The 56,011-nt window shown below is 62.0% G+C and carries 53 protein-coding genes and 1 pseudogene (1 of these 54 cut by a window edge); 28 read left to right on the top strand and 26 right to left on the bottom strand.

Features of this window, described 5'->3' with window-relative positions; genetic code table 11:
* Positions 1-187: pseudogene (locus ACK4OE_RS01480) on the top strand (hypothetical protein); the annotation flags it as partial.
* A gap of 128 nt (positions 188-315) precedes the next feature.
* On the opposite strand, the gene ACK4OE_RS01485 reads toward ACK4OE_RS01480, so the two are convergent.
* Positions 316-555, bottom strand: coding sequence for a glycine zipper 2TM domain-containing protein (locus ACK4OE_RS01485; RefSeq protein ID WP_409882541.1), 240 nt, complete (start codon positions 553-555; stop codon positions 316-318).
* Positions 556-850: 295 nt separating this feature from the next.
* On the opposite strand from ACK4OE_RS01485, the gene ACK4OE_RS01490 reads away from it, so the two are divergent.
* Positions 851-2,425 (top strand): methyl-accepting chemotaxis protein, encoded by a 1,575-nt coding sequence (locus tag ACK4OE_RS01490; protein ID WP_409882542.1) that lies wholly within the window; start codon positions 851-853, stop codon positions 2,423-2,425.
* 27 nt (positions 2,426-2,452) lie between these two features.
* Here ACK4OE_RS01490 and ACK4OE_RS01495 read toward each other — a convergent pair whose 3' ends face one another.
* The 3 genes from ACK4OE_RS01495 to tsaE form a co-directional block, all read right to left on the bottom strand.
* Complete coding sequence (locus ACK4OE_RS01495) at positions 2,453-2,794, bottom strand: cupin domain-containing protein (RefSeq protein ID WP_409882544.1); 342 nt, start codon at positions 2,792-2,794, stop codon at positions 2,453-2,455.
* Positions 2,795-2,916: 122 nt separating this feature from the next.
* Complete coding sequence (locus ACK4OE_RS01500; RefSeq protein WP_409882545.1) at positions 2,917-4,362, bottom strand: N-acetylmuramoyl-L-alanine amidase; 1,446 nt, start codon at positions 4,360-4,362, stop codon at positions 2,917-2,919.
* A 6-nt stretch (positions 4,363-4,368) separates the two neighbouring features.
* Positions 4,369-4,887, bottom strand: a complete 519-nt coding sequence (gene tsaE, locus ACK4OE_RS01505) for a tRNA (adenosine(37)-N6)-threonylcarbamoyltransferase complex ATPase subunit type 1 TsaE (protein WP_409882546.1) — start codon at positions 4,885-4,887, stop codon at positions 4,369-4,371.
* A gap of 12 nt (positions 4,888-4,899) precedes the next feature.
* Here tsaE and queG point away from each other — a divergent pair, with 12 nt between their 5' ends.
* Positions 4,900-5,949 carry a tRNA epoxyqueuosine(34) reductase QueG gene (queG, locus tag ACK4OE_RS01510; RefSeq protein WP_409882644.1) on the top strand — a complete coding sequence of 350 codons (1,050 nt, stop codon included), beginning with the start codon at positions 4,900-4,902 and terminating at the stop codon, positions 5,947-5,949.
* An 88-nt stretch (positions 5,950-6,037) separates the two neighbouring features.
* Here the strand turns inward: queG and ACK4OE_RS01515 are convergent, their stop codons facing one another.
* Both ACK4OE_RS01515 and ACK4OE_RS01520 read right to left on the bottom strand, forming a co-directional pair.
* A complete protein-coding gene (locus ACK4OE_RS01515; RefSeq protein WP_409882547.1) occupies positions 6,038-6,715 on the bottom strand; it encodes a GDSL-type esterase/lipase family protein in 678 nt (225 codons plus the stop codon).
* Entirely contained in the window at positions 6,712-7,617 is a 906-nt protein-coding gene (locus tag ACK4OE_RS01520; RefSeq protein WP_409882548.1) for an AEC family transporter, read from the bottom strand. The genes ACK4OE_RS01515 and ACK4OE_RS01520 overlap by 4 nt, the downstream gene beginning before the upstream one ends.
* Before the next feature lie 126 nt (positions 7,618-7,743).
* Here ACK4OE_RS01520 and ACK4OE_RS01525 point away from each other — a divergent pair, with 126 nt between their 5' ends.
* A complete protein-coding gene (locus tag ACK4OE_RS01525) occupies positions 7,744-8,709 on the top strand; it encodes a tripartite tricarboxylate transporter substrate binding protein BugE (protein ID WP_409882549.1) in 966 nt (321 codons plus the stop codon).
* A gap of 70 nt (positions 8,710-8,779) precedes the next feature.
* Positions 8,780-9,679, top strand: a complete 900-nt coding sequence (gene xerD, locus ACK4OE_RS01530; RefSeq protein ID WP_409882551.1) for a site-specific tyrosine recombinase XerD — start codon at positions 8,780-8,782, stop codon at positions 9,677-9,679.
* 134 nt (positions 9,680-9,813) lie between these two features.
* Here the strand turns inward: xerD and ACK4OE_RS01535 are convergent, their stop codons facing one another.
* The 3 genes from ACK4OE_RS01535 to ACK4OE_RS01545 form a co-directional block, all read right to left on the bottom strand.
* The gene (locus tag ACK4OE_RS01535; protein WP_409882552.1) at positions 9,814-11,094 is read right to left on the bottom strand and encodes an EAL and HDOD domain-containing protein; all 1,281 of its coding nucleotides are present in this window, start codon (positions 11,092-11,094) and stop codon (positions 9,814-9,816) included.
* Positions 11,095-11,185: 91 nt separating this feature from the next.
* On the bottom strand, positions 11,186-12,451 hold the full coding sequence (locus tag ACK4OE_RS01540) for an EAL and HDOD domain-containing protein (protein WP_409882553.1): 1,266 nt from the start codon (positions 12,449-12,451) through the stop codon (positions 11,186-11,188).
* A gap of 137 nt (positions 12,452-12,588) precedes the next feature.
* Positions 12,589-13,392, bottom strand: a complete 804-nt coding sequence (locus ACK4OE_RS01545; RefSeq protein ID WP_409882554.1) for a ferritin-like domain-containing protein — start codon at positions 13,390-13,392, stop codon at positions 12,589-12,591.
* Positions 13,393-13,505: 113 nt separating this feature from the next.
* Between ACK4OE_RS01545 and ACK4OE_RS01550 the strand changes: the two genes are divergently transcribed.
* The 3 genes from ACK4OE_RS01550 (at position 13,506) to ACK4OE_RS01560 (ending at position 15,806) form a co-directional block, all read left to right on the top strand.
* On the top strand, positions 13,506-14,030 hold the full coding sequence (locus ACK4OE_RS01550) for a gamma carbonic anhydrase family protein (RefSeq protein WP_409882556.1): 525 nt from the start codon (positions 13,506-13,508) through the stop codon (positions 14,028-14,030).
* Positions 14,031-14,097: 67 nt separating this feature from the next.
* Positions 14,098-15,090: an Hsp33 family molecular chaperone HslO gene (locus ACK4OE_RS01555; RefSeq protein WP_409882557.1), complete on the top strand. Its 993-nt coding sequence runs from the start codon at positions 14,098-14,100 to the stop codon at positions 15,088-15,090.
* Between the two features lie 239 nt (positions 15,091-15,329).
* A complete protein-coding gene (locus tag ACK4OE_RS01560; protein ID WP_409882558.1) occupies positions 15,330-15,806 on the top strand; it encodes a CZB domain-containing protein in 477 nt (158 codons plus the stop codon).
* A 382-nt stretch (positions 15,807-16,188) separates the two neighbouring features.
* On the opposite strand, the gene ACK4OE_RS01565 is transcribed toward ACK4OE_RS01560, so the two are convergent.
* The 6 genes from ACK4OE_RS01565 to ACK4OE_RS01590 form a co-directional block, all read right to left on the bottom strand.
* A complete protein-coding gene (locus ACK4OE_RS01565; RefSeq protein ID WP_409882560.1) occupies positions 16,189-16,668 on the bottom strand; it encodes a hypothetical protein in 480 nt (159 codons plus the stop codon).
* A gap of 31 nt (positions 16,669-16,699) precedes the next feature.
* Complete coding sequence (locus ACK4OE_RS01570) at positions 16,700-16,978, bottom strand: septum formation initiator family protein (protein WP_409785173.1); 279 nt, start codon at positions 16,976-16,978, stop codon at positions 16,700-16,702.
* Between the two features lie 180 nt (positions 16,979-17,158).
* A complete protein-coding gene (gene eno / locus ACK4OE_RS01575) occupies positions 17,159-18,445 on the bottom strand; it encodes a phosphopyruvate hydratase (protein WP_409882561.1) in 1,287 nt (428 codons plus the stop codon).
* Positions 18,446-18,544: 99 nt separating this feature from the next.
* Positions 18,545-18,835, bottom strand: coding sequence for a DUF1330 domain-containing protein (locus tag ACK4OE_RS01580; protein WP_409882562.1), 291 nt, complete (start codon positions 18,833-18,835; stop codon positions 18,545-18,547).
* A 3-nt stretch (positions 18,836-18,838) separates the two neighbouring features.
* Positions 18,839-19,696, bottom strand: a complete 858-nt coding sequence (gene kdsA / locus ACK4OE_RS01585) for a 3-deoxy-8-phosphooctulonate synthase (RefSeq protein WP_409882563.1) — start codon at positions 19,694-19,696, stop codon at positions 18,839-18,841.
* A gap of 15 nt (positions 19,697-19,711) precedes the next feature.
* A complete protein-coding gene (locus tag ACK4OE_RS01590; protein ID WP_409882564.1) occupies positions 19,712-21,367 on the bottom strand; it encodes a CTP synthase in 1,656 nt (551 codons plus the stop codon).
* Between the two features lie 92 nt (positions 21,368-21,459).
* On the opposite strand from ACK4OE_RS01590, the gene coaBC reads away from it, so the two are divergent.
* The 4 genes from coaBC to ACK4OE_RS01610 all read left to right on the top strand — a co-directional run bounded on the left by coaBC (position 21,460) and on the right by ACK4OE_RS01610 (position 24,323).
* The gene (gene coaBC / locus ACK4OE_RS01595) at positions 21,460-22,683 is read left to right on the top strand and encodes a bifunctional phosphopantothenoylcysteine decarboxylase/phosphopantothenate--cysteine ligase CoaBC (RefSeq protein WP_409882565.1); all 1,224 of its coding nucleotides are present in this window, start codon (positions 21,460-21,462) and stop codon (positions 22,681-22,683) included.
* 23 nt (positions 22,684-22,706) lie between these two features.
* A complete protein-coding gene (locus tag ACK4OE_RS01600; RefSeq protein WP_409882566.1) occupies positions 22,707-23,183 on the top strand; it encodes a hypothetical protein in 477 nt (158 codons plus the stop codon).
* Positions 23,180-23,626, top strand: coding sequence for a dUTP diphosphatase (gene dut / locus ACK4OE_RS01605; RefSeq protein ID WP_409882567.1), 447 nt, complete (start codon positions 23,180-23,182; stop codon positions 23,624-23,626). Before ACK4OE_RS01600 ends, dut begins: the two co-directional genes overlap by 4 nt.
* Before the next feature lie 190 nt (positions 23,627-23,816).
* The gene (locus ACK4OE_RS01610) at positions 23,817-24,323 is read left to right on the top strand and encodes a glycine zipper 2TM domain-containing protein (protein WP_409882568.1); all 507 of its coding nucleotides are present in this window, start codon (positions 23,817-23,819) and stop codon (positions 24,321-24,323) included.
* 63 nt (positions 24,324-24,386) lie between these two features.
* Here ACK4OE_RS01610 and ACK4OE_RS01615 read toward each other — a convergent pair whose 3' ends face one another.
* Entirely contained in the window at positions 24,387-24,911 is a 525-nt protein-coding gene (locus tag ACK4OE_RS01615) for a peptidylprolyl isomerase (protein ID WP_409882569.1), read from the bottom strand.
* Positions 24,912-24,964: 53 nt separating this feature from the next.
* Here ACK4OE_RS01615 and ACK4OE_RS01620 point away from each other — a divergent pair, with 53 nt between their 5' ends.
* From ACK4OE_RS01620 to ACK4OE_RS01630, 3 genes are all read left to right on the top strand, one after another.
* Positions 24,965-26,089 carry a JmjC domain-containing protein gene (locus tag ACK4OE_RS01620; protein ID WP_409882570.1) on the top strand — a complete coding sequence of 375 codons (1,125 nt, stop codon included), beginning with the start codon at positions 24,965-24,967 and terminating at the stop codon, positions 26,087-26,089.
* A 20-nt stretch (positions 26,090-26,109) separates the two neighbouring features.
* Positions 26,110-26,631: a hypothetical protein gene (locus ACK4OE_RS01625; RefSeq protein WP_409882571.1), complete on the top strand. Its 522-nt coding sequence runs from the start codon at positions 26,110-26,112 to the stop codon at positions 26,629-26,631.
* Between the two features lie 218 nt (positions 26,632-26,849).
* Positions 26,850-27,119 (top strand): hypothetical protein, encoded by a 270-nt coding sequence (locus tag ACK4OE_RS01630; protein WP_409882572.1) that lies wholly within the window; start codon positions 26,850-26,852, stop codon positions 27,117-27,119.
* A gap of 143 nt (positions 27,120-27,262) precedes the next feature.
* Here ACK4OE_RS01630 and ACK4OE_RS01635 read toward each other — a convergent pair whose 3' ends face one another.
* The 6 genes from ACK4OE_RS01635 to ACK4OE_RS01660 form a co-directional block, all read right to left on the bottom strand.
* A complete protein-coding gene (locus ACK4OE_RS01635) occupies positions 27,263-28,042 on the bottom strand; it encodes an MBL fold metallo-hydrolase (RefSeq protein WP_409882574.1) in 780 nt (259 codons plus the stop codon).
* A 116-nt stretch (positions 28,043-28,158) separates the two neighbouring features.
* Positions 28,159-29,253, bottom strand: a complete 1,095-nt coding sequence (bamC, locus tag ACK4OE_RS01640; RefSeq protein WP_409882575.1) for an outer membrane protein assembly factor BamC — start codon at positions 29,251-29,253, stop codon at positions 28,159-28,161.
* A 48-nt stretch (positions 29,254-29,301) separates the two neighbouring features.
* Positions 29,302-30,198 (bottom strand): 4-hydroxy-tetrahydrodipicolinate synthase, encoded by an 897-nt coding sequence (gene dapA / locus ACK4OE_RS01645; RefSeq protein ID WP_409882576.1) that lies wholly within the window; start codon positions 30,196-30,198, stop codon positions 29,302-29,304.
* 30 nt (positions 30,199-30,228) lie between these two features.
* Positions 30,229-30,807 carry a class I SAM-dependent methyltransferase gene (locus tag ACK4OE_RS01650; RefSeq protein ID WP_409882645.1) on the bottom strand — a complete coding sequence of 193 codons (579 nt, stop codon included), beginning with the start codon at positions 30,805-30,807 and terminating at the stop codon, positions 30,229-30,231.
* A gap of 51 nt (positions 30,808-30,858) precedes the next feature.
* Positions 30,859-31,020, bottom strand: coding sequence for a hypothetical protein (locus ACK4OE_RS01655; protein WP_409882578.1), 162 nt, complete (start codon positions 31,018-31,020; stop codon positions 30,859-30,861).
* Between the two features lie 31 nt (positions 31,021-31,051).
* Complete coding sequence (locus ACK4OE_RS01660) at positions 31,052-32,269, bottom strand: MFS transporter (RefSeq protein WP_409882579.1); 1,218 nt, start codon at positions 32,267-32,269, stop codon at positions 31,052-31,054.
* Between the two features lie 128 nt (positions 32,270-32,397).
* Between ACK4OE_RS01660 and ACK4OE_RS01665 the strand changes: the two genes are divergently transcribed.
* From ACK4OE_RS01665 to ACK4OE_RS01680, 4 genes are all read left to right on the top strand, one after another.
* Positions 32,398-34,380 carry a DNA topoisomerase IV subunit B gene (locus tag ACK4OE_RS01665; RefSeq protein WP_409882581.1) on the top strand — a complete coding sequence of 661 codons (1,983 nt, stop codon included), beginning with the start codon at positions 32,398-32,400 and terminating at the stop codon, positions 34,378-34,380.
* Positions 34,381-34,410: 30 nt separating this feature from the next.
* Positions 34,411-35,262 (top strand): lytic transglycosylase domain-containing protein, encoded by an 852-nt coding sequence (locus tag ACK4OE_RS01670; protein WP_409882582.1) that lies wholly within the window; start codon positions 34,411-34,413, stop codon positions 35,260-35,262.
* Positions 35,259-37,616: a DNA topoisomerase IV subunit A gene (parC, locus tag ACK4OE_RS01675; protein WP_409882583.1), complete on the top strand. Its 2,358-nt coding sequence runs from the start codon at positions 35,259-35,261 to the stop codon at positions 37,614-37,616. The genes ACK4OE_RS01670 and parC overlap by 4 nt, the downstream gene beginning before the upstream one ends.
* Positions 37,617-37,905: 289 nt before the next feature.
* On the top strand, positions 37,906-39,009 hold the full coding sequence (locus tag ACK4OE_RS01680; protein WP_409882584.1) for a winged helix DNA-binding domain-containing protein: 1,104 nt from the start codon (positions 37,906-37,908) through the stop codon (positions 39,007-39,009).
* Between the two features lie 29 nt (positions 39,010-39,038).
* Here ACK4OE_RS01680 and ACK4OE_RS01685 read toward each other — a convergent pair whose 3' ends face one another.
* Positions 39,039-39,422 (bottom strand): hypothetical protein, encoded by a 384-nt coding sequence (locus tag ACK4OE_RS01685; protein WP_409882585.1) that lies wholly within the window; start codon positions 39,420-39,422, stop codon positions 39,039-39,041.
* A gap of 330 nt (positions 39,423-39,752) precedes the next feature.
* Between ACK4OE_RS01685 and ACK4OE_RS01690 the strand changes: the two genes are divergently transcribed.
* Positions 39,753-41,522 carry a methyl-accepting chemotaxis protein gene (locus ACK4OE_RS01690; RefSeq protein WP_409882586.1) on the top strand — a complete coding sequence of 590 codons (1,770 nt, stop codon included), beginning with the start codon at positions 39,753-39,755 and terminating at the stop codon, positions 41,520-41,522.
* A gap of 259 nt (positions 41,523-41,781) precedes the next feature.
* Here ACK4OE_RS01690 and ACK4OE_RS01695 read toward each other — a convergent pair whose 3' ends face one another.
* On the bottom strand, positions 41,782-42,240 hold the full coding sequence (locus ACK4OE_RS01695) for a RidA family protein (RefSeq protein WP_409882587.1): 459 nt from the start codon (positions 42,238-42,240) through the stop codon (positions 41,782-41,784).
* Positions 42,241-42,413: 173 nt separating this feature from the next.
* On the opposite strand from ACK4OE_RS01695, the gene ACK4OE_RS01700 reads away from it, so the two are divergent.
* The 6 genes from ACK4OE_RS01700 (at position 42,414) to ACK4OE_RS01725 (ending at position 51,935) form a co-directional block, all read left to right on the top strand.
* Positions 42,414-43,394, top strand: a complete 981-nt coding sequence (locus ACK4OE_RS01700) for a ComEC/Rec2 family competence protein (protein WP_409882589.1) — start codon at positions 42,414-42,416, stop codon at positions 43,392-43,394.
* A 325-nt stretch (positions 43,395-43,719) separates the two neighbouring features.
* Complete coding sequence (locus ACK4OE_RS01705) at positions 43,720-45,189, top strand: DUF3375 domain-containing protein (protein ID WP_409882592.1); 1,470 nt, start codon at positions 43,720-43,722, stop codon at positions 45,187-45,189.
* On the top strand, positions 45,173-45,895 hold the full coding sequence (locus tag ACK4OE_RS01710) for a DUF4194 domain-containing protein (RefSeq protein WP_409882593.1): 723 nt from the start codon (positions 45,173-45,175) through the stop codon (positions 45,893-45,895). The genes ACK4OE_RS01705 and ACK4OE_RS01710 overlap by 17 nt, the downstream gene beginning before the upstream one ends.
* A gap of 19 nt (positions 45,896-45,914) precedes the next feature.
* Positions 45,915-49,382: an ATP-binding protein gene (locus ACK4OE_RS01715; RefSeq protein WP_409882594.1), complete on the top strand. Its 3,468-nt coding sequence runs from the start codon at positions 45,915-45,917 to the stop codon at positions 49,380-49,382.
* A complete protein-coding gene (locus tag ACK4OE_RS01720) occupies positions 49,354-50,592 on the top strand; it encodes a Wadjet anti-phage system protein JetD domain-containing protein (RefSeq protein ID WP_409882596.1) in 1,239 nt (412 codons plus the stop codon). Before ACK4OE_RS01715 ends, ACK4OE_RS01720 begins: the two co-directional genes overlap by 29 nt.
* Before the next feature lie 398 nt (positions 50,593-50,990).
* Positions 50,991-51,935 carry a hypothetical protein gene (locus ACK4OE_RS01725; RefSeq protein WP_409882646.1) on the top strand — a complete coding sequence of 315 codons (945 nt, stop codon included), beginning with the start codon at positions 50,991-50,993 and terminating at the stop codon, positions 51,933-51,935.
* A 199-nt stretch (positions 51,936-52,134) separates the two neighbouring features.
* On the opposite strand, the gene ACK4OE_RS01730 is transcribed toward ACK4OE_RS01725, so the two are convergent.
* Positions 52,135-52,479 carry a hypothetical protein gene (locus tag ACK4OE_RS01730; RefSeq protein WP_409882598.1) on the bottom strand — a complete coding sequence of 115 codons (345 nt, stop codon included), beginning with the start codon at positions 52,477-52,479 and terminating at the stop codon, positions 52,135-52,137.
* Between the two features lie 165 nt (positions 52,480-52,644).
* Between ACK4OE_RS01730 and ACK4OE_RS01735 the strand changes: the two genes are divergently transcribed.
* Entirely contained in the window at positions 52,645-54,402 is a 1,758-nt protein-coding gene (locus ACK4OE_RS01735) for an ATP-dependent nuclease (RefSeq protein ID WP_409882599.1), read from the top strand.
* Positions 54,395-55,807, top strand: a complete 1,413-nt coding sequence (locus ACK4OE_RS01740) for a UvrD-helicase domain-containing protein (protein ID WP_409882600.1) — start codon at positions 54,395-54,397, stop codon at positions 55,805-55,807. The genes ACK4OE_RS01735 and ACK4OE_RS01740 overlap by 8 nt, the downstream gene beginning before the upstream one ends.
* A 6-nt stretch (positions 55,808-55,813) precedes the next feature.
* Here the strand turns inward: ACK4OE_RS01740 and ACK4OE_RS01745 are convergent, their stop codons facing one another.
* Positions 55,814-56,011, bottom strand: partial view of an antitoxin gene (locus tag ACK4OE_RS01745; protein WP_409882601.1) — the 3' portion only. The gene runs 60 nt beyond the window's last position; 198 of the gene's 258 nt are visible here — the last part of the coding sequence; the start codon falls outside the window, past its right edge; it ends in the stop codon at positions 55,814-55,816.

A 56,011-nucleotide genomic window follows, 5' to 3' on the forward strand; every position in this document is an offset into this window, starting at 1 on the left:
CACGGCCTACAACGTGGGCGGGGCGCTCATCTGGGTGCTGGGGATCTGCTCGGCAGGCTACTTCTTTGGCAACTTTGCCTGGGTGAAGGAAAACCTGGACAAAATCATCTGGGCGATGATTTTTATACCCGGCCTGATCGCCATCTTTGGCGCGTGGCGGGCGGGGCGCCAAACCAAGGCAGCATGAGATAGTTAACGATTTGCTATTAAAAAAGAGCTGCTAGCGCTTGTTGGATAAGCGCTGGCAGCTCTTTTTATGCCTGAAGCCGCCAGGGTTGGCGGGTCCAGGTATGAGGGGGCGGATTAACGGCCGAATTAACGTCGATAGGGGCGGCGTTGATCGCGGTCTTCACCGACTTCATGGCCGATGAGGGCGCCTGCAGCGGCGCCACCGATGGTGCCGACCGGGCCGCCAAACACGGCGTTACCAGCTACGCCCCCGACGACGGCGCCGACACCCGTGCCGACCTGGGCACCCGAGGGGTTGGAAGCGCAACCGCCCAAGGCAAGGGCTGCGGTGCAGGTGGTCGCAAGAAGGATGTGACGGATTTTCATGGCAAGAGTCCTTTGTGGTGAGGGAGTCAGGCCTTGGAGTTCATCAGCGGCTGCTTTTGAACATCGACCTGTGCCTTCACTATCGTTGGCGCCCTCTGCCTCGCATGTAGGTACGTGAGTTCTGAACCTGTAGGACATGCGACTCCGGATCTGGCAGCGTGGACTGGCGCATTCGTTGCCCAGCAACCCTGTACATCAGGGTTTACGAGCGCGGTGATCACCGTTGCCAAGTCGGTCGCGAAGGCAGATGATTTCTAAACCACATCGCCTTACAAAAATCACCTTAGGACACCTGATGACCCCATCCACACAGGCAGCCGGAGCTTCCGGCACGAGTTTCACCGTGGCCCAGCAGATCGGGCTCATCGTCGCAGTGGCCGTGCTGGCGCTTGTGGTCGTTTTGGCGCTGAGCCTGGTGCGGGTGCAAACCCTGGGCACCACGGTGGACCGCCTGGCCACCGAGCAGGTGGAGCGGTTGCAGCTGGCGCTGCGCTGGCGCAGCAACATTGCCGTCAACTCCACGCGCGTGTTCTCCATCGTGCAGACCGAAGGCGATGACCTGCAGAACTATTTCAAGGACGTGGTGGCGGCCACCACGGCCGACACGAGCAAGGTTCAAAAACGCTATTCAGAGCTGGAGAACAGTGCGGAGGGCCTGCGGATTCAAGAAGAGCTTGCGGCCATTCGCAAGCCTTATCTGGAGGCGCGTGACAAAGCGCTGGCGCTGAAGAAAGCCGGAGACATGGCGCAGGCCAAGAGCTTTGCGTTGGCCGACTTTGCGCCCGTGGTGGACAAGTACAACGCCGTGGCCGACAAGATGGTGAGCTACCAGGTGCAGCGTTCGGCCGAGCAGGCGGCCGAGGCAGCAGGGCTCATCCAGTCGTACCGGCTCACCGTCATGGTGGCCGGTTTTGCCGGCTTGGCGCTGTTGATGGTGTTGTCGTGGGTGGTGGTGCAGCGCATCCGCCGCTCATTGGGCGAGGTGAGTGCGGTGGCCCAGCGCATTGGTGAAGGCGATCTGTCACATCCCATTCATGCGCAGGGGCGCGGTGAGGTGGCCGACATGATGCGCGCCATGGAGACCATGCAGACATCGCTGGTGCGCATCGTGGGTGATGTGCGGCTCAGCAGCGACAGCATTGCCACCGGCTCCAGCGAGATCGCCATGGGCAACGCCGACCTGAGCCAGCGCACCGAAGAGCAGGCCAGTAACCTGGAGCAGACCGCCGCGTCGATGGAGGAGATAACCAGCACCGTCAAGAACAATTCGGAAACCGCCCAGCGCGCCGCTGTGCTGGCGGGTACGGCGTCCGCCGCAGCAGTGAAAGGCGGAGAAGTGGTGGGCCAGGTGGTAAACACCATGCAGGACATTTCGGCGGCGTCGCGCAAGATCACCGACATCATTGCGGTGATCGACGGCATTGCGTTTCAGACCAACATCCTGGCCCTGAATGCCGCAGTTGAAGCCGCACGGGCTGGTGAACAAGGCCGGGGCTTCGCGGTGGTCGCCACCGAGGTGCGCAGCCTGGCCCAGCGCAGCGCCAACGCAGCCAAAGAGATCAAAACCCTGATTGGCGCCAGCGTGGAGAAAGTGGAAAACGGCACCCAGCTCGTCACCAACGCAGGGCAGAGCATGGAAGACATCGTCACCCAGGTCAAACGCGTGAGCGACCTGATCGGCGAGATCTCCAGCGCCACGGGCGAGCAGACGATTGGCATCAGCCAGGTGGGAGAAGCGGTGATGCAGCTGGACCAGGTAACCCAGCAAAACGCTGCGCTGGTAGAAGAAAGCGCCGCAGCGGCCGACAGCCTCAAGCACCAGGCCGCCAAACTGGCCGAAATCGTGAGTGTGTTCCGGCTGGGACGTTGATCAGGCGCCGGTAACTCGTTGCCGAGCCTACGCTGCCACGGCAGGCTTCAGGCAGATAGTGACCAGCAGTGACGCGTCTTGCACCGCCTTGAGTGCATGCAGCGCGCGGGGCGCGAGGTGCACAAAATCGCCGGGGTGCAGTTGTTGCACGCCCTGTTCGCTGACAAATTCCACCACGCCTTCAATGCACTGCACGGTGGCTTCGCCGGGGGTCTGGTGTTCTTTCATGGATTTGCCCACCGGCAGCACCACGCGCATGACTTCGAGCTGGCCTGCTTTGAGGATGGCGGTGGTGACGGATTCAGGCAAGCGGTCGCCGAGGGGGCGCACGCTGACGATTTGGCCGGATTGAGCGTGGGGCAGTGCCATAGAAATTTCTCCTTGCTGGCCTTTGCGCGATGCACAGGGTGCATGCAAAGGCGTAGGCGATGAAAGCTACTTTGCCTGCACTTGGCAGCCCGCGCAAGGCGGGTCAACCACGCTGAACCGGCCTACACCGACCGGCTGCGCGCCAGCGGCGGGTTCTTGGCAAAGTAGCGGGTGATGCCGCGCATCAGTGCATTGGCCAGTTGCTCCTGGTAAGCGGGGCTGCGCAAGCGCTTTTCCTCTTCGGGGTTGCTGATGAAGGCGGTTTCGACCAAAACGCTCGGAATGTCAGGCGCCTTCAGCACAGCAAAGCCCGCCTGCTCCACGCGCGGCTTGTGCAGCTTGGCCATGCCGCCGATTTCGCCCAGCAGCACGGCGCCCAGTTTCAGGCTGTCGTTGATCTGTGCGGTGGTGCTCATGTCCAGCAGCGCGCTTTGCACTTGCCGGTCTTTGGACTGCACGTTGATGCCACCTACCAGGTCTGCACTGTTTTCTTTGTTGGCCAGCCAGCGCGCCGCTGTGCTGGAGGCGCCGCTCTGGCTCAACGCAAACACGCTGGCGCCCCGCGCCGTGGGCACTGTGAAGGCGTCGGCATGGATGCTGACGAACAGGTCTGCCTGCACGCGCCGCGCCTTTTGCACGCGGGTGGCCAGGGGCACAAAGTAGTCGCCGTCGCGCGTCAGGTAGGCGCGCATGGGGTTGCCGCCCACGGTGGTGGCGTTGATGCGGTCGCGCAGCAGGTGGGCGACGCGCAGCACCACGTCTTTCTCGCGCGTGCCTGCGGGGCCGATGGCGCCGGGGTCTTCGCCGCCGTGGCCGGGGTCCAGCGCCACGATGATGATGCGGTCGGTCTGGGTGGAGGTGGCACGGCTGCCGGGCCGTGCGGGTTCTGCGGGCGGTGGGGCGGTGGCCACCATGGGCGGGGGGCCGGGCGGGCCCGGACGCTGGCTGCGTTGTGCAATCAGGTCGCCCAGCGGGTCGTGCTCGGTGGGGGGCACAGGGGCCCGTGCGGCAGCGGCTGCGGCGGCTGTGAGCGGCGGGTTGGGTGCCGGGGCGGGCTTGGCAGGGGCTTCGCGCAGGCGCTCGGCAATCAGCGCCTCCAGCGGGTCCACCGGCTCGGCGGGGTACAGGTCAAACACCAGCCGGTGCTGGTAGGCGGCCACGGGCGGCAGCGTGAACACCTGGGGCATGGCGGCCTGTTTCAGGTCGACCACCAGCCGCACCACACCGGGCGCGTTCTGGCCCACGCGGATGCCGGCAATGTTGGGGTCGTCGGGCTTGACCTTGGCGACCAGCTCGCGCAGCTCGGGGCTCAGGTCGATGCCCTCGATGTCCACGGCCAGCCGCGGTGGCGTGGTCACGAAGAACTGCTTGGCCACCAGCGCGCCGTCGGATTCGATAGTCACCCGCGAATACTCGGGCGCGGGCCATACGCGCACGGCCAGGATGGTGGCGCCGCGTGCAATCTGCTGCGTGCCCAGCAACAGCACCAGAGTGCCCGCCTGCAGCACAGAGCGGCGCGAAGGCAGGGGGGCAGCGGCAGGGTGGGCGGGCAGGGTGGGTTCGTTCACGGCGTCTCAGAGTGCTTGCAGCAGGCTGCGCCCCGTAGCGGTGTGGGCGTGCAGCGTGACCTTCCTTTCGGTGTCATCGATTGCTTCAATGTGGATAGCAAGGTCTGCAAGCGGGGTAAGCGCTGCGGCCTTTTCCGGCCATTCTGCCACCTTGAGGCCGGGGTTGGCAAAAATGTCCCTGAAACCCGCGTCTTCCCACTCGCGTGGGTCGTCAAAGCGGTAGAAGTCGAAGTGCCAGATCGAAAGGCCTGGCGCCTCGTGCGGCTCCACCACGGCATAGGTGGGGCTCTTGATGCGGCCCTCTACGCCCAAGGCGCGCAGCAGGTGGCGCACCAGCGTGGTCTTGCCTGCGCCAAGGTCGCCGTGCAGGGTCACAAAGGCATTGGCCAACTGCGGCTGCGCGGCAAGGCGCTGCGCAAAGGTGGCAGTGTCATCCTCGCTATGCCAGGTGATCTGACGGGGTGGTTCTGCCGGGGCGGCAGCGGCGCTTCCTACAATCTGGCCGGTATGTGGTGCAACAGTCAACTCGTTCCTCAAATGCAGGAGTGGGCCCGCGAGCTGGGATTTTCCCAAATCGGCGTGGCGGGGGTGGACTTGTCTGCGGCAGAGCCAGGACTTGAGGCCTGGTTGGCGCAGGGGTTCCATGGTGACATGCATTACATGGCGTCCCACGGCCTGAAGCGCGCGCGCCCGGCCGAGCTGGTGCCCGGCACCGTGAGCGTGATCACGGCGCGCATGGATTATTTGCCGCAGAGCACCGCCATGGTTGCCCCCGAAGGCTGGCAGGCGGTGGAGCTTTCGCGCCTGTCCCGCCCGCAGGAGGGCATTGTTTCGGTCTACGCCCGGGGCCGGGATTATCACAAGGTGCTGCGCGCGCGCCTGCAAAAGCTCAGCGACCGCATTACCGAGGCCATCGGCCCCTTTGGCCACCGCGTGTTCACCGACTCGGCCCCCGTGCTGGAGGCCGAGCTGTCCGCGCGCAGCGGCCAGGGCTGGCGTGGCAAACACACGCTGGTGCTTAACCGCGAGGCGGGGTCGATGTTCTTTTTGGGTGAGATCTATGTGGACATGGCGCTGCCCGCAAGCGAGCCGGTCACAGCCCACTGCGGCAGTTGCACCGCCTGCATTGATGTGTGCCCCACGCAGGCCATCATCGCGCCGCAGCGTGTCGACGCCCGGCGGTGTATCTCGTACCTGACCATCGAACACGCCGGGCCGATTCCGCTGGAGCTACGCCCGCTGATGGGCAACCGCATTTACGGCTGCGACGACTGCCAGTTGATCTGCCCGTGGAACAAGTTTGCCCAGGTCAGCCGTCTGCCCGACTTTGATGAGCGCAAGGGCCTGGCGGGCCAGCAATTGGTACATCTGTTTGCGTGGGATGAGCCCACCTTTTTGCGCATGACCGAAGGCGGCCCCATCCGCCGCATCGGTCACGAGCGCTGGCTGCGCAATGTGGCCGTGGCGCTGGGTAATGCGCTGCGGGCGACGGGGGACGAGACGGTTCGAGCCGCGCTGCAGGCTCGCGCTGCGGACCCCAGCGATCTGGTGCGCGAGCATGTGGCCTGGGCGCTGGATTTTGAATGAAATTGGCCTCTAGCGCTTGATGGATAAGCACTAGAAGCTATCAAAATAAGAGTGTTTTCTGCCGCTTTTTTGCTGCGGCGTACCGCTGCTACCGCGCCAGCAAACCGGTCTGCTTGAGGGTCTGCACCAGCCCCTGCGTGAACTCTTCATACCCCGCAGCATTGGCATGGATCTGGTCGGCCCGCAACCGCTCTTGCGCCAGCACGGCCGACCATCCTTCGCTGTGCAGCGCCACTTTCAGTTCGCTGGCGATTTCTTCGTACATGGAGTGGTCGCTCAATCGGCCCACGGCCGCCAGCATCGTCAGCTCGGGCACGGCAACCAGCAGCACCTGCGCGCCACTGGCCTGTGCGTCGGCGCAGATCTGGCGGATGTTGCTGCGGGTGGTCGCAGCGCTCTGGCGGCGCAGAAAGTCGTTGCCGCCGATGCTCACAATCACCAGTGCAGGGTTGTGCGTTTGAAGCAGCCCGGGCAACCGCGCCAGCGCCTGGGCCGAGGTGTCGCCCGACACACCGCCGTTGACCACCTTCCAGCCCGTCAACCCAGCAAGCACAGCAGGGTAGGCGGTATCGGCGGATGCGCCCACGCCCGAGGTCAGCGAATCCCCCAGCGCCAGCACGGTGGCGCCGGGCGGCACGGCCTGGGCGGTTGGGGCTTTGCGCCCGCAGCCCACCAATGGCACCAGCGCCAGCGCCCCCAAACTTGCCATTAGCGCGCGGCGGCTTGCCACGGGGTTGAAACCCAGGTCCCTGTGTGAATCGGTCATCGGAGAAATCCCAAAGCAAACGGCAAGCTGACCATGCCCAGCAGGGTAGACAGCGTCACCAGCCCGGCAACATACGGCCCGTTGTAGCCCATGCGCGCCGCCAGCACGTAGCAGGTAGACGCGGTAGGCAGGGCCGAGAACGCCAGCAGCATGGTGGTCTGCACGGCATTGAGTCCGAACAGCCGCGCCATCGCAAACGCCAGCAGCGGCTGCACCAGGTGTCGGATGGACAACACCGCCACGCTCAGCGCCTTGCCCCGCGTGAGCAAGCCAAACTGCAGGCCCGCGCCTGCGGCCATCAGCCCCAGCGCCAGCGATGCCGCGCTGATGCGGCTGACGGTGGGACTGGCCCATTCAGGGATCTGAAAACCGAGCAAATTGGCAATCAACCCCGACACCGTGGCGATGATGAGCGGGTTGCGCACCAGCTCCCGCGCAAAGCTGTGCTGGCCGTGCCGCGCCATGGGCCATACGGCAGCCACGTTGAAGAGTGGCACACACACGCCGATCAGCACGGCAATCATCAGCAGGCCTTCGGCCCCCGCCAGGCGCTCGGCGATGGCCAGGCCAATGAAGGAGTTGAAGCGGAACGCCACCTGCGCGCTGGCCGCATGGTCGCGCGCGTCGATGTGTTTGCCCAGCCAGGGCCAGTGCGGCAGGCTGTAGGCGAGTGCAATGCCCGTGACGCCCATGGTCAGCCCGGCTGCGATCAGGCCTGATGCGGCGCCGATGTCCACCGGGCTCTTGACGATGGACTGAAACAGCAGCACGGGGAACAGCAGGTAGTACACCAGACTCTCCACAGGCTGCCACACCGACCGGTTGAGGGCGGTGTACCGGCAGATCAGGTAACCGCAAAGGATGAGGGAGAAGTCCGGGATCAGAAGCTGGGCGTAGTTCACGCGGTGAGAATACTTGATGTCCGGCAAGAGCCCCGGGTTAGCCCTTATGTGGAATCCGCAGGGCAACAAACCGCTCGTTGCGCATACCATCAGCGCTATTTGTCACCCCGCTTGAAGGAGAACCCTATGCATCGTCGTCAATGGCTCGCACTGACCGTACTGGCCGCAGCCGCAGGTACCGCAGCCGCTCAAGGCTACCCCAACAAGATCATCAAGCTGCAGGTGCCTTTTGCACCCGGCGGCACCACCGACATCATTGCGCGCGTGATTGCTGACCCGCTGGGCAAAGCCCTGGGCCAGACCGTGATTGTGGAAAACAAGGCCGGTGGTGGCGGCATTGTCGGCGCCGCTGAAATCGCCCGTTCGGCGCCAGACGGCTACACGCTGGGTGTGGCCACGGTGTCCACCACGGCGGCCAACCCCGCCATCAACCCCAAGACGCCGTACAACACGCTGACGGACTTCACGCCCATCATCAACATTGCGGCCACGCCCAATCTGATTGCGGTGAACCCCAGCTTCCCCGCCAAGGACTACAAGGCGTTTGTGGCCGAAGTGCAGAAGAACCCCGGCAAGTATTCGTACGCATCGTCGGGCACGGGCGGCATCGGCCACCTGCAGATGGAGCTGTACAAGAGCCTGTCTAACACCTTCATCACCCACATCCCCTACCGCGGCGCAGGCCCAGCGCTGAACGATACGGTGGCTGGCCAGGTTCCGATCATTTTTGACAACATCCCCTCGGCGCTGCCCTTCATCAAGGACAACCGCCTGGTGGCCATTGCCGTTGCAGCGCCACAGCGCGTCGCAGCCTTGCCCAACGTGCCCACGTTCAAGGAACTGGGTCTGGAGCCTGTGAACCGCATGGCCTACTACGGCATCCTGGGCCCCAAGGGCCTTCCCAAGGATATCGTTGACAAGATCAACGCCGCCGTGCGCACCGCACTGCAAGACCCGGCAGTGAAAAAGCGCATTGAAGACACCGGCTCCATCGTGGTGGGCAATTCGCCAGAGCAGTTCGCCGAACAGATCAAGGCCGAGTTCGCGGTTTACAAGCAAGTGGTCGCCAAGCAGAAGTTGACGTTGGAATAAGCACTGCGCTTGCCTCCTCCTAAAGCCGCCCCGTCGCCCGGGCGGCTTTTTTACGTGCTATCGTTTTTTGATGCTCCCAACCAGCCTGACTGCCATCGACACCTTTGTGGACTCCCTTTGGCTGGAGGACGGCCTGTCGCGCAATACGCTGGCCGCCTACCGGCGAGACCTGACGCTGTATGCCCAGTGGCTGGCCGACCAGCAGCCTGCGCTGGCTCTGGATGACACGGCGGAACACCATCTGCAGGGTTATTTCGCCGCGCGCCACGCGGTCACGCGCGCTACGTCGGCCAACCGGCGCCTGACGGTGCTGCGCCGCTACTTTCATTGGGCGCTGCGCGAGCGGCGCATTGTGGCCGACCCCACAGTGCGCCTGCAGGCGGCACGCCAGCCACTGCGTGTACCCAAGACCTTGTCACAGGCCCAGGTAGAGGCGTTGTTGACTGCGCCCGACCTGGGCAACCCCCTGGGCCTGCGCGACCGCACCATGCTGGAGCTGATGTACGCCAGCGGCCTGCGTGTGACGGAGCTGGTCACGCTCAAGACCTTTCAGCTGGGCCTGAACGAAGGCGTGCTGCGGGTGATGGGCAAGGGCAATAAGGAGCGGTTGGTGCCCTTTGGTGAAGAAGCCCGCCAGTGGATAGACCGGTACCTGCAGGAGGCCCGGGGAGCGATTCTGGGCGGCCAGCAGACCGACGACTTGTTTGTAACTCAGCGCGGCAGCGGCATGACGCGCGCCATGTTCTGGGTCATCGTGAAAAAATGGGCGCAGGTGGCGGGAATCACCGCGCCGCTGTCGCCCCATACGCTGCGGCACGCGTTTGCCACGCATTTGCTCAATCATGGCGCTGATCTGCGGGTGGTACAGCTGCTGCTGGGCCACGCCGACATTTCGACCACCACCATTTACACCCATGTGGCGCGCGAGCGGCTCAAGTCGCTGCATGCGCAGCACCACCCGCGCGGCTGAATTGCAGCCCACAGCGCGTCTTTTACTGGACGGTGTGGGCCCATACAAAAAATGGCCCACAGTGAGCGGGCCATTTTTTAGGCGATATAGACAAGGCCCAAGGAGACTGAGAGGCCCGAGAGGCCCAGGGCACCCTAATCTTCGTTCAGGCTCTCGGCCCAGGTCAGTGCCTGCAAGTGGGCCCAGTTGACCTGTCGGTTGGACAGGTGCAGGGCTTCGGCGTTTTTCGCAAAAGCCACTTCGTCGCCACTTTCGCAGGCGATGGTCAGTTCCAGGAACGGCGCAAACACCCCTGTGCGGCGCAGCAGGGCGTCCATCACGGGCTCGGGCAGGGCGACGGATTCCAGCGCTTTGTCGAGTGAAACCCCGAGCATGGTGTCCAGCAGCGAAAACACACCCACCACAAAGGCGTTGTCGCATTCTTCTGGGGGCAGCAGTTCGGCAGCCAGCAGCTCCATCAGGCGCCCGCGCACGACGGCTGTCTGGCCCACGGCGGGCGGTGCACCGCCTGCACGGGACGTAGTCATGAGCAGCGCGGCCCAACGGAACAGTTTTTTGAGGCCCAGAATCATCACCGCATGGCGGAACGAGGTGATCTCGCACGACAGGCCAAAGCCCGACGAGTTGATGAACCGCAGCAGATTGAAAGACAGCGTCGGGTCTTTCTTGAGCAGGTCTTCGATCTCGGCCGTGCTGGCCTGTTTGCGTACCAGGTTGATGAGCTGGATGATCGTGGCCTGTGAAGGGCGGATGGTGGTGGCCTTGACCAGCGAAGGCTTGGCAAACCAATAGCCCTGGAACAGCTTCACACCCAGGCCACGCATCAGCTCGTACTGCTCGGCGGTTTCGACCTTTTCAGCGACCAGTGTGGCCTGGCTGTGGGTGGTAGCAAATTTCACCAATGGGCCGGCCAGTTCGGGCTTGAACGCCTGCATGTCCAGCTTGATGAAGGCGGCCAGTGGCAGCCAGCTGGTGTAGGCGCGGCGCAGCGCGGCCTGGTCAAACGCCAGGCGGAACCCGCGCGTGCGCAAGGCATGCAGGGTGGGCACGCGGCCTTCGATTTCTTCGGGCGTGGCGGTGTCGGGCAGGGGGGGGACTTCCAGCACCACCTTTTCAGGGTGGATCAACTCCAGGTGACCGCCAGAGAGGCTGTCGTGCGTGCAGTTGATGAATACCGTCTTCTTGCCCACCAAGGCTTCGGTGCCCGCGTACGACAGCGCGTTAAACAGCAGGGCCGCATCGCTGGCGGCGGTGTGCGAGTCGGATGCGGTGGATCGGTCAAAAAGCTCGTAGCCAAAAACCGCACGGCTTTCGTCCACGATGGCCTGGCGGGCAATGATGGCAATGTTCTCGTCGACGGCTTCTACCGTGAGGGACGCAGCTTCCGGGGTGTCTTGTTCAGGTGTGCTCGACATGGGGTCTGCAGTAGTGGATGGCGGGTCTGCGTTGATTCTAGACCGGTAGGTCGCAAGCGCGAACGATTGGTTTGCAGGGGCAACCCGGGGCTTACGCTTCCGTCAGCTGGTCTGCCCAGGCCAGCGCCTGCAAATGCGCCAGGTTGATCTGCTGGCTGGTGAGGTGCAGCAACCCTGCGGTGCGGTCAAACACCGCATCGTCGCTGGATTCACAGGCCTCGGCCAGCGTGAGCAGGTCGCCCAGAAACCCTTCGCGGCGCAGCAGGGCAGCCTTCACGGGTTCGGGCACGTTCAAAAGGCCTATGGCCGATTCCATGGGCATCGACAGCATCACGTCCAGCAGCGAGAAGATGCCCACCACAAACGCCTGGTCGGCCTCTTCGGGCGGCAAGGTCTCCAGAGCGAGCAGTTCCATCAGCCGCCCGCGCTCCACGGCGGTCTGGCCCACGGACGACGGTGTACCGTTGTTGCGCGACGCGGTGAGCAGCAGCGCCGCCCAGCGGAACAGTTTCTTGAGCCCCATCAACATCACGGCCTGGCGGAAGGACGTGATCTCGCGGTTCAGCCCAAAACCGGCAGAATTGATGATGCGCATCAGGTTGAACGCCAGCCCGGCGTCCTTCTTGAGCACTTCTTCAATATCGTCGGTGCTGGCCTGTTTGCGGACCTGGTTGATCAGCTCAATGATGCTGGCCTGCGAGGGCGTGAGCAACTTGGCCTCGACCAGCGAGGGGCGGGCAAACCAATAGCCCTGGAACAGCGCGATGCCCTGGCTCGACACCATGTCGTATTGCTGGGCGGTTTCCACCTTCTCGGCAATCAGCTCTGCCTTGGAATTGCGCCCGGCATAGCTGATCAGAACCGCCAGCTGGTCTGCCGCCAGCACCGACAGATCGAGCTTGATGTAGTCGGCCAGCGGCAGCCAGGGCGCATAGGCCGACTGCAGCACGGTGTGGTTGAACGCCAGGTGAAAACCGCGGGCGCGCAGCTCGGCCAGGATGGGCATGCGCGTGGCGACTTCGTCGGCGGCGGTGTGGCCCAGCGGAGGAATCTCCAGCACAACCTTGTCCGGGTCCACCAATTCGAGGTGCCCGCCGGAAAGGCTCTCGTGCGTGCAGTTCACAAAAATGAGCTTCTTGCCCACCAGTTCATCGGTGCCCGCGTGCGAGAGGGCGGTGAACACCAGGATGACATCGGTGGCTGCTGTGTGGGCAGAGCCGCTGCGGGAGCGGTTGAACAGCTCGTAGCCAACCACCGCCTGTTGGGCGTTGACGATGGCTTGCCGGGCGATCATGGCCACCGACGTCTGGTTGCCCGGTGGCGCGGGAGGGGTGCCGGGGGCGGAAGCTTGGGTCATGGGTGTCATCGTAAAAAAGAGGCAGGCCACACAAGGTGCGCCCCTGCGCGGATTGTAGGAGTCATCGAATTCCTGGTGGCGCGCACAAGCTCTCGGACATCCGGGTTGCGAAGCGGCTCAGGCGGTGTGTGCATTTCTCAAACTTGCTGGAGCCAGCGCAGTTCGGTATCGGTAAAACCCGCGCGGCGGCGCGCAGACTCGTTGAAAGGGGGCTTCAGGCGCGGGGCTTCGTACTGGCGCACCAGGGTGCCGTAGTGGGTTTCGGGGTCGTGGCCCGCGCGTTCGCACAACCAGCGGTACCAGTGGTTGCCAATGGCCACGTGGCCGACTTCGTCATGCAGGATGACATCGAGGATGTCCACCGCCGCCAACGCATCGGGCGTACCCACCTGGCGCAGCTTGGCCTGGATCTGGGGCGTGGCGTCCAGCCCGCGCGCCTCCATCGTGCGCGGCACCAAGGCCATGCGGGCCAGGATGTCGTGCTGGGTCTTCTCGCACATGGTCCACAAGCCCTGGTGGGCCGGAAAGTCGCCGTAGTCATGCCCCTGCGCGCGCAGGTGGTCGCGCAGCAGGCGAAAGTGTTTGGCCTCTTCGCCTGCCACCAGCATCCAGTCGGTGTAGTAGGCCCGGGGCATGCCGTCAAAGCGCCAGACCGCATCGAGTGCCAGGTTGATGGCGTTGAACTCGATGTGCGCAATGGCGTGGATCAGGATGGCGCGACCGTGTGCGGTGGCTGGCGAGCGGCGGGCAACTTCGTTGTGGCGCAGCAGGGGCGGGCGCTCGGGGCGACCCGGCAGGCTGCTGGCATCGGTGGGTGATTCGGGTGCGCAGGTTGCTATCGAAAGAGTAGCTGCTTGCGCTTGCAGGTCAAGCGCTGCGGCCGCTTTTTGTTCAGGGTCTGCGAGGCACAAGACCTGCAATGCACGGTGGCGAAGCTCCATCCTTACAATTCTAGGCCTTGCCATCGGCGCCAAGGCACACGCTTTGTAACGATTGGCGACCTCTCAGGGCGCTCCGCTTGTGCGTTGGTCCCCTCATCTTTTGGAAGTGGTGCATGGCAATTTACGAACTTGATGGCGTGTCGCCGCAGCTGGCGGCAGCGGCCTGGGTGGCCGACAGCGCGCAGGTCATGGGCAACGTGGTGCTGGGCGAAGACGTCAGCGTGTGGTTTGGCACCGTGATCCGGGGCGACACCGAAAGCATCACCATCGGAGCCGGCTCCAATATCCAGGACGCGAGCGTGCTGCACGCCGACATCGGCCAGCCCCTGGTCATCGGCGAACGCGTGACTGTGGGCCACCAGGTCATGCTGCACGGCTGCACCATTGGCGACGAGTCGCTGATAGGCATCGGCGCCATCGTCCTCAACGGCGCAAAGATCGGCAAGAACTGCCTCGTGGGCGCGGGCGCGCTGGTGACCGAAGGCAAAGAGTTTCCGGATGGCTCCATGATCATCGGCAGCCCCGCCAAGGCCGTGCGCGAACTCACGGCACAGCAGATCGAAGGCCTGCGCCAGAGCGCCCAACACTACATCGACAATGCACGCCGCTTTCAAACCGGCCTGCACAAGGTCGCCTAACCTGAACTGCTGACTCCCCTTTAGCCAAGTAACCAAGGCTGCTGACTTTTTCTTCTGGAACCCCTGCGTGTCTGAACTCCACAAGTTTCTTTTCGATGGCCTTCCCGTGCGCGGCATGATCGTGCGCCTGACCGACGCCTGGACCGAGATCCTGCGCGTGCGCAAGGGCAACTCTGCCACGGGCGCTTACCCCGCCCCCGTGAGCGAACTGCTTGGCGAGATGGCTGCTGCGGGCGTGCTCATGCAGTCCAACATCAAGTTCAACGGCGCGCTGGTGCTGCAGGTGTTTGGCGATGGCCCGGTCAAGCTGGCCGTGGCTGAAGTGCAGTCGGACCTGAGCCTGCGCGCCACGGCCACGGTGAACGGCGAGGTGGCCGACACAGCCCGCCTGAGCGACATGGTGAACGTTGCCGGCGGCGGCCGCTGCGCCATCACGCTGGACCCCAAGGACCGCCACCCAGGCCAGCAGCCGTACCAGGGTGTGGTGCCCTTGCATGGCGACCAGCATGAAAAGCTGGACCGCCTGTCCGACGTGCTTCAGCACTACATGCTGCAGTCCGAGCAGCTGGACACCATCCTGGTGCTGGGCGCCAACGAGCAGGTGGCCGCGGGTCTGCTGATCCAGCGCATGCCTATCAAGGGCGAGGGCAACCTGGCCTCCGGCCTCACGCACCGCGAGAACGAAGACCAGATCGGCCATAACGAGGACTACAACCGCATTGCCCATCTGGCCGCCAGCCTGACCCGTGAAGAGCTGCTGACGCTGGATGTGGACACCATCCTGCGCCGCCTGTTCTGGGAGGAAAAACTGCTGCGCTTTGAACCCCAGCAGGGCGACAGCGGCCCGCGTTTTGCCTGTACCTGCAGCCGTGAACGCGTGACCAACATGCTGCGCAACCTGGGTGCAGAAGAGGCCGAGAGCATCTTGGCCGAGCGTGAGAACATCGAAGTGGGCTGCGAATTCTGCGGCCAGCAATACCACTTTGATGCGGTGGATGCGGCGCAGATTTTTGTCTCCCCCGCGGTGGTGCAGCCCTCGGGGTCCACGGGTATTCAATAGTCCGTAGTCGCAACGCCGCCAACATGTGCGGCTGTGCGTTTTGGATGGTTGTGAGTCGTTGTCAGTCATCGTGAATTGCCGTTGACCATCGTTGACAATGCCGCGCGCCGACCCCGCCTAAGATCCATCGTTGTTCCCCAGTTGCCGCAGACCATTTGGCCTTGCGCCGGGGAGTTGCTCGCAGAGAGTGCGCCAACGGGGGCTGCACTGCATTGCGCAAGGGTCTAACGAGGGGTGTCATGGAGTTTTTTCGTCGAGTTCTGGGTGGTCGCAGCGCAAACTCCGTGAGCGCGGCGCCGCTTGCGCTGTTTGACAGCTCGTCCGCACCGGACTCGCGCTGCCCCGACACCTTGCTGGCGGCTCTGGACATTGACGCCGCCATCAACTCCCACGAGCGTTGGAAGACCCGCCTGATGGACTACCTCGAAGGCCGCACCTCCTACGGGGTGGACCCAGCCCTGGTGCGGCGGGACACCCACAGCGCACTGGGCCGCTGGCTGCACGGCGTAGGCGCCGAGGTGCTGGGCGACCAGCCCACCTACCCGCTGCTGCTGGCGCGGCACAAGTACTTTCATGAACAGGCGGCCAACCTGGTCGAGCTGGCACAGCAAGGCGAATGGGACAAGGCCGTGCAGGTGCTCAACGGCGGCTACCGCTATGGCTCCAGCCAGGTGGTGTTGCTGCTCAAGGAGCTCAAACGCGGGCTGGGGCAGTAGCGGCCTTTGACCCTTCGTTGGGAGTTTGGGGCCTAAGAACCTGTTCAATATCTTTTCGGGGTCACACAAGTACCTTGCCGGGATGGGGTGCAAGGCGCGGTGCGCAGCCGATAGCCCGTGCTATCGGCAAGCGCCGCAACGCCGCAGACCGCCCGGCAAGGTACTTGCCCGAAGGGTTGGAGTGAAATCGGGCGATTGGACGCCCCGGCTGCTTGCATGGGCACGAGCCCATGCGGCGCATCCGAAGCATCCATTCATCCCGATTGCACTCCAATGCGATCCCCGAAAAGATATTGAACAGGTTCTTAGGCTTTTGGTCTGGGCTACACGGTGCAGAGAGTGCGGTGTCGCTTGTTTCGCCCTGGGCCCCGCCCTTCACGCATCAACGGTTGGAAGCGTCGCGTCCCGTCAACGCCGTAAACAGCCGGTGTTCGCATTCCGGGTCGCTGCATTTCTCGCAGTTCCAAGCCCGCAGTCGGGCTGATCTGGGACTGGAATCTGAGTCAAAAGTGCCTCTGGCGCTTGTCCCATAAGCGCTAGCAGCTATGCTTTTAATAGCTTGCAGCGCACTCTCAATGCGGCGCTCGCCGAGCCCGTACACCACGCGATAGGCCCTGCCACCGTGCGCCAGCGCTGCCCGCAGTCGGGCGTCGGCCGCTTCGCGTGCTGCCTGTTGATCCGCTGTGCACGGCAGGTCCAGCCCCATCAACAGCGTGAGGGTGGCCTGGGGGCAGTCTTCGGGGTTGGTGGCGCAGACGATCTGCGCAGAGGTGGCGGCGATGCGCTGCCGCAGGTCCAGCGCAAGCGTCGCGGCCCCAGTGCCGGGCGCGCCCAGCAAGGCAATGGTCGGCGGGGCAGACACGGGCGTGAATAAGGAGCGAGAAAACCGCGCCTCAGCGCGGTGTGAACTGCACGTAGATCTCGTTGGGCTTGACCATGCCCAGCTCGCTGCGCGCCTTTTCCTCCACCATGTCCAGGCCCTCTTTCAAGTCGTGCACCTCGGAGGACAGGCGCTCGTTGGCCTGCTTGGCCTGGTCATTGGCGGCCTTTTGCACATCGATTTGCCGCTGCATCTCGTTGACGCGCGGCACACTGCCCCGCCCCAGCCAGAGCTGGGCGTGCAGCGCCACCAGCAAGGCCAGCAGGATGACGGGGACGATGCGGGAAACCATGGACGACGACGGTTCAGTCCCTTGAGCCGTGCCGCGCCGCCGGGTGGGCAGCACCAGGCCATGGCTGCGTCCTGGGCACGCTGCAGGCCAGTGCACCCGTGGAACCGGCTTGGCCGGGCCACTGGGTGCGTCCCCCTCCCGCAGGAGAGGGGGATGACGCGAAGCGGCTCAGGGGGAGCTTCATTTCAAGTTGTAGAACGCAGCGCGGCCGGGGTACTGCGCGATTTCGCCCAGGTCTTCTTCGATGCGCAGCAGCTGGTTGTACTTGGCGATGCGGTCCGAGCGGCTCAGGCTACCAGTCTTGATCTGGCCGGCGTTGGTGCCCACAGCAATGTCGGCAATGGTGCTGTCTTCGGTCTCGCCCGAGCGGTGCGAGATCACGGCGGTGTAGCCCGCGCGCTTGGCCATCTCGATGGCGGCGAACGTTTCGGTCAGCGTGCCGATCTGGTTGATTTTGATCAGGATGGAATTGGCGATCTTCTTGTCGATGCCTTCCTTGAGGATCTTGGTGTTGGTCACGAACAGGTCGTCGCCCACCAGTTGCACCTTGTCGCCCAGGCGTTCCGTCAGGTGCTTCCAGCCGTCCCAGTCGCCTTCATGCATGCCGTCTTCGATGCTGATGATCGGGTACTTGTCCACCCAGGTGGCCAGCATGTCGGTCCATTGTTCAGCGCTGAGCTTGATGCCGCCTTCGCCTTCGAGCACGTACATGCCGTCCTTGTAAAACTCGCTGGCAGCGCAGTCCAGAGCCAGGGCGATCTGGTCGCCGGCCGTGTAGCCAGCGGCTTCAATGGCTTGCAGGATCAGCTGAATGGCTGCTTCGTGGTTTTCGACGCTGGGCGCAAAGCCGCCTTCGTCGCCCACGGCGGTGCTCATGCCCTTGTCGTGGATGATCTTCTTGAGCGCATGGAACACTTCGGCGCCCCAGCGCACGGCTTCGCGGAACGTGGGCGCGCCCACGGGGATGATCATGAATTCCTGCAGGTCCAGGCTGTTGTTGGCATGCGCGCCGCCGTTGATGACGTTCATCATCGGCACGGGCAACTGCACGCTGCCCATGCCACCCAGGTAACGGTACAGCGGCAGGCCAGACTCTTCAGCCGCCGCGCGGGCCACGGCCATCGACACGGCCAGCATGGCGTTGGCGCCCAGGCGGCTCTTGTTCTCGGTGCCATCCAGGTCGATCAGGGTCTTGTCCAGAAAACCCTGTTCCGACGCGTCCAGGCCCAGCACGGCTTCGGAGATTTCGGTGTTGATGTATTCCACGGCCTTGAGCACGCCCTTGCCCATGTAGCGGCTCTTGTCGCCGTCACGCATTTCAATGGCTTCGCGGCTGCCGGTGGAGGCGCCCGACGGCACGGCGGCCCGGCCCATCACGCCCGATTCGAGCAACACGTCGCATTCGACGGTGGGGTTGCCGCGGCTGTCCAGAATCTCGCGACCGACGATGTCAACGATGGCACTCATGGTGTTCCTTTTGCAGAAGTTTTAAATCAAATCGGGCTCTAGCGCTTGTTGGATAAGCGCTAGCAGCTATCAATTAGTGAGTAATTCTTGTCTTGGTGTTTACACGCCTTCGACACACACCATGCGCATGACGGCCGCGCCTTCGCGCGCCGCCTTGGCTTTTTGGTATTCGGGGGTGTCGTAGAACGCGCGGGCCGCGTCAAAGCTCGGGAATTTCAGGATCACGGTTCGGCCGGGGTTCCAGTCGCCTTCCAGCACTTCGACCTTGCCGCCGCGCACGCACACCTCAGCGCCATGGGCCTGCATGGCCAGCGTGCTCCACTTGCGGTACTCGTCGTACTGCGTAGGGTTGGTGACGGTGACGGATGCGATGACGTAACCACTGCTCATGTCTCAAACTCCAAAGTTGTTTTCGAGGAATCCGCTTTTCTTGGTGATGTCGTCCAGCGCCACCAGCGTTTCAAGCAATGCCTTCATGTGCTTGAGCGGCACAGCGTTGGGGCCGTCCGACCAAGCCTCGGCGGGCTTGGGGTGGGTTTCCATGAACAGACCCGCCACACCCGCAGCCACGCCCGCGCGGGCCAGCACGGGAACCATGTCGCGGGCGCCGCCGCTCACGGCACCGAGGCCGCCGGGCTTTTGCACGGAGTGGGTCACGTCAAACACCACCGGCGCGCCGGAGTTGCGCATCTCGGCCAGGCTGGTCATGTCGGCCACGAGGTTGTTGTAGCCAAAGCTCACTCCACGCTCGCAGGCCAGAAAACGGTCTTCCGACAGGCCGACTTCGGCTGCGGCAGCCCGGGCCTTGTCGATGACGTTTTTCATGTCCCAGGGCGCCAGGAACTGGCCCTTCTTGATGTTCACCGGCTTGCCGCTTTGTGCCACCGCGCGGATGAAGTCGGTCTGGCGGCACAGGAACGCAGGCGTTTGCAGCACATCCACCACGCTGGCCACCTCGGCCACGTGCGATGTGTCGTGCACGTCGGTCAGGATGGGCAGCTGCAGCTGGCGGCGCACTTCATCCAGGATCTTGAGGCCCGCATCGATGCCGACGCCGCGCTTGCTGGTGCCAGACGACCGGTTGGCCTTGTCGAACGAGCCCTTGTAGATCAGGGGAATGCCCAAGGCAGTGCAGGTTTCCTTGAGCTGGCCCGCGACGTCGAGCGACATCTCCAGGCCTTCGATGGAGCAGGTGCCTGCGATCAAAAAGAAGCGCTGGTCCAGGCCGACGTTGAATCCGCACAGCTGCATGGGCTTTCCTTTCGATCAGGCTTTCGCCGCTTGCTGGTGTTCCACGGCGGCCTTGATGAAGGCGTTGAACAGCGGATGGCCGTTCCAGGGCGTGGACTTGAACTCTGGGTGGAACTGCACGCCAATGAACCAGGGGTGCACGGTTTGTGGGAGCTCCACGATTTCGGTGAGTTCTTCGCGCTGCGTCAGCGCCGAGATCACGAGGCCCGCCTTGCGCAGCTGATCCAGGTAGTTCACGTTGGCTTCGTAGCGGTGGCGGTGGCGCTCGGTGACCACGTCGCCATAAATGCTGTGCGCCAGCGTGTCCTTGGACACATCCGAGCTTTGCGCGCCCAGGCGCATGGTACCGCCCAGGTCCGAGTTCTCGTCACGCTTCTTGATGGTGCCGTCTGCATCCTTCCACTCGGTGATCAGTGCGATCACGGGGTGGGGCGTGGTGGGGTCGAACTCGGTGCTGTTGGCGTTGGCGAGGCCCGCCACATGGCGGGCGTATTCGATGGTGGCGACCTGCATCCCCAAGCAGATGCCCAGGTAGGGCACCTTGTGCTCGCGGGCGTAGCGGGCGGTGCTGATCTTGCCTTCCACACCCCGTGCGCCAAAGCCGCCGGGCACCAGGATGGCATCGTACTTGGCCAGTTTGGCGGAAGCGTCGGCAGCGTCTATGGTTTCAGAGTCGACATGCTCGATCTTGACGCGCACATGGTTGCGCATTCCCGCATGGCGCAGCGCCTCGTTGACCGATTTGTAGCTGTCCGACAAGTCCACATATTTGCCGACCATGGCGATGGTGACTTCGCCCTGCGGATGCTCGGTTTCATGGACCAGGTCATCCCAGCGTTTGAGGCTGGTGGGGGGGGTGTTCAGGCGCAACTTGTCGCAGATCAGGCCATCAAGGCCCTGTTCGTGCAGCATGCGGGGCACCTTGTAGATGGTGTCCACGTCCCACATGCTGATCACGCCCCATTCAGGGACGTTGGTGAACAGCGATATTTTTTCACGCTCTTCGGCGGGCACCGGATGCTGCGCGCGGCACAGCAGCGCGTCAGGCTGGATGCCGATCTTGCGCAGCTCTTGCACGGTGTGCTGCGTGGGCTTGGTCTTGAGCTCGCCTGCGGTGGCAATCCACGGCAGGTAGGTCAGGTGGACGAAGGCAGCGTTGTTGGGGCCGAGCTTGAGGCTGAGCTGGCGCACGGCTTCGAGGAAGGGCAGCGACTCGATGTCGCCCACCGTGCCGCCGATCTCCACTATGGCTACATCCACTGCATCGGGGGTGCCGATGCCGGCGCCGCGCTTGATGAATTCCTGGATCTCGTTGGTGACATGGGGAATGACCTGCACGGTCTTGCCCAGGTAGTCGCCGCGGCGTTCCTTCTCCAGCACGGACTGGTAAATCTTGCCCGTGGTGAAGTTGTTGGTTTTTTTCATGCGCGTTTCAATGAAACGCTCGTAGTGGCCCAGGTCCAGATCGGTTTCTGCGCCGTCGTCGGTCACAAAAACCTCGCCGTGCTGAAACGGCGACATGGTGCCCGGGTCTACGTTGATGTAGGGGTCAAGCTTGATGAGGGTGACTTTAAGGCCCCGCGATTCGAGGATCGCGGCAAGGGAGGCTGAGGCGATTCCCTTGCCCAGGGAAGACACCACACCGCCGGTGACGAAGACAAATTTGGTCATGTCGCTTTATGGTGGTGGGAAATCGGGATTATAGATGCGCCCTCAACGTCGCCCCCGCTGGCCGGGCTGCGCTGGTCTGCTAAATTCGCCCCATGAATGAGCTCGCTGGCAAACACATTGTTCTTGGTCTGAGTGGGGGCGTGGCTTGCTACAAGGCGGCTGATCTGTGCCGCCAGCTCGTTAAAGAGGGCGCCACCGTGCAGGTGGTGATGACTGAGGCGGCCGAGCAGTTCATCACCCCGGTCACCATGCAGGCCCTGTCCGGCAGGCCGGTGTATGGCTCGCAATGGGATGCGCGCGAGCCCAACAACATGCCGCACATCAACCTGAGCCGCGAGGCCGATGCAATCCTGATTGCGCCCTGCAGCGCTGATTTCATCGCGCGGCTGGTACAGGGGCGGGCCGACGAGTTGCTCAGCCTGCTGTGCCTGGCCCGCCCAGCGCAGCGGGTGCCGTTGTTGCTTGCTCCGGCCATGAACCGAGAAATGTGGGCGCACCCCGCCACCCAGCGCAATCTGGCCCAGGTGACGCAGGATGGCGCCGTGGTGCTGGGTGTTGGAAATGGCGACCAGGCCTGTGGTGAAACCGGCGATGGGCGCATACTGGAGCCGCTGGAGCTGCTGGACGAGCTGATTGCGTTTTTTGCACCCAAGCGATTGGCAGGCCAGAAGGTACTGGTCACCGCCGGGCCCACGTTTGAGGCCATCGACCCCGTGCGCGGCATCACCAATCTGTCCAGCGGCAAGATGGGTTTTGCCATTGCCCGCGCCGCCCGGGAAGCGGGGGCAGAGGTAACGCTGGTCGCAGGGCCTGTGCATGTGTCCACCCCGCGCGGTGTGCGCCGTGTGAACGTGCAGTCTGCGCAGGAAATGCTGGTGGCTGTGGAGCAGCGTGCGCAGGCCGCTTCTGTTTTTATTGCCACTGCGGCGGTAGCGGATTGGCGACCTGCCAATCCCTCTACAGAAAAAATCAAGAAAGACGGGTCGGGCCAGGCGCCAACTTTGGGCTTTACGGAGAACCCGGACATTCTGGCCACGGTGGCCAAATCGGCGCATGCGCTGGCAGGAGACCTTTTCTGCGTGGGTTTTGCCGCAGAAAGCCATGATTTATTGGCCAATGCCACGGCCAAGCGTGCGCGCAAGGGGGTACCGCTGCTGGTGGGCAACATCGGCCCCGCAGCGTTTGGTCAGGACGACAATGCCTTGTTGCTGGTGGACGCTGACGGGCACAGAGAGTTGCCTCGTGCATCCAAGCGTGCGCTGGCACAGCAGCTCATCGAAGAGATTGCGTTGCGGTTGTCATCGCGGCGCGCGTGAGTTTCGCCACAGCGGGGGCGTGTATGAAAACGGGTGCCACGAAACCTGAATGGGATACGCCGCCCGACGGCGACTTCGCCAGTTATGTGGAACGTCTGACAGCGCCCCCGCCAGTGCGCAAGACGCAAGCTATGGCAACGCGCGCCACTTCGCCCGCACGGCAGCCTGCGGCGGGTAGCTCGTCAACGCCCGCCTCCCAGGCACTGCCACCCGATCTGGCGCAGGTGTTGCTGCCTCTGATGGGTGTGCTGCGCACGGTTCGCGCGGTGCTTCTACTGTTCCTTGTCATGCACGGCGTGGCGTTGTTTGTGTTCAGCCAGGGCTCTTTGCCGGGGCTGATTTTTATGGCCGCGCTGTGGTGGGGCCTGGGCTGGTTGATTCAGGCGGCCCCGAAAGCCATTGGGGCAAAAGCGGCGGGCCTGGGTGCCGGGACAGAGCCAGTGCAGGAGCGGCTGCAGCAGGTGGCCCAGCCGCGTAACTCAGGAAAGAAGAAACAGTGAAGATTGACGTCAAGATTCTCGACCCGCGCATGGCGGACCAGTTGCCCACGTATGCCACACCCGGCAGCGCAGGGCTTGACCTGCGGGCGTGCCTTGACGCCCCGTTGACCCTGCAGTCCAACGCGTGGCAACTGGTACCCACCGGCATCGCCGTCTTCATCAAAGATCCAGGCTACGCTGCGCTGATCCTGCCGCGATCAGGCCTTGGGCATAAACACGGCATCGTGCTGGGAAACTTGGTGGGGTTGATCGACAGTGACTACCAGGGGCAGCTGATGGTGAGCGCCTGGAACCGCAGCAGCGTGGCGTTCACACTGGAACCTATGGAGCGGCTGGCGCAGTTGGTGATCGTGCCCGTGGTGCAGGCGCAATTCAATGTGGTGACCGAGTTCGCAGCCACCGAGCGCGGGGAAGGCGGATACGGGTCCACCGGCAAGGGGTAGCGTACACGCCACTGTGATGTGCCTCCTGATGTAGGCGGCAGCTTACGTTTCGTAGGGTCTGTTACTTACGTGTATGGGGTCCACGGGTCTACGCTTGAGGCACTTCGTACGTTGTTCCAATCAAGGCAGTGCGTAGCGAGGCAAAACATCCTTTGCCCTGCGCCCGCCCTTTGAAATCAGGAGATTCCCAATGTTGTCCATTACCCGCTCTTCCCGTCCCTTCGCCGTCGCTGGCGCCCTCGTTCTGGTAGCTTCTCTCGCCGCCTGTGGCCATAACCGCTCGGCCCCACAGTCGCAGTATTCCGGCGGATACCAGACCCCCGCACCCGCATATCCGTCCAACCCGCAAGGCACTGAATACGGCCGTGTGTCGAACATCGAAGTGCTGCAAGGCCGCGCCCAAGGGCAGACATCGGGCGGCGGTGCCATCCTGGGGGCCGTCGTAGGCGGCATTCTGGGTAACCAGGTCGGCAAGGGCTCGGGCCGTGCCGCCGCCACCGCCGTAGGCGTGTTGGGTGGTGCTGTTGCTGGCAACGCCATCGAAGGCCGCAATAGCAGCGGCGAGTCTGCGCAGGGCTACCGCTTGTCGGTTCAGCTGGATCATGGCGGCTACCGTGTGTACGACGTGAGCACGCCGGGCGACCTGCGCATCGGTGATCGCGTGCGGCTGTATAACGGCCAGATTTCGCGCATGTAAGCCACACACCGCCAACAACAACGGGCACCTGGGTGCCCGTTGTTGTTTCGGTGCGAAGTATGTTCAGTGGAGCAGTGAATTGCCGGGGGCTTGAGGTTGCACGCGGAAGAACCCGGTGCCTGCGCTCCCTCTGCCAATCTCGTCTTCAGTGGCATCGCGCACTGCCTGCACAGTAAGCTGTAGCCGCAGGGCAATGCCAGCCAAGGGGTGGTTGCCATCCAGCACCACGTGTTCCGGATAGATCTCTGTCACCGTGTAGAGCCCGCTGCGTGGCGCGTCGGGGTTGCAGCCTTCAGGCAAGGCTGTGCCCTCGAACGTCATGCCTTCTTCGATCTCCGCCGGGAACAGGGCGCGCGGTTCAAGAAAGAGCAACTGGTCATCAAAGTCGCCGAAGGCATCTTCGGGTTCCAGATGCAAAGCCAGGGTGGCGCCCGGTGCATGGCCTTGCAAAGCCTCTTCGATACGGGGCAGAAGATCGTCTCCGCCCACCAAGAATTCCACAGGGTCATCCAGCACATCGAGCTCTTCGCCCAGGGTGTCCTTCAGGGTCCAGGTCAGTGCGACCACACATTGTTGGGTAATTTCCATAGGAGAATTGTCGCAGTTTGACCAACGGCCCCGCAAAGGGTAGACCTGTTCCCATGGATATTCAGCAACCCCTTCCTCTGCTTGGTGGCCTCACCCCCGCCCAATTCATGCGCCGCCACTGGCAAAAAAAGCCGCTGCTGGTGCGCCAGGCCATTCCCCAGTTCGCGCCGCCGGTGCTGCGTTCTGATTTGTTTGCATTGGCGGCAGACGAAAGCGTCGAGTCCCGCCTCGTGCAATTGGTCAAAGGCACTTGGAAGCTGCGCCACGGTCCGTTCACCCGCCGGGCACTGCCCGCGCTGCAACAACCCGACTGGACTTTGTTGGTGCAAGGGGTGGACCTTCACAACGACGCGGTGCATGCGCTGATGCAGCAGTTCCGGTTTGTGCCTGAGGCTCGGCTGGATGACCTCATGATCAGCTACGCCAGCAATGGTGGTGGCGTGGGGCCGCATTTCGATAGCTACGACGTCTTTTTGCTGCAAGCCCATGGAAAGCGGCGCTGGCGGATTGGTCGGCAAAAGGACCTGAGCCTACGTGATGGCATTCCCCTCAAGGTGCTCGCGCATTTCGAACCTGAAGAGGAGTTTGTGCTGGAGCCCGGCGACATGCTGTATCTGCCTCCGCGCTATGCCCATGACGGCATTGCTGAGGGGGAGTGCATGACCTATTCCATTGGTTTTCGGGCACCGGCGCGTGCAGAGATGGCGCAGGAGTTGCTCGTTCGGCTGGCCGAAGATGCGGCAGATGAAACAACCCCCTTGCTGTACCGCGATGCGGGCCAGGAGGCTGTGACCCAGCCCGGTGAGATCCCTGTAGGTCTGCAGGACTTTGCGCGCGATGCGCTGAGCCGCGCGCTGGCGCAGCCACTGGTTTTGGAGCGGGCGCTGGGCGAATACCTGACCGAACCCAAAGCCAGCGTGTGGTTCGAGCCAGGCGATGCGGGCGTGATGCTGGAAGGGGTGTGTCTGGACCGCCGTAGCCGCATGATGTATGACGCGCATCACATCTTCATCAATGGCGAGAGCTACCGCGCAGCGGGCCGTGATGCCACTCTGATGCGGCGCCTGGCGAATGACCGACAGCTCACCTCGCGCGATCTGGCGCGGGCGAGCGACGATGCGCTGGAGTTGCTCTCGTCGTGGTGCGATGCGGGGTGGGCTCATGTGTGGACTGATTAGCCGTTCATAGCGAGGAAACCATGACCGATGTATCCGTGCCGTCTGCCGAGCCTTTGGGCGCTTTGCCTGCAGGGCGGTTCAGTGGCCGCGAGATGTTCCAGCAGATGGTGCGCGACGCGTTTGCCACGGCTGCTCGGGACGGTTGGCCAGAAATTTTCATCTCTGACGCCAATTTTCACGACTGGCCGCTGGGCGAACGAAGTGTGGTGGAGTCTTTGCAGGACTGGGCCCGCACCGGCCGCCGCTTCACGATGCTGGCGTGCACGTACGACGATGTCATTCGCAGGCATGCCCGCTTTGCGCGCTGGCGCGGTACGTGGGACCACATCATCACCTGCCGCCGCAGCCCGTCAGCCGACCCATTGGACATCCCCAGTGCGCTCTGGTCACAGCAATGGGTGATGCACCGGCTCGACCCAGAGCGTTGTGCGGGTGTCACCGGCTACGAGCCAGATCGCCGTGTGTTGCTGCGCGAGACACTCAATGAATGGGTGCGCAGCAAGAGCTCTCCTGGCTTTGCGGCAACGACGCTGGGGCTTTAGCGCAGGGCGCAAGGTCATTGTGTTGGGGGCTTGCCCCACGTCAATGGCTTGTAAACCTTTCGTCAGTGTTAGTCAGTATTGACTAAATGCCAATATAATCCGGGGTTGCGCCGAAAAGGTGCAATCCAAGTGCATCGTGCCAATGCGTACAGGGGCTTCTCCAAAAGCCTTGCGCGGTGGCTTTTCAAGATTCTGTTTGTCCAACTAGGAACATCTCAATGAAGAACTCTCTCGTTCTGGCCGCCCTGATCGCTGCTGCTGCACTCGCCGCTTGTGGCAAGAAGGAAGAACCCGCTCCAGCACCAGCTCCCGCTCCAGTGGAAGCGCCAGCCGCTGCACCTGCACCAGCTGCAGAAGCCGCCGCTTCGGACGCTGCCGCCTCGGCCACCGCTGCCACTGACGCTGCTTCGGCTGCTGCAGATTCTGCCAAGGCAGCTGCTGACTCTGCTGCTTCCGCCGCTACCGGCGCAGCTTCCGCCGCCAAGTAAATCGCTCCGGCTGCTGTCATGCCCACCACCAGGTGGGTGTGGCCAAAGCCTGAAAGCCCCGTACCTTTGTTGGGCGGGGTTTTTTTTCGTCTGTCGTTTGTGATGGGTGTGAACTGCGGGTCGTTCTTGTTTGTCCACCGCGTTCAGGGGACGTCTATCCAGTCCGTTCCCGTGCTTGGGCTTGCCACCACGATCTGTTCGGGATGCCAGCCTAGCGCCTGAGACAGCGCAAGTTGCGCAAGGGCGGGTGCGTTGTTGCGGGCGCTCAGATGGGCGGCCACTACGCACCGGAGGCCAGAGTGCATGACGGCGCGCAGGATGTCGGCGCTTGCCGCGTTGGTCAGATGCCCAAACCTGCCGCCGACCCGTCGTTTGAGAAACGCCGGGTAGCTGGAGGCCGCAAGCAGCTCGGGGTCATGGTTGGCTTCGATCATCAGCGCATGGCAGCCCTCCAGCTGGCGAAGCACGTGGTCGCTGGCGTGGCCGAGGTCCGTCATCACGCCCAGATGGGATGTGCCGTCTGAGCACCGCAGTTGCAGGGGTTCGCGCGCATCGTGGGGCACCGTAAAAGGCTGGGCGCTGAAGGTTTCCATGTCGATGGCCTCCATGTCGCGGGCCACACGCAGCCAGCCGCCCAGGTCGGGTGCCCCCAGGGCCGCATGGGTGCCCGCGCTCATCCACACAGGAATACCGTATCGCACCGCCAGCGTCTGCGCGCAGCCGATATGGTCAGAGTGCTCATGGGTGATGAACACCGCATCAACGTCTTCTGGCTGCAGTTCTGCAAGTCCCAGGCGTGTCTGCAGCTGGCGGATGCCAAAGCCACAGTCGATGAGCAGTCGGCGCACCTCGCTGCCCGATCGGCCTTCCACAATGGTGGCGTTGCCCGTGCTGCCACTGCCGAGGTTCTTGAATCGGAGCATGGTGTGGCAGCCGGGTACTTGGCATGGCACACGCCAGCCGCAGCGCGTGGCGCACGCTGCGGCAAGGACGTGGTGGACTCGGTCAGCGCGGGGCGCTTGCCAAGACCGGATGCGGATTACTTCAGGTCGTCGGCAATCACGCGCACGATGCGCTCGGCGTTGGCTGACGACTCCGGGGTGCCCGCTTCATTGAGCACGGACACCGTAGTGGCTTCACCCTGGCTGCGCAGCACGATGCGGAACTTGAGCGGAGGGATGGCGGCCGACGAACTGCTGAACAGTTTGCCGAAGAAGCCTGGCTCCTTCTTGTCCGCGTTGGGCGCCACATAGCGAACAAAGTAGGTGCCTTCGTTGCGGTTGCGATCTTCCACGGTGAAGCCGGTGCGGTCCAGCGCCAGGCCCACACGGCGCCAGGCGCGGTCAAAACCTTCGTCCATCTGCACCACGGGCACGTTGTTGACCGTGGCAATGCGTGCCGACGGGTTGCGCGGTGCGGGAGCAGCTGCAACAGCCTTGGACTGCTCCTGGCTCACTCCCAGCTTGACCATCAGGCGGCGCAGAAATTCGGTTTCCAGCTCTGGGTCGGACGGGCGGGGCTGCCACACCGTGTTGTCTTTGGTCTGGGTGCCATACACCTCCACCATGCCGCGGTGGGTGATGTAGATCTCGGTGCCCCCATTGGCATTGCGCTCCAGGCGGGTACGAAACTTGTCGCGTTCGCCCGTGGAGTACAGCGAGTCGAGGAGCTTGCCCAGCGTGGAGCGGATGAAGTCCTGCGGCAGCTTGGCGCGGTTTTCCGCCCAGTCGGTTTCCATGATGCCTACGTTGGCTTCTGCAACGGCCAGGTTGAAGCCGCTTTCCTGCCAGAAGTCGCGCACGGGTTCCCACAGCTTGTCGGCAGGGCGGTTGACCACCAACCAGCGCTGGTTGCCGTCGCGTTCGATGCGCACATCGCCCAGTTGCAAGGCCGCGGCATTGGCGGTGCCAGGCGTCTGTGCTGCCTGGCCCGCCTGCATGGCCGCCGCCGAGACGGAGCTTCCCGGCAATGCGTAGCGCGAGTCGCGCGACAGCTGGGTGAGATCAGGAGGGACTTCCAGCGTTGAGCCTTTGGCGGCGCTTTTGTAGTCGATCTTGTCGCCTTCGAGGGCGGCGCAGGCAGACAGGGCCATGGCAAGGGCCAGCAGGCTGAGGCGGGTGGTTGCAGCTTTCACGCGGAAATCCTTGGGAAATGTCTCAGAGGGGCGGGCGCAGAGCCCGGATTAGATCAGACCGCTGGTACGCAGCGCAGACTCGACCACCGCTTCGTTACCGCTGGACAGCGGCGTCATGGGCAGGCGCATGGCGCCACCACACAGGCCCATGCGGGCCATGGCCCACTTGACCGGGATGGGGTTGGCTTCGACAAACAGGTTTTTGTGCACGGGCATCAGCTGAAACTGGATCTGCATCGCGCGCTGCACATTGCCCGCCAGCGCTGCCACGCACAGCTCGTGCATCAGGCGGGGTGCCACGTTGGCCGTCACGCTGATGTTGCCGTGGCCTCCGCACAGCATCAGCGCCACAGCGGTCGGGTCGTCGCCCGAGTACACGCCAAAGCCCTTGGGTACGTCACGAATGAGCCACTGGGCGCGTTCGATGTTGCCGGTGGCTTCCTTGATGCCGATGATGCCGGGCACCTGGGTCAGACGCAGCACGGTGTCGTGCTGCATATCGGCCACCGAGCGGCCGGGCACGTTGTACAGCACGATGGGCAGGTCGCCTGTGGCCTCGGCAATCGCCTTGAAATGCTGGAACTGGCCCTCTTGCGTGGGCTTGTTGTAGTACGGCACGACCTGGAGCTGGCTGTCGGCCCCCACGCCGCGTGCAAACTTGGCCAGCTCAATCGCTTCGGCGGTGGAATTGGCACCACAGCCCGCCATGATGGGCACGCGCTTGGCAGATTGCTCCACCGCCACGCGGATGATCTCGCAATGTTCTTCGACGTTGACGGTGGGTGATTCGCCCGTGGTGCCCACGACGCCGATGCAATCAGTGCCTTCGGCGATGTGCCAGTCGATCAGTTTGCGCAAAGCCGGGTAGTCCACGCTACCGTCCTCGTGCATGGGGGTGACGAGGGCGACGATGCTGCCGGTGAGGGCGACGGAAGAAGAGGTCATGTCCGCAGGGGTAAACGGTAAAAGGGCATTCTAACTAGGCGACACGGACAAAAGATGTCGTGAGGGTCCGCCGGAGGGCGGGAGTTCCCGCACAGCCGTGATGCGTTGCACGAAACGGGCGGGCTCTGGCACAAAGCCGTCTTCGTATGCCACCACCCGCAAACCCGCGCAGGCGGCGATCAATTCACCGGGTTGCAGCAGAAACTCGGCCCGGGCAGGGCGCCCCACGGTTTCGTTGCCTTGGGCAAAGGTTTCATAGATCAGCACGCCACCGGGCGCCACGCTGCCCATGATGACGGGCAGCAGCGGACGCCACAGGTAGTTGGTCACTACCACCGCCCCAAACCCGCGCCCCGCAAACGGCCAGGGGCCCGATTCGATGTCTGCGCACACCAGGTCGCCCAGGCCCGCGCAGGCGGCGATAGCGTCTTCGGACCGGTCCACGCCTGTCACGCGATGGCCCAGTGTCTGTAGAAGGCGCAGATGCCGCCCCGCGCCGCAGGCCACGTCCAGGGCCGTGCTGCCCGGGGCAATCAGGTGCGACCAGCGGCGAACCCACTCGGAAGGCGCTTCAGTACCGTGCATTTTGCTATAAAAATAATAGCTAATAGCGCTTGATGGGTAAGCGCTAGAGGCCAAAAAGACAAAAAAAAGCGGGTTTCAGAAACACGACCACACTTGGTCGGCCACCATCACCATGAAATCCGGCACGGTGTACATGCCGAACACCGCGAGGCACACCAGCACTGCCACAGCCCAGGCAAGCCAGCGCAGTGCGGGCGACACCGAAGTGGCCGGTTGTTGGGTGGGCGGGGTGTTCATGGCGATCCGGGGATACGGGTGTGGGGCAATGTCAGGCCGGTTGGGGCGCATGCCGCTGGATTGGGCTTTCCTTGACGGGCAGGTTCACCAAGCCCGCAAACACCCCGAGCCCGATGGCGATGTACCAGACGATATCGTAGCTGCCGGTGGCGTCATACAGATAACCGCCCAACCATACGCCGAGAAAGCTGCCGATCTGGTGGCTGAAGAACACAAAGCCGCCCAGCATGGACAGATGCTGCACCCCAAAAATCTGCGCGATGGTGGCGTTGGTCGGTGGGATGGTGGACAGCCACAGCGTGCCCATCACCGCCGAGAACACGTACACCGACATCGGAGATAACGGCACGATGAGGAACACGCTGATGGCGATGGCCCGCGCGAAGTAGATAAACGCCAGAATGAACCGCTTGGGCACCCGTTGCCCCAGCGTGCCTGCCATGTAGGTGCCAAACACGTTGAACAGGCCAATCAGCGCCAGCGCATAGCTGGCCACCTGGGGCGACAGGCCATGGTCCTTGAGGTAACTGGGCATGTGCACGCCGATGAACACCACCTGGAACCCGCACACAAAGTAGCCCGCCATCAGCAAGTTAAAGCTGGGGTAGCGAAACGCCTCGCCCAGCGCCTGCACAATGGTCTGCTCGCGTTTGACGGGTGCCGAGCCTTTGAACCCCGGCTCGCGCAGTCCAAACGCCAGTGGCACGATGAGCAGCACCATCAGCGACAGCGCCAGCAGTGCCTGCTGCCAGCCCAGGCCCGCAATCAGCCAGCCCTCCACCGGCACCATCAAGAACTGGCCGAACGACCCCGCCGCCGCTGCCACCCCCATGGCCCACGACCGGCGCTCCGGCGCGATCTGCCGCCCCAGCACGCCATAGATCACGGCATAGGTGGTGCCCGCCTGGGCTGCGCCAATCAGCACGCCCGCCGTCAGGGCAAACAGAACCGGCGTGGTCGACAGCGCCATGCCCGCCAGACCCAGCCCGTACAGCACGGCCCCCCCCATCAGCACACGAAACGCGCCAAACCGGTCGGCCACCATGCCCGCAAAAATACCAATCAGGCCCCAGGACAGGTTCTGGATGGCAATGGCCAGCGCAAACGACTGGCGGGTCCAGCCCATTTCTTGCGTGATGGGCAGCAGCCACAGCCCGAACCCGTGGCGAATGCCCATGGACAGGGTCACGATGGCCGCACCACAGGCGAGCACCTGGAACATGGACAGTTTGGGAGTATTCATATGCATGCACAGAAATGTAACGAATCTGCACCTTTCTTGCCTGACGACACCGAACCGTGCACCACCACGGCGCACGTCTGATAACTGGTTTTATATCCAGCTCTTGCGGCGCTGCCGCACTACAATCCGCCGCTATGTCTGCCAAACCGTCTTCTGCTTCACCCAGCGAATATTCCGAAGGCTCGATCCGCGTGCTCAAGGGCCTGGAGCCCGTCAAGCAACGCCCGGGCATGTACACCCGCACCGACAACCCCCTGCACATCATCCAGGAAGTGCTGGACAACGCGGCCGACGAGGCGCTGGCCGGCCACGGCAAAAAAATCCGCGTCACGCTGCATGCCGACGGCTCGGTCAGCGTAGAAGACGACGGTCGGGGCATTCCGTTTGGCATGCACCCCGAGGAAAACGCCCCGGTGATCGAACTGGTGTTCACCCGGCTGCACGCGGGTGGCAAGTTCGACAAGGGCAAGGGCGGGGCGTATAGCTTCTCAGGCGGCCTTCATGGCGTCGGTGTGTCGGTCACTAATGCGCTGGCCACAAGGCTGGAGGCGACGAGCTACCGCGAAGGCAAGGCAGCACGCCTGGTGTTTTCGGCAGGCGACGTGATCGAGCCTCTGGTCGCCCGGCCGCTGGAGGCGGGCGAGCGCAAGCAAGGCACCTCGGTGCGCGTATGGCCCGACGCCAAGTATTTCGAATCCAGCGCGCTGCCCATGGGCGAGTTGACCCACCTGCTGCGCAGCAAGGCGGTGCTCATGCCGGGCGTGACGGTGGCGCTGGTCAACGAGAAAACCCGCGACACGCAAACCTGGCAGTACAAGGGCGGCCTGCGCGACTACCTCATGCAGACGCTCAACGGCGACCCGGTGATCCCGCTGTTTGAAGGAGAGGGTTTTGCCGACCGCAACAACGAAAGTTTTGCCGAAGGCGAGGGCGCATCCTGGTGTGTTGCCTTCACCGAAGACGGCCAGCCCGTGCGCGAAAGCTATGTCAACCTGATCCCCACCAGCGCGGGCGGTACGCACGAAAGCGGCCTGCGCGACGGCCTGTTCAATGCGGTCAAGAGCTTCATCGAACTGCACAGCCTGTTGCCCAAGGGCGTGAAGCTGCTGCCCGAGGACGTGTTTGCGCGCGCCAGCTATGTCCTCTCAGCCAAGGTGCTCGACCCTCAGTTCCAGGGCCAGATCAAGGAGCGCCTGAACTCGCGCGACGCGGTGCGGCTGGTCAGCGGTTTTGTGCGCCCCGCGCTCGAACTCTGGCTCAACCAGCACGTGGAATACGGCAAGAAGCTCGCCGAGCTTGCCATCAAGGCCGCGCAGACACGCCAGAAGGCCGGCCAGAAGGTCGAAAAGCGCAAGGGCTCCGGCGTGGCCGTGTTGCCCGGCAAGCTCACCGACTGTGAAAGCAAGGACATCGCCCACAACGAAGTCTTCCTGGTCGAGGGCGACTCCGCTGGTGGCAGCGCCAAGATGGGCCGCGACAAGGAAAGCCAGGCCATCCTGCCGCTGCGCGGCAAGGTCCTGAACACCTGGGAGGTGGAGCGCGACCGGCTGTTTGCCAACAACGAAATCCATGACATCTCGGTGGCCATCGGCGTAGACCCGCACGGCCCCAACGACACGCCGGATTTGAGCGGCCTGCGCTACGGCAAGGTCTGCATCCTCTCAGACGCCGACGTGGACGGCTCGCACATTCAGGTGCTGCTGCTCACGCTGTTTTTCCGTCATTTCCCCAAGCTCATCGAAACCGGCCACATCTACGTGGCGCGCCCGCCGCTGTTCCGCGTGGACGTGCCCGCGCGCGGCAAAAAGCCTGCGGCCAAGATGTATGCGCTGGACGAGGGCGAGCTGACTGCCATCCTCGACAAATGCGCCAAGGACGGCGTGCCCAAAGAGAAGTGCCAGATCAGCCGCTTCAAGGGCCTGGGCGAGATGAACGCGGAGCAGCTGTGGGAAACCACGCTCAACCCCGACACCCGCCGCCTGCTGCCGGTTCAGCTGGGCGACATGGACTTTGCCGCGACCGAGGGCCTTATCACCAAGCTCATGGGCAAGGGCGAAGCTGCCGCCCGCCGCGAGCTGATGGAGCTGCATGGTGATGCGGTCGAGATCGATATCTGACCGCATCGACACAGCCGTCCGGCGTTTGTGATGAAAAATTTGAACAAAAACAGTGCCTTGCGATTTTCTGTATTGGGTTTATTGCTATGTTTATTACAGCAATCAGCCCATGCGGACCTGTGGGCGCATGTGGACGAGCGCGGCGTGACGCACTTTGCGGCCGAGCAGCTGGATTCCCGCTATCAGCTGTTCTTTCGCGGCGCCGAGTTTGACTCTACCCGCGACGTCCCCGCGCAGGCGCCTGCCATGCCCTATGCGTTGCCCGCCAACGGCGCGCGCTTGCTGGCATTTTTTGACATCGCACCGGACTACAAGCGCGTAAAGCACCACCTGCGCGCAGCCTCTGGCCAACACGGCGTGGACTACGAGCTGCTGCAGGCCGTGATTGCCACCGAGTCCGGCTTTGACGCCGCTGCGGTGTCGCCCAAGGGTGCCGTCGGCCTGATGCAGGTAATGCCGACCACGGCCAGCCGTTTTGGCGTGCGGGCCGATGCCAAACGCACCGTAGAGCAAAAGCTGGCCGACCCGGCCGTGAACGTGCCCACGGGCACCCGCTACCTGCGCCACCTGCTGGACCTGTTTCCCGGTCGTATGGACCTGGCGCTTGCCGCCTACAACGCGGGCGAAGGCGCCGTGCAGCGCGCGGGCAACCAGATCCCGGCGTACAAGGAAACGCAGAACTACGTGCGCACCGTGATGGGCCTGTACACCCAGCTCAAACCGCCAGCGCCCGTGCTGGCCCAGCGTGCAGCGCCCGGCCGCGTACGCATGGAGCTGTCGGGCGGTGCGCAGAACCGGGGCAACCTGCCGCCCACCCGCGTGGCGCAGACGCCAAGTGGCCCCCAGAACGTGAATCAAGCAGAACCTGTATCCAACGAATGAGCGACCAACCCACTCTCGATTTCACCACCGCAGGCGACGACGGGGGCGACTCCCTGGGCCTGGCGGGCTATGCCCAGCGCGCTTACCTGGAATACGCCCTATCGGTCGTTAAGGGCCGTGCGCTGCCCGACGTGTGCGACGGCCTCAAGCCCGTGCAGCGGCGCATTCTGTATTCGATGGACCGCATGGGCCTGGGCTACAGCGGCCCCACACGCAGCGCGGCGGCCAAGCCGGTCAAGAGCGCCCGCGTGGTGGGCGATGTGCTGGGCCGCTTTCACCCGCACGGTGACCAGTCGGCCTACGACGCGCTGGTGCGCATGGCGCAGGACTTTGCCCAGCGCTACCCACTCATCGACGGCCAGGGCAACTTCGGCAGCCGCGACGGCGACGGTGCTGCCGCCATGCGCTACACCGAGGCGCGCCTGTCGCGCATCACGAGCCTGCTGCTCGATGAGATTGACGAGGGCACGGTCGATTTCATGCCCAATTACGACGGCTCCACCACCGAGCCGCGCCAGTTGCCCGCACGCTTGCCGTTTGCGCTGCTCAATGGCGCCAGCGGTATTGCCGTGGGCCTGGCCACCGAGATCCCGAGCCACAACCTGCGCGAGATTGCCGACGCCTGCATTGCGCTCATCAAGACGCCGTCGCTCAGCCCCGAAGACCTGCTGGCCATCGTGCCCGGCCCCGACTACCCCGGTGGCGGTCAGATCATTAGCAGCCCCGGCGATATCGCCGACGCTTACCGCACGGGCCGGGGCAGCCTCAAGGTGCGCGCACGCTGGAAGATCGAAGAACTGGCGCGCGGCCAATGGCAGCTCGTCGTCAACGAACTGCCGCCGGGCGTGAGCACACAGAAGGTGCTCGAAGAGATCGAGGAAATCACCAACCCCAAGGTCAAGGCCGGCAAAAAGGCGCTGAGCCAGGACCAGACGCAACTGAAGGCCAGCATCCTGGCGGTGCTGGACGTGGTGCGTGACGAGTCCAGCAAGGACGCGCCCGTGCGCCTCGTGTTTGAGCCCAAGACGGGGAAGACACCGCAGCAGGAGCTGATCACGGCGCTGCTGGCGCACACCAGCCTCGAATCCTCGGCGCCCATCAACCTCACGATGGTGGGGCTCGATGGTCGGCCCACGCAAAAATCCCTGCGGCAGATGCTGGAAGAGTGGATTGCCTTCCGCCAGACCACCATTACCCGTCGCACACAGCACCGTTTGAACAAGGTGCTGGAACGCATCCACATCCTCGAAGGGCGGCAGATTGTTCTGCTGAACATCGACGAGGTGATCGCCATCATCCGCCAGGCCGAAGAGCCCAAGGCGGCGCTGATCGCGCGTTTCAACCTCAGCGACCGTCAGGCCGAGGACATCCTTGAAATCCGTCTGCGCCAGCTTGCGCGCCTCGAAGCCATCAAGATCGAACAAGAGCTGAAGGAACTGCGCGAAAGCCAGGGCAAGCTCGAAGACATCCTGAACAACCCCGGCTCGCTGCGCCGCACCATGGTCAAGGAGATCGAAGCCGACGCGAAGACCTTTGCCGACGCGCGCCGCACACTCATCCAGGCCGAGAAGAAGGCCGTGGCCGAAGTGAAGGTGGTAGACGAGCCCGTGACGGTGATCGTGTCGCAAAAAGGCTGGGTGCGCGCCCGCACCGGCCATGGGCACGAGGCCGCGAGCTTCGCCTTCAAAGCGGGCGATGGTTTGTACGGCACGTTTGAATGCCGCACGGTGGATACCTTGTTGGCCTTTGGCAGCAATGGCCGGGTGTATTCGGTGGCCGTATCGCTGCTGCCCGGCGCGCGTGGCGACGGCCAGCCGGTGACAACGCTCATCGAACTGGAATCGGGCACGCAGCTGCTGCACTACTTTGCGGGCCCAGCCAACGCCATGCTGCTGCTGTCCAGCTCGGGCGGCTACGGGTTTCTGGCGGCGGTGGAGAACATGGTTTCGCGCCAGAAGGGTGGCAAGGCCTTCCTCACGCTGGGCGATGGCGAAACCGTGTGTGTGCCGTCGCACGCAGCGGGCACCACGGGCAGCAAGGCCGTGCTGCCTGCCTCGCATGTAGCTTGTGCCTCCACGGGCGGGCGCATCCTCACGTTCGAGATCACCGAACTCAAGACCATGGGCAACGGCGGCCGGGGCCTGATGCTGATCGACCTGGAAGACAAGGACGCCCTGGCGGGCGCTGCGGCCTACACGCGCAGCATTCGCCTGGATGGCATTGGCCGGGGTGGCAAGCAGCGTGACGAGACGCTGGAGATACGCAGCCTGAACAACGCCCGCGCCGCGCGCGGCCGCAAGGGCAAGGCGGCGGACCTGGGCTTCAAGCCCAACGCCGTGACGCGCGTGGAGTAAGAGCGTGTTCAATGCCTTTTTGGAGATCGCATTGGAGTGCAATCGGGATGAGTGGATGCTTCGGATGCTCCGCATGGGCTCGTGCCCATGCAAGCAGCCGAGGCGCCAAACACTTCCAAGTTCGTCGGCCCGATTTCACTCCAACCCTTCGGGCAAGTGCCTTGCCGGGCGGTCTGCGGCGTTGCGGCGCTTGTGGATAGCCGAGCTATCCACTGCGCACCGCGCCTTGCATCCCCTCCCGGCAAGGCACTTGTGCGACTCCAAAAAGACGTTGAACACGCTCTAGGCGATGGCGCGCTCACCCACGCTGGATGAGCTGCGCCGCTACGCGATTGCGCGCAGCCTGTTCAAACCACTGACGTTGCCGGGCGCAATCCGCAAGCTGGGTTTTGTGCAGGCCGACCCGATGCGGGCACCCGCGCGTGCGCAGGACCTGATTTTGCGTTTGCGGGTGCGTGACTACCGCTCCGGTGACCTGGAACGACGCTACGAGCGGCTGGGCATCGAGGAAGACGCTTTCGTCAACTACGGCTTCGTGTCGCGCGAGATGCTGGCGCTGCTGCATCCGCGCACGCCGCGCAGGCCCTGGGATGCGGCCACCACTGAACGTGCGCGCGAGGTGCTGGCGTTTGTGCAGGAGCGGTGCGTAGTGCATCCGCGCGAAGTGAGTGAAGCGTTTGCCCACCACGGCCGCGTGGCGGGCGCCTGGGGCGGGGAGCTGAACGCAAGCACGCGCCTGCTGGACGCCATGCACCACCACGGTTGGCTGCGGGTGTGCCGCCGAGAATCAGGCACCCGGGTCTACGCACCGGTGGAGCACCCCGAGCAGGAAACCAGTCCTGCCGCGCGCAGGGCGCGTGCCGAAGCTTTGGTGGACCACATCGTGGCGCTGTATGCCCCGTTGCCCGCGCCCAGCCTGGGCTACCTGGTCACGCTACTGCGCTACGGCGCGCCGCAACTGGCGGCTGAGGCGCGCGCGGTGGCCAAGGCTGCACCGTCACGCTTTGGCCATGCGGTGGTGGATGGAACGACCTGGTTCTGGCCTGCAGACGAAAACCCGGTATCGCGCCGCCACCAGCCGGATGAAGACGTGCGGCTGCTGGCGCCGTTTGATCCCGTGGTATGGGACCGTCGCCGCTTTGAGATGCTGTGGGGTTGGGCGTACCGGTTCGAGGCGTATGTGCCGGCCCCCAAGCGCACCATGGGCCATTACGCACTGCCAGTGCTGTGGGGTGAGCAGATGGTGGGTTGGGCCAACCTGCGCGTGGAGCGCGGGCAACTGCGGCATGAGCTGGGATTTGTGGCGGGCCGCCCACCACGCGATGCGGGCTTTCGGCGCGCGCTGGATGAGGAGTTGGCGCGTTTTAAGGCCTTCCTGGGCACCGCAGCCTGACCACCCGCTGCCACGCGCAGGTCAAAGCTTCAACATTTGCCTGCGGCCTTGCTCAGCGCGTTGCAGGAGGCCGAAGCGGCAGCGGGCGCACCACCCTTGCCGACCATGGCCGTGCAGATGGCATCCGAATTGGGCGTTTGCCCGAACGACATGGTTTTCTGGAAACCCGTGGCCGAGTACATGTAGCACTGGTAGGTGACGCCATCAGTGGTTTTGGCGGTGTAGTTGATACGCCCTCCGGTCTCTGTGCTTTTGTTGGAGATGGTGAAAGCACCCACTTGGCGGCCAATGGCCACGGAGGTCCGCTGCTCCAGGCCCTCCTGGCTGATGGTGGCTGCGCACCCCGACAGGCCCAGGGCAATCAGCACGGTGGCGCCGAGGAGCGTGCGGTGAAGGTGCTTGCGAGAAGTCATGGAATCGTGGCCTTTGAAATTGGGTTCAGAGATGCGGAGCTGCGGAGCTGCGGAGCTGCAGGCCAGTGTGCTGTCTTCGTCGCTGCGCGTGAACCCGACCACGGGAGGGTGTCATCGGTTTGAAAAATATGAATCAATGCGGATGTACCCGGGCAAACCTGCACTTTCGGGCGTTGCAACAAGTTATCCAGAGAGGGGTGAGGATCACCGGAGGATCAGCGGCGGATCGGGTGCGGGCAGGGCAGACCCTGATGTGCTGTGACAGAGTTTGTGCAATCGTGGAAAAGCGCGCAACATCTGCACACAAACACAACGCTTCAGGAGACAACCATGCCCAAACACCTTCGGATGGCTCACAAGCTCTGGCTGGCTGTGATTTTGATTGTCGTCATGCTGGTGGCCGTGGTGGGCTTTGCGGCCTACCGGTCTGCCCAGGTGCAGGCCCAGGCCGATGCGGTGACCAAGGAAATGGAGCAGCGCGTGCAGGCGGCGTTGCGCTGGTCGGGCCTCACAGAAACCAATGCCGCCAGAACCCAGGCCCTTATCGTGAGCAGCGACCCGGCCGTGGAGGCCGAGTTCAAGGACGTGATCACGGCCACATCGGCGCAGATCAGCCAGGTGCAAAAATCGCTGGAGTCCATGGCGCTGTCAGAGGCCGACAAGCAGCAGATGGCCAAAATTGCCGCTGCGCGCAAAACCATGATTGACCTGCGCGGCGAGGCTCGCAAGCTCAAAGGTGACGGTCAGCAAGAGCAGGCTGTGACGCTGATCAGCCAGAAGTACAACCCCTCGGTCACTGCCTACACCACCACGTTGCGTGAGTTTGTGCAGCAGCAGCAGCAGGGCGCCGAGGCGGTGCAACAGCAGATGGCCGCTCAGCGCATGCTCACGGTCAAGATCGCTGCGGTGGCGGTGGGACTGCTGCTGCTGGCCATCATTGTGGGCGCGTACTACCTGATCGGCAGCATCCAGCGACCGCTGGAGCAAGCCAACGGGCTGGCTGAACGCATTGCGGGAGGTGACCTGAGCATGCAGGAGTCGGTGACTCGGGGCGACGAATTTGGCGACCTGCTGCGCTCGCTTTACACCATGAGCAATGCGCTGGGCCGCATGGTGCACCAGGTGCGCCAGAGCACCGACAGCATCGCCATCGCCAGCGCTGAGATCGCCACCGGCAACCACGACCTGTCGGCCCGCACCGAGCAAACCTCCAGCAACCTGCAGGAGACGGCCGCCGCCATGGAGCAGTTCACCAGCACCATCCAGCAAAGCGCGGGCAGCGCCCAGCAGGCCAGCACCCTGGCTGCCGGTGCCACGGGCGTGGCGCGCCGGGGCGGCGAGGTGGTGACGCAGGTGGTGGCCACGATGGAAGACATCAACCACAGCAGCAAGAAGATCTCCGACATCATCGGCGTGATTGACGGCATTGCGTTTCAGACCAATATCCTGGCCCTGAACGCTGCGGTAGAAGCCGCGCGTGCAGGTGAGCAGGGCCGCGGATTCGCGGTGGTGGCGTCGGAGGTTCGCAGCCTCGCACAGCGCAGTGCCGAGGCTGCCAAGGAGATCAAACAGCTGATCAGTGCATCGGTCGAAAAGGTGGAAACCGGATCGCGGCTGGTGTCCGATGCCGGAGCCACCATGACCGACATCGTGCTGTCGGTGCAAAAGGTGACCGACATGATCAGCGAGATCACGGCTGCGTCGTCCGAGCAAAGCCAGGGCGTCTCGCAGGTCAACCAGGCGATTGGCAACCTGGACCAGATGACGCAGCAGAACGCCGCACTGGTCGAAGAAAGCGCAGCGGCAGCACAAAGCCTGCGGGAGCAGGCCGATCAGCTTGCGCAGGTGGTGTCGATGTTCAAGGTGAATGTGGCCAGCTACGGCCCCGCACAGGCCGCCATTGGTGCGGCGCGGGCCACGGCCGCCATGCATACGCCACCGCCTGCCGCCAAGAAGGCTGCAGCGCCGGTGGCTTCTCGCATTGCTGCATCGCCCGCGAAGGCGCCGGTTGCTGCACCTGCGTCGTCATCTTCCACTGCGGGTGCGCCGCGCAAGGCCGCTGCTGCCCAGGGCGCTGAGGACGACTGGGAGAGCTTTTGACATTTGCTATTATTTTAGTAGCTGGTGGCGCTTGATTCGCATAGGCTTCAGGTGCATATGCATCTGAGGCCGCTTTTTATCGGGCGCTAAAAGCTCACTTATTCATGGCGTTTAAACGCCGGAGCAGTCGTCCGTTGTTCTGGGCATCCCGTACGGGCTGAATCTGGCGCGGCCCACACCAGTGCCACCGTGGAACTGGCTTCGCCAAGCCACCGGTGCCGTCCCCCTTCAGGGGGAAGACGCGCAGCGGCTCAGGGGGTCAGGCCAATTCCGCAATCAGTTCGATCTCGACACAGGCGCCCATGGGAATCTGCGCCACGCCAAACGCGCTGCGGGCGTGCACGCCCTTGTCGCCAAACACCTGGCCGAACAACTCGCTGGCGCCATTGGTCACCAGGTGCTGCTCGGTAAAGTCGCCGGTGGAGTTGACGAGGCTCATCACCTTGACGATGCGCTTGACGCGGTTCAGGTCGCCGCCGCAGGCTGCCTGCAGCGTGCCCATCAGGTCAATGGCGACGGCGCGCGCTGCGGCCTTGCCTTCTTCGGTGCCAATGTCGCGGCCAAACTGCGCGGCCCACGGCTTGCCGTCCTTGCGGGCGATGTGGCCGCTCAGGAACACCAGGTTGCCGGTCTGCACAAAAGGCACATAGGCGGCGGCTGGCACCGACACGGGGGGCAGGGTGATGTTGAGTTCTGTCAGCTTGTCGTAAACGCTCATGGTCTTCCTCGGTATGAAGTGATGGGTGGGGGTGTGGAGGTCGCTGGCAGATGCAACTGCCCATACCGCTGGGGTGTGTAGCCGTTGTGGCGGCGCAGCGATGCGCCAGTGTTACACAGCGCGCCGACGTGCATGGAGACACCGGCACCCCAGCGCCCCATTAGCATCAGCCCATGTCCGCCATAAGCGCCTCTAATGCTGTTTCCCCCGAATCCACGAATCCCGTGGATGTTGTGGATGCAGTGGATGTACAGCATTCGCCACACACGCCGCTCCGGCTGGTACCTGCCGGGCTGATGGGTGTTGTGGTGGGCGCGGCGATCCAGTTGCAGCAAGCGGCGTTGTGGTCGGCCGGTGCGTATGGTGCCCTGTTGCTTGCGGCGTTTTTATGGGCTGTGGGCGGTGCCTGGGTAGCCAGCCGCAGGCGTACGCGCGCGCATTCTTCGGGGCTGCGTTGGTGGGCTCGGGGGCTAGCTGGTGGCGCGGTGGCCTTGGCAATGTTCGCCTTGTGCGGTTTGCGCGCAGCCAGTTATTCAGAGCAGGCCCTGGCGCCTGCATTGGAAGGGCAGGACCTGCGTGTGACCGGCGTGATTGCCGCCATGCCGCAGGCCAACGAAGCGGGCACGCGCATGCGCATCCGCGTAGAGACAGCGCGGCTGAACGGCGAGCCTGTGCGTCTGCCGCCGTTGATCGACGTGGCTTGGTACGGCGGCGCGTTTCGGGACGCTGCGGGCGTGGCCGACTTGCAGCTCAAGCCACCGGCTTTGCGTGCGGGTGAGCGTTGGGAGATGACGGTGCGCCTGAAGGCGCCGCACGGTTTGCAGAACCCCCATGGTTTTGATTTCGAACTGTGGATGTGGGAGCAGGGCGTGCAAGCCACTGGCTATGTGCGGGTGGGCCCCAAGGACGAGGCGCCGGTTCGCGTGGCAGCCACCTGGCAGCACCCGGTAGAGCAGGCACGCCAGACGGTGCGCGACGCTATTCTGGACCGCTTGGGCCGTGGGGCTGACGATGCCGACCCCGCCCGCGCGCGCACTGCGGGCGTGGTGGCGGCACTGGTCACCGGCGACCAGCGTGCCATTGACCGTTGGCCATTGACAATTAAGTTCGAAAGTAAAATTCGATGCAAGTCATTGATTTTATTGAGGATTTAATTTTTTCAAATAGTCGAATTGACAAATAGTTCGAAAGTGGCGGTGAGGGCGCGGTTTGGCAAAATTGACAAATAGTTTGAAAGTGCTCGCCCCCTTCGACTGAACGCATGTCGGAAGCTGATGCACTTTGCAGTGGAGATTCTGTCGATACATGTGATTACTATGTAGGGGATACCTAAAGATGCGGGAGTCTTGGTGACAATGATTCTGCTTTTGTTTGGCTATGGTCACCTCGTCGACCGTAAGCTGGAGATGAAAAGGCGACCAACGCAAGACTTGCTTGGCACGTAGTTGAAGGCCACCCAACTTTTTAGAAAGCTTCGGGATGAAAGCTCAGCAGGCGGTAGCGGCATTGCGCAATTTGCGGGAGCGGCCGCTGTGGCGTCTTCTGGGGGCGAACCAGGGACCGGTCATCGTGGGCGTGCTGCAAGCGCATCTGCTTGCTTCCGACAAGTCCCTTCCCAGCTCCATCCTTCATGAACGTCTTTCGCGAGACCTGGAGGGGCTGCGCGAAGATGGTGAGGACTTGCCGCAGTCCGCGCAGCAGTATTTGGCCGACTGGCTGTCCCAAGGCTACGTCTCTCGTCGTTTCCCAGTAGGGGCAGCGGAGGAAGAATACGAACTGACAGCGGAGGCGGCATCTGCCATCCGATTCATCCTGAGTGTTCTGCAGCCGCGCAACACGGCCACCGAGAGCCGGCTGGCAACGGTTATCCAGCAGCTCTCCCGGCTAGCCGATGAAACCAACACCGACCCGACCACCCGCCTGCGTGCGCTGCAAGAGGAAAGGGAACGTATCGACCGGGAAATTGACGCCATTTCCCGAGGAGAAGTTAAGACGCTGCCAGTCGACCGTGCGCTGGAACGCGCTCGGGAGGTGATTGGGCTGGCTGACGAACTGACGGGCGATTTCCGACGGGTGCGCGACGACTTTGCCAAACTTAATCGCCAGCTGCGCGAGATGCTCATGGAACATGATGGCAGCCGGGGCGAGGTGCTGGAGATGCTGTTCGGTGGGGTGGACGTGATTGCCCAATCTGAGGCGGGCAAGACGTTTTATGCGTTCTGGACTCTTTTGACGGACCGGGAGGCTTCTGCTTCGCTGTCGGAGTCCCTCGACGAGGTTCTCAGTCGGCCGTTCGCGCGCAAGCTTGGTCCCGCGGAGCGGAAGTTTTTGCGGAATCTCACCAATGCCTTGCTGGATGAGGGCAGCGGCGTACACGAGGTGCTGCAGGCATTCGCCCGAAGCCTCAAAAGTTTTGTCCAAAGCCGTGAGTACTTGGAGCACCGGCGGCTGAACTCTTTACTCAAGGCCGCCATGACGACTGCCATGCATGCCCGTGACTTCAAGGCGGTGGCGCCCCCCAAGAGACTTGCCTTTACCCTCGGGCTGACTGGGGCGATGATTGCCTCCGGCTCCCAGTGGTATCTGTATGACCCGGGCGACCGCATTGTTGATTCCACGATGGCTGCGACCCCCGCGTCGACCATAACCCTGGACGAGGTCAACCAGTTGGTGCAAGGGTCTGAAATCGACATGCGCACACTCAAGGAGAACGTGCGACTGGCGCTCGCTTCGCGATACCAGGTCTCGGTTGCGGAGTTGCTGACGCAGTTTCCAGCCGAACAAGGTCTTGGCAGCGTTATTGGCTACATCTCGCTAGGTGCGAAACACGGCTATGTCGCCGGCGAACCCGTACGTGTTGGGTGGATGGGGCAGGACCACATCTACCGTCATGCCACGGTGCCGTCGCTTATTTTCGTGAAAGAGAGGCTACATGAGTTCACTGACTGAGGCTGGCTTCTGGGAGTCGAGTGGGGCAGAGGACGGCATCGAGAGTGGTTCGGGCGCCAAGGGGCCTTCGTCAGACAGCCTAGCTTCATTCTCCGGAGATACAGGCCAGCTATCGGTACCGCTGCGGCGGGTGCTCGTGCAACTGTTGTTAGGGCCCGTCGTCGATGGCCGTCGTCACCCAGTCCTTTGGAACCATCTGCTGCAGGATGAAGCTGTCGTGCGCAGCCGGTTGCATGAGATGTTTTTGGAGCTGGTGGTGGACAGGCAGCAGTCCGTGGCGTTCACCCGCCAGGTGGTCTCGGACGACCTGGATGTTCCGGTGCTGTTGCGACGTGCTCCCTTGACTTTCTTGGAGTCGGCTTTGCTGCTGTTCATCCGCAAACGACTGACGCAGGCGGATGTTGACGGGGAACGTGCCGTGGTGGACCGGAATGAAATCATCGACTTTCTACAGACTTACGAACGGTCGGGGAACTCCGACAAATCCCGGTTTGACCGCCAATTGTCGAGTGCCATTGAAAAGGCGCGAAAGCTCAATTGGCTATCTTCCCTAAAGAACAGTGAGGACCGCTTCGAGGTATCTCCGACGCTCAAGCTGCTATTCACCGCCGAGCACATTCAGGCGTTGACGAAGACGTATGAGGATGTTCTGAACCATATGAGCACCGATGCGGCTTCCGATGGTGATAACGAAGTCGAAGATTAAATAGAAGAGGAGCCAGCACGTGCAGCAACCGAATTTGTTCTCCAGGCAGAATCCGGACATCGTTGTTGACGTCTCTGTGACCGATGCGCAACTGGAGGAAGAGCTGGCCACTCAGTTCCGTCTGCGTCACATCCAAACCTTCAACTGGGGTACTTTCCCTGGGCTCGTCGACTTTCCGGTACCGGCGACAGGCTACCTGTTCGTCGGCCCATCGGGCTCTGGGAAGAGCACGGTGCTAGATGCTCATGCGGCACTGACCACGCCTCCGAAATGGGTGGACTTCAACGTCGCCGCAGCGGAATCGGACCGCCACGGAAAAGACCGCAACTTGGCCACTTATGTCCGCGGTGCATGGGGGCAACAGACGGGCGAAGGTGAGCGAGAGTATGTGCGCCAGTTTCTGAGGGGCGGTAAGACGACCTGGTCCGCGATTGCGGAAACGTACAAATCGAAGGCTGGGAAGATAGTTTCTTTGGCCCAGGTGCTCTGGATTCGGGGTGCTGGTGCAGCCCATACTGATGTCAAGCGCTGGTATGTTGTGGCCGAGCGTGAGTTCGACGTGCGCGAATTCCAAGCCTTTGCAGAGGCAGACTTCGACGTTCGGAAATTGCGAGCTACGGTTCTTGATGCGTATGTCAAAGACGAGTTTCCACCGTACCAGGAGCGGTTTCGTCATCTTTTAGGCATCGACACGGAGCGTGCGCTTCGCTTACTTCACAAGACGCAGTCGGCCAAAAACCTCGGGGACCTCAACGAATTTCTACGGGAATTTATGTTGGACCCGCCCCAGACGGTCGAAGTCGCAAATCGGTTGGTGGCTGACTTCAAAGAGCTGCGTGACGCGCACGCGGCGGTGGTATCCGCCAAGCGTCAAATAGAGACTCTGCAGCCTGCAAGAGTCGCTTACGAAGAGCGCGACATCTTGCTACTGCGGCACAACGAGCTTAGTGAGGTCAGGACCGCTGTTCCGATGTACCGCGAGCAACGCCGAGTCGCCTTGCTTAAAAATGAAATGAGTCGTTTGACAGTCGAGTTGGAGGCTTGCAACGCCACCACGATTAGCTTGGAACGAGATGAGACCGTTAACGCAGAGTTACTGCGAAACATGCGCATTCAGCACACCCAGGAGGGCGGGGGCGTGCTGGAAGATTTGCGGGCCAAACTGAAAGCTGCAGAAGACCGGCAACCCGAGGTTGTCCGCAAGAAGGAGCAGATGGGCAACGCCTGTGCGAAGTTGAACTGGAGTCGGCCAGGAAATCCCGAGCAGTTTGTAACGGTGGTGGACCAGGCCCGAGCCTTCTTGGAGGACGGAGGTAACGAGGGAAAACGCATTCAAGCGCGGCGCGACAAGCTGCGGGACGATTCGGCCGAGGTCAATCGGAGGGTGCGTGAGCTCGATGTCGAAATTCAGGCGATGGAGCGGCAGCCCAGTAACATTCCGGGTCGATTGCTGGAAGTTCGACGCCGGATGGCACTGGCCCTGAAAATTGGTGAGGACAAGCTTCCTTTTGCGGGCGAATTGCTGCAGGTTAAGGTCAATGAAAGGGCATGGACGGGAGCTATTGAGCGCGTGCTGCATGGTCTCGGAACGTCTCTACTCGTGTCAGACCACCTCTACGAAGCAGTTTTTGAATATCTGGAGTCAGTCAATACAGGGCAGCGGCTGGTCTACTTGAGGACCATTCATCACGTGTCAGTTCCCAAGACTGTGTCCCCTAACTCGCTTTACCGGAAGCTTGATGTTGCCCAGCATCCTCATCAAGAATGGCTGCGCGAAGAGCTTAAGAGCCGCTACGACTACGAGTGTGTGGACTCACAACGTGCGTTCCGGGAAGCGGTGCGGGCGGTGACGATGGTCGGACAGGTCAAGCGCAGTGCCCAACAACATGAAAAAGATGACCGGTCTAATGTCAATGACATGAAGAATTGGGTACTGGGCTTCAGCAATGAAGCGAAGCTGAAGCTGTATAAGGCGGAGGCGAGCGAAGGCGTAGAGAAGCTTTTGAAGGCCCAAAAGGATATCGAAGACATCGACAAGGAATCCTCCACATTGACCGACCGGCTTCTGTCGTGTCAGGTATTGGCTAACCTTATTTGGTCTGATGTGGATGTAGAGGCGCTGTTAAATGAAATTGCGCACTTCCGCAACGGAATAAGGCGGGAAACGGACTTACGCCCCAATCTGGAGCAGTTGAACAGGGACATCACAGAGCAGGAGGAGCGGTACAACGAGTCGGTAAGGCTGCGACAGGAGTCCGCCTCGCTAGCCAAGGAGCACATCAGGGACTACGACAGATGGGAAAAGAAACTCTCGGAAATCAAGCCTGAACATCTCAGCGTTCAACTCACACCCTACCAGCAGACCAGGTTGAACGACCAGTTCGCCGAGCTGCCGGCCGAATCCTCCTTGGATAACCTAGATAAGCAAGCCTTCGAGGTCGACCGTAATTTGAGCGTGCTGCAAACCGACTTGAACACGAAGGCCCTTGAAGCGAAGGCTTTGGTCGAAAAGTGCTTGGCAGATTTCGCTCGGGGCTGGGAGGTCGAAACGGGTGGTCTCGACCCGGTCATCGCAAGCGCCCCCGATTTCTTGGCGAAGCTTGCGCACCTTGAAAGCGATGGGTTGCCGAAGTTCGAGGCGAATTTCCTGAAGCTACTGCATCAGCAAAGCGACCAGAACCTTACAGAGCTTATGGCAAAGCTGAACAACGAAAGCAAAGCCATCCAGCAACGACTTGAGCAGGTCAATGAAGGTCTGCGGACGGCACCGTTCAACAAGGGTACGTATTTGCACATCCGTTCGATGGATAAGGCCACCGAATCGGTACGCGAGTTCAAGCAACTGCTGAAGCGGGCTTTAGACAAGTCTTTCCAGGATGACACGGAAACAGCCAAGGAGCGTTTCGAAGTGCTGGCGCACCTCGTGAAGCGGCTTTCCAGCCAGGAGTCGGAGGAGCTGCGCTGGAAGTCCTTGGTGCTGGATGTTCGTCAGCATTTCGAGTTTGCGGCCCATGAACTGCGGGAAGACGATGGCGGCGAGGAGGAGGTGTTCCTCAGCGGCGCCGGGAAGTCGGGAGGACAACGGCAAAAATTGACAGCCACTTGCCTGGCGGCTGCATTGCGCTACCAGTTGGGCGGCGTCGAACGCAGGTACCCGACTTTCAGCACGGTTGTGCTGGACGAAGCCTTCGATAAGGCCGATTCGGAGTTCACGGCACTGGCCATGAACATCTTCAAGGAGCTCGGTTTCCAGATGGTCATCGCAACACCGCTCAAGAATGTCATGGCACTAGAGCCTTTCATCGGTGGTGCTTCGTTCGTGCACTTTCTGAAGGAGGAAAAGCACTCGGTCACTCTCAAAATTGAATATGACGAGGAACAAGGCCGTTTGTTGCTATCGGACAAACAGAGGGATGCGGCGGCCGAAGCCCAGACGGAAACGATGGAAGAAACATCCAATGGCACGCAAGAGTTTACTGTCGCCTGAAACAGCCATTGCTGTTGTGCGGGATACATTCCGCACCTCTCATCAGTCGTGGATGATGCAAGATGAAAGCGATTACGCTCGTTGGCCATTGACAGTCAATTTGGGGGCACCCTCGGAGATGGACGTCATGGCGGCTCCGGCGGAGTTGCGCGCATGGGTTTCGTCGTGGAGAGCCTGGGAGCCTAGAGTAACTGGTCTGCAAGTTGTCTGGGAACTGCGGTCATGGCGACGCGCAGGAAGACAAGAGGTTCCTGCCCGCCTGGAGATTGCAGACGCGACCACCGCAGCCCAATTGGCTGAGCATGGCGAGCGTTTCGGTCTGGCTTCGCGACGGTATCGACAGATGTGCAAAGACTGGCCGGCGCTTGCAAAAGTCAAGGTAGTGGCAAGTTACTTCGAGGTTTGGGCCGACTACGATGAGCACGACTACGAGAGGCTTCGTAGACTCTTGGCGTGGCTCCTAGAAAATCCGCAGTCTGGTCGATTTCTACGCGAAATTCCTGTCGAAGGCCTAGACACCAAATGGATTGAAAAGCGCAAACCTTTAGTTCGAGACCTCTTGTTGGCAGTGCGATGTGAGCGCGAGCAGCCCACGCAAGCGGATAAATTGGATTTCTTTACGATATGCGGCCTTCGCAATCGCCCCAGTCGACTCCGGATGCGTCTGCTGTGCCCAGAACTTAGACGTCTAGTTGGAGGGCTTGAGGATATTGAGGCTCCGTTGAGCGAACTGGCCGACCTGCCTATTTCTCCTAGGATGCTGCTTCTGACCGAGAATTTGGAGACAGGCCTTGCGTTACCCGACCGGGTCGGAACGGTGGTCCTAATGAAGATGGGGTACGCAGTTGAGCAGCTCTCTGAAATTCCCTGGGCTTTGCGAGCTCCGCGGCAGCTCTATTGGGGAGATTTGGACACCCACGGCTTGGCCATCTTGAACCTGGCCAGAAGGACATTTAGCCGTTTGGAAGTAGTGTTGATGGATGAGTCCACGCTGCTGGCGTTCAGACACCTTTGTGTCACCGAGTCCAAGCCGTCCACGAGCGATACCTTGAACTATCTGAGCCCGGCCGAATTGGCGCTGTATCAAGGACTTAAGGCGCACACCTGGGGCGAACGGATACGCTTAGAGCAGGAGCGCCTGCCGTGGTCTTATTGCCTTGAAACTTTGGATGCTGCGATTGGTGAGACGGACCTTGATGCCCTACTCTGACAATGCCGAGCGGCTCGCACACTGCCTGGCAGATGGCTAGTAATATTAGATGTTGAAGTGCCTGAACGCTACCGATACAGTTCCAGTGTTGGGGCGGCGTGAGACTCTGGATTTCCACTGGTCGAGTGACTGCCGCCTAAGGGTCGCAAGCACGGGCTGGTCGACCAAACTGGATACTGCCGCTTGATGCTGGGTAAGGTCTCAGCTCTTACGCTTGTGGAGGTAGAAGGCATCTCTCTAGTCGCAGTTGGGCGGGCGGTGCGCCCGCATGCTGACCTCACACCAAATATTGTTCTAGATGCATTTCCAGTGCGTCGCATCGTCACCGCGTTCGTCCCTATTATTTCCGCGGCATCGACCAAAATTGCGGCACCATAGCAGCAGAGGAGTTGCAAGCGATGAGTGGATTGGGAATGGACCGACATGGCCTAGTGCACAGTGCCTACGAATTCAAAGACATTTTTGACCGGACGGGTGAATACACGGGGCCGTTCTGCTGTCCGTTCTGTGAGGTCAGTTACATCGATAAATGTATTAAGACGCCCTGCGTAAAGGCTCCACATTTTTCGTTGGTGCCTAACGGTCCCGGGCATTTGGGTCAATGCAACGGGGAGCCTGCACGTTATTCTGAAATTGCAGCGGTCGTTGATGAAATCAAGAAGCCCAGGCGCAAGGTAGTGGGCGAGATTGAGTTCCCTGAGGCTTTGGTCGCTGCGAGTCCAGTGCGGGCACGCTTCAAGAAGTCTGGCGATGGACAACGGCCGCTTCAGGATGAGGTAGAGCGTCGGCGTCATGGAGTTGATGTCACTGGCTTTCAAGCGAGCAAGTTCACCTCCTCTTTGCTCCGAACCTTCGTGTTCGCGCATCGTCGCCTCAAGGAACTGGCTCGTGAACATGCACAGAAGAGTGCCGCGCCATCGACGCTTGAATTCAAGCGCACTTATCGAGAGGTGATGGAGTCCAAGCCCTTGGAGCTATATGGGGAGCGGCTTACGTACAACGACGTGTTCATCAACTCACGGCTCTCTCCTCCAGGCAAGCCGCGCATCTTTCAAGGGCGAGGGTGGGTCGGTCAAGAGGGAGACGAACTGGTCATCAGGGACGGCGACGCATGGCCAGAGGAGCCAAGGAGCTCTGTGAAGCTGGAATTTTTTGTCGTGACTGACGCTAACATCGCGGAATGCGCGCCGAGAACACATCGACAACTCCACTCAAAGCTTGTTGACGCGGCAAGAGCCGGAGACCCTGTGCATTGGCATGCATTTGGCAGCGTCCTGTACTCGGACGCCAAACAGTTTGTGCTACGCGTGATGTCGCTCGACCACCTGTTCCTTGAGCAATGAGTCCAAGTCTGGCGCTCCGGTCCGTTGCTGCGCCACTCATTCAAGGACTTGTTCACCGCATTCGGTGAGGCATGCAGCCCGGGACTTCCAAATGCAGTCGCGCTCAGAGTCGGCTCTTGTTCGTTCAACACAGATTGTTGCCCGCGCTTCGGACGACGTCTCTGTCGCCAAGCATGCCCGCCACGGATTGCTGGAAGCGCTAGGTGAGGTCCTCTGGCCGTAGGTAGTGCTTCGTGCCATGGATGGTCTTGGTGTCACCCGTATCAAACCTGACAGTCACTCTGAATGCGTTGTCGCCGCCAACCGGGGTTAGCGCTTCGATTTCTCCCCCGCCGAATATGGTGTGGACGACTCGTGTCCCGACTTCCAGAGTACTCTCTCCAACGAACTCAAGCTTCACATCCCGCGCGCTGAAGCCTGGTTCTTTTAGCTGAGCTACGGCCCTCGCTTGTTCGATGGCTTCCGCCTCCGTTTCAACCGCAACTTGCACTCGGACCGTCTTGGTCTGAACTACGACTACCGTCGCATTGAAGTAACTCGTCATAGTCTCTTCCCCGTCGTTCTTGAACTGATTCGGTTACGCCCGCCATGCATCAACTGAGTGCGAGCGATGCCGTCGCCCAGTGAGGCCTGTCTAGTAGCAGCTTGACTCTGTAAGACAACTGAGCGTTTCAAAAAGTAAACTGTGACTATAAAACGAAGGGGCAAGATGGCGAAGATAAGGCATGTCGAAATTCAGAACTTTCGGGGCATCAAACGAGTGAACTGGGCTCCTGGCGAGGGCATCAATTGTCTTATCGGTCCTGGCGATAGCGGGAAGACGTCGATTCTCGATGCCATCGAAGCCTGCATGTCTGTGCGACGCAGCATGGAATTTTCGGACGCCGATTTCTTCGCATTAGATGTGTCCAAGCCAATCATCATCAGAGTAACTGTTGGTGCGCTCCCGGACCGCCTTATGGACTTGGACACTCTCGGTGAAGTGCTGCGCGGCTTCGATGCGTCCAGCGCTACTGTCGAAGACGAGCCCGGTGACGGCCTGGAGGTCGTTCTAACGTTCCAGTTGGTGGTCGGAGACGACCTAGACCCCAAGCGGGCTCTGTACTCAAAGCGGACGGAGGCCGACCCCTACCAGCGCCAGCTTCAGTGGAAGGACAAGGCGGAGCTTGCGCCGAGCCGCATTGGCAATCACTCCAGCACCCATCTTTCTTGGACTAAGAGTTCTGTATTGGCCCGTCTATCGGAAGAGAAACTCGCGGTCGGGAACGACTTGGTCTCGGCTGCAAGAGAAGCTCGGCTCGCGTTCGGTGACAAGGCTGGCGCCAAGATTGGTGACATTCTGGACCTTGTCTCATCGAAGGCTAAGGAAATGGGTATTGACGTTGGGACAAAGGCCAAGGCTTTGCTAGATGCCGAGGCGCTATCCTTTTCAGATGGGGCGATTGCGCTGCATTCTGAAAGCGGAGTACCCCTTCGCAATCTGGGAACGGGTTCCAGCCGCCTTCTACTAGCGAGCCTTCATCGGGAAGCATCGTCTGCAGCGAGCTGCTTGTTGGTTGACGAGGTCGAGCATGGCCTTGAACCGCATCGCGTTATCAGCCTTCTCCACTCGCTGGGTTCAAAGGACCCGGAGACTCCACTTCAGGTCTTCATGACAACCCACTCTGCGGTTGTCGTGCGCGAGCTTAGTGGTGACCAACTCGTCATCGTTCGCAAAGGGGGGGACGGAAAGCATGAAATGCGTCTGGTCAGCAGTGAGGACTCAATCCAAGGCGTCGCTCGCCTGTATCCGGAGGCGTTCCTTGCGCGGACAGTGATTGTTTGCGAAGGGGCCAGCGAGGTCGGGCTGCTTCGAGGTGTCGACCGGTATCAAGTGTCGCGAGGTAAACCATCCGCATACGCAAATGGAACGACATTTGTAGATGCCGGGGGAAGAAGTCCGGAGCACATCTTGGAGCGCGCCAAGGTGTTCGCGAAATGGGGCTACCGGACCAAGGCGTTTCTGGACGCAGATGTCCCGATTCCACAGGAGGCGCGGGATGCAGCTGAGGCGGATGGCGTCACGGTTTGTACATGGGGCAATTCTCTGGCTCTCGAAGAGGCTCTCTTCAAGTGGCTTCCAGATAACGGTGTGGACGACCTCATTAAGCTTGCTATCGAGCTCAATTCTGAGGAGCTGGTTGACGGTGCCCTGGAAGAAGTGTCGAAGAAGACGTTTGACTTGGCGGCTGCTCTGATGATTGTCGGAGGGGACAGCGCGTACGAAGACATAGAACGCGGTGTCCTAGGCAAGGCAGCCAAACTTTCGACAAAGGATTCCAAGGCTGGTCCAGGCCGCAAGGGGTGGTTCAAATCCATCAGCAAAATGGAGCTTGTGGGAGAGAAGGTGCTGGGCCCTTGGCTCAAAGACGCCGAGCCAGAGCTCAAGAAGCCGCTTTCCGAAATATTCAAGAAATCCGATGGTTGACGCTGAATTGGACATCCTTGTGCATCGTCGTGGGAGCGTCAGTGCCCCTGCTGGATGTGGCAAGACGCAACTCATCACGACTGCGCTCCTGCGAAGCAGCGACAGCAAGCCGGCTCTCGTGCTGACTCACACCAATGCGGGCAGAGCAGCGCTTGAGCAGCGTTTGAAGAAGCTCGGCGTAAGCGGCTCCGCTGCGCGCGTGGCCACCCTCGATAGCTGGGCTATTCGCCTTGTACAGTGCTTTCCTCAGCGTTCGGGTCTCGCTGCGTCTGTTCTCAGGGTGCAAGGAAACAGCGCCAACTACGTGGCAATTCGCCAAGCGGCGGTGAACATCCTCAAGGCCGAACACGCAAACACGATTATCTCTGCGACGTATTCGAGGCTGATTGTTGATGAGTACCAGGATTGCGGAAGTTTGCAGCACCAGATAGTTCTCGCGCTCGCCGACCTACTTCCAACGGTGGTCCTGGGTGACCCTCTCCAAGTCATCTTTGACTTCGCCGGTCCAGTTGCCGATTGGCACAAAGAGGTGATTCCTGCTTTCCCCCCACTGGCGTGGACGCCGGAGCCTTGGCGCTGGAACAAGGCAGATGCGCCGGAGTTGGGGGATTGGCTTCTCAACTCCGTTCGTCCATCGCTGAGTCGCGCCGGTGGCACTGTTGACCTCTCCAAGGGCCCCAAAGGAGTGGAGTGGGTCCGCCTTGAAGGCACGGCTGTCCAGATGAGTGAGATGCGGTTGGTCACTGCGAAGCGGAAATTTGATGGGACGACTCTCATCATTGCTGACTCGAAGAATAAAGAGGGGCAGTGGGATATCGCCCGCAGAGCCCGGGCCACTATGGTTGAAGCCAATGACATGGTGGACTTCATGAAGTTTGCCGCGGCCTTCGACCCCGCTGCTCAATCGTCTCTGGAGGAGGCGCTAGACTTCTTTGGGGATTTGCTTTCAGGGCTGTCGCCGAAGCAACTCGCTGTTCGGACGCGGTCGCTCAGCGAAGGGCGCGCGCGGGTCGAGGCTAGCAATATCGAAGCGATTGCGCAGGCCTATCTGCGGGCCCCATCTCATCGCATTGCCGCCGATATGCTGGATGCCTTTTACAACGCTGCAGGTGTTTTCGCCTTCCGGCCAGACATCGCACGCTTGTGCTCGAAGGCGCTGCGGGCAGTCAGCGGAACCTTGACGTTCCATGCGGCCGCTGTGCGCGAGCGAGAGCGCTTCAGGCATACGCCCCGCACCATGCGGGGCAGGTCCGTGGGGAGTACGCTATTGTTGAAAGGTCTTGAGGCGGATGTGGCAGTCATCCTTGAGCCTGAAAAAATGAATGCCCAAAACCTCTATGTGGCGATGACCAGGGGGAGTAAGCAGCTCATCATCTGCTCGAATTCACCGATTTTGAAATTTTAATGAAAGCTAGGAACCCCAGAGTTCGTCAATAGCCTCCAACAGCTCGCACTTTCTTCGCAGGTCGACTAGCCGCCGTACGGTGAAGCCCTTGGTCAGCAAGCTCCCGACCGTGGCCTCGAACATGTGAGGTTCGAGAACGTAGAAAGCGGGCCGATTGTGATTGAGCACCGCTACGGTTCGATGGTTGGCTTTCCGCAGCACCGC

The sequence above is a fragment of the Acidovorax sp. genome, assembly GCF_046314175.1.
Classification (GTDB): Bacteria; Pseudomonadota; Gammaproteobacteria; order Burkholderiales; family Burkholderiaceae_C; genus Acidovorax.

Coding starts and splice junctions, on each gene's coding strand:
- ACK4OE_RS01485 (WP_409882541.1), bottom strand. CDS start 555: ATGAAAATCCGTCACATCCTTCTTGCGACCACCTGCACCGCAGCCCTT.
- ACK4OE_RS01490 (WP_409882542.1), top strand. CDS start 851: ATGACCCCATCCACACAGGCAGCCGGAGCTTCCGGCACGAGTTTCACC.
- ACK4OE_RS01495 (WP_409882544.1), bottom strand. CDS start 2,794: ATGGCACTGCCCCACGCTCAATCCGGCCAAATCGTCAGCGTGCGCCCC.
- queG (WP_409882644.1), top strand. CDS start 4,900: ATGCAGGAGTGGGCCCGCGAGCTGGGATTTTCCCAAATCGGCGTGGCG.
- ACK4OE_RS01515 (WP_409882547.1), bottom strand. CDS start 6,715: ATGACCGATTCACACAGGGACCTGGGTTTCAACCCCGTGGCAAGCCGC.
- ACK4OE_RS01525 (WP_409882549.1), top strand. CDS start 7,744: ATGCATCGTCGTCAATGGCTCGCACTGACCGTACTGGCCGCAGCCGCA.
- xerD (WP_409882551.1), top strand. CDS start 8,780: ATGCTCCCAACCAGCCTGACTGCCATCGACACCTTTGTGGACTCCCTT.
- ACK4OE_RS01535 (WP_409882552.1), bottom strand. CDS start 11,094: ATGTCGAGCACACCTGAACAAGACACCCCGGAAGCTGCGTCCCTCACG.
- ACK4OE_RS01540 (WP_409882553.1), bottom strand. CDS start 12,451: ATGACCCAAGCTTCCGCCCCCGGCACCCCTCCCGCGCCACCGGGCAAC.
- ACK4OE_RS01545 (WP_409882554.1), bottom strand. CDS start 13,392: ATGGAGCTTCGCCACCGTGCATTGCAGGTCTTGTGCCTCGCAGACCCT.
- ACK4OE_RS01550 (WP_409882556.1), top strand. CDS start 13,506: ATGGCAATTTACGAACTTGATGGCGTGTCGCCGCAGCTGGCGGCAGCG.
- ACK4OE_RS01560 (WP_409882558.1), top strand. CDS start 15,330: ATGGAGTTTTTTCGTCGAGTTCTGGGTGGTCGCAGCGCAAACTCCGTG.
- ACK4OE_RS01570 (WP_409785173.1), bottom strand. CDS start 16,978: ATGGTTTCCCGCATCGTCCCCGTCATCCTGCTGGCCTTGCTGGTGGCG.
- eno (WP_409882561.1), bottom strand. CDS start 18,445: ATGAGTGCCATCGTTGACATCGTCGGTCGCGAGATTCTGGACAGCCGC.
- ACK4OE_RS01580 (WP_409882562.1), bottom strand. CDS start 18,835: ATGAGCAGTGGTTACGTCATCGCATCCGTCACCGTCACCAACCCTACG.
- kdsA (WP_409882563.1), bottom strand. CDS start 19,696: ATGCAGCTGTGCGGATTCAACGTCGGCCTGGACCAGCGCTTCTTTTTG.
- ACK4OE_RS01590 (WP_409882564.1), bottom strand. CDS start 21,367: ATGACCAAATTTGTCTTCGTCACCGGCGGTGTGGTGTCTTCCCTGGGC.
- coaBC (WP_409882565.1), top strand. CDS start 21,460: ATGAATGAGCTCGCTGGCAAACACATTGTTCTTGGTCTGAGTGGGGGC.
- ACK4OE_RS01600 (WP_409882566.1), top strand. CDS start 22,707: ATGAAAACGGGTGCCACGAAACCTGAATGGGATACGCCGCCCGACGGC.
- ACK4OE_RS01610 (WP_409882568.1), top strand. CDS start 23,817: ATGTTGTCCATTACCCGCTCTTCCCGTCCCTTCGCCGTCGCTGGCGCC.
- ACK4OE_RS01615 (WP_409882569.1), bottom strand. CDS start 24,911: ATGGAAATTACCCAACAATGTGTGGTCGCACTGACCTGGACCCTGAAG.
- ACK4OE_RS01620 (WP_409882570.1), top strand. CDS start 24,965: ATGGATATTCAGCAACCCCTTCCTCTGCTTGGTGGCCTCACCCCCGCC.
- ACK4OE_RS01625 (WP_409882571.1), top strand. CDS start 26,110: ATGACCGATGTATCCGTGCCGTCTGCCGAGCCTTTGGGCGCTTTGCCT.
- ACK4OE_RS01630 (WP_409882572.1), top strand. CDS start 26,850: ATGAAGAACTCTCTCGTTCTGGCCGCCCTGATCGCTGCTGCTGCACTC.
- ACK4OE_RS01635 (WP_409882574.1), bottom strand. CDS start 28,042: ATGCTCCGATTCAAGAACCTCGGCAGTGGCAGCACGGGCAACGCCACC.
- dapA (WP_409882576.1), bottom strand. CDS start 30,198: ATGACCTCTTCTTCCGTCGCCCTCACCGGCAGCATCGTCGCCCTCGTC.
- ACK4OE_RS01655 (WP_409882578.1), bottom strand. CDS start 31,020: ATGAACACCCCGCCCACCCAACAACCGGCCACTTCGGTGTCGCCCGCA.
- ACK4OE_RS01660 (WP_409882579.1), bottom strand. CDS start 32,269: ATGCATATGAATACTCCCAAACTGTCCATGTTCCAGGTGCTCGCCTGT.
- ACK4OE_RS01665 (WP_409882581.1), top strand. CDS start 32,398: ATGTCTGCCAAACCGTCTTCTGCTTCACCCAGCGAATATTCCGAAGGC.
- ACK4OE_RS01670 (WP_409882582.1), top strand. CDS start 34,411: ATGAAAAATTTGAACAAAAACAGTGCCTTGCGATTTTCTGTATTGGGT.
- parC (WP_409882583.1), top strand. CDS start 35,259: ATGAGCGACCAACCCACTCTCGATTTCACCACCGCAGGCGACGACGGG.
- ACK4OE_RS01680 (WP_409882584.1), top strand. CDS start 37,906: ATGGCGCGCTCACCCACGCTGGATGAGCTGCGCCGCTACGCGATTGCG.
- ACK4OE_RS01685 (WP_409882585.1), bottom strand. CDS start 39,422: ATGACTTCTCGCAAGCACCTTCACCGCACGCTCCTCGGCGCCACCGTG.
- ACK4OE_RS01690 (WP_409882586.1), top strand. CDS start 39,753: ATGCCCAAACACCTTCGGATGGCTCACAAGCTCTGGCTGGCTGTGATT.
- ACK4OE_RS01695 (WP_409882587.1), bottom strand. CDS start 42,240: ATGAGCGTTTACGACAAGCTGACAGAACTCAACATCACCCTGCCCCCC.
- ACK4OE_RS01700 (WP_409882589.1), top strand. CDS start 42,414: ATGTCCGCCATAAGCGCCTCTAATGCTGTTTCCCCCGAATCCACGAAT.
- ACK4OE_RS01705 (WP_409882592.1), top strand. CDS start 43,720: ATGAAAGCTCAGCAGGCGGTAGCGGCATTGCGCAATTTGCGGGAGCGG.
- ACK4OE_RS01710 (WP_409882593.1), top strand. CDS start 45,173: ATGAGTTCACTGACTGAGGCTGGCTTCTGGGAGTCGAGTGGGGCAGAG.
- ACK4OE_RS01720 (WP_409882596.1), top strand. CDS start 49,354: ATGGCACGCAAGAGTTTACTGTCGCCTGAAACAGCCATTGCTGTTGTG.
- ACK4OE_RS01725 (WP_409882646.1), top strand. CDS start 50,991: ATGAGTGGATTGGGAATGGACCGACATGGCCTAGTGCACAGTGCCTAC.
- ACK4OE_RS01730 (WP_409882598.1), bottom strand. CDS start 52,479: ATGACGAGTTACTTCAATGCGACGGTAGTCGTAGTTCAGACCAAGACG.
- ACK4OE_RS01735 (WP_409882599.1), top strand. CDS start 52,645: ATGGCGAAGATAAGGCATGTCGAAATTCAGAACTTTCGGGGCATCAAA.
- ACK4OE_RS01740 (WP_409882600.1), top strand. CDS start 54,395: ATGGTTGACGCTGAATTGGACATCCTTGTGCATCGTCGTGGGAGCGTC.